The following is a 55,419-nucleotide window of genomic DNA, read 5'->3' on the forward strand; positions in this document are numbered from 1 at the left end:
CGGTGACGCCCGACCAGCGCGCTCTTGCGATGTGAGCATCCGGCGGCGTAGCGTCCACATCATGGACACCCTTCCGCCCCGCCGATCGACGACGAGTGTTCCGGGCGCGCAGGCGATCGCTCGCGCGGCGGCACTGCTGCGCCTGGTGACCGCGGCCGGCGACACCGGGACGACGGTGGCGGACCTCGCGCGTCGAGCCGATCTGACCCGTCCGACGACGCACCGCCTGCTCACCGCGCTCGCCCACGAGGGGCTGGTCGACCACGATGAGCACACGGGTCGGTGGATGCCCGGCCCCGAGCTCTATCTCATGGGTTCGGTGGCGGCCAGCCGCTACGACATCACCGCGGTCGCGCGCGATGTGGTGCGGTCGCTGGCGGTGCGCACCGAGGAGAGCGCGTTCTTGTCGGCACGACGCGGCGATGAGACCGTCTGCCTGCTTCGAGAAGAAGGGAGCTTTCCGATCCGATCCTTCGTCTTGTCCGAGGGGGTGCGGTTCCCCCTCGGCGTCGCCTCCGCGGGCATCGCGATCCTCGCCTTCCTACCGACCCACGATGTGGACGCGTACTTGACTCGGCATCCGGAGATTTCCTCCGATTGGGGCCGGGGCCATGACGCGGACCGCATGCGCGCCCGGTTGCGGGAGACCACCGCGCGCGGCTACGCCGTCAACCCCGGCCTCATCGTGGAGGGCAGCTGGGGCATGGGCGCAGCGGTGTTCGACCGCGAAGGCCACCCGCAGTGGGCGCTCAGCCTGACCGGTGTGGAGTTCCGCTTCTCTCCCGAGCGCCTGCCCGACCTCGGCCGCACCCTGCTCGCCCACGCGCACCAGCTCACATCGCGCATCGCCGCCACCCGTCGTTGACGGGCATCCCCCCACGACCCACCCCGGCTCCCCACCCGGAAACGCCTCCGACGTCGAGCGGCGCGTCAGACCAGCGCGAGTTCGGCGCGGAGGATCCCCTCGACGAGCGCGGCGCCGGTGTCGGACATGACGATCGTGTAGTGGTTCAGGCCATCGATCCGTCGGTGTTCGAGGCTCGGATGCGCGGCCAGAACAGCGTCGAGATGGCTCGGCGGATAGAGCCCGGGCTCTTCGTTCCGCAGACCGCGGGGAACGGTTACGAGGGTCGCGGGATGCCGAAGCGCGGCGAGCGCGTCCACAAGCGCCGACCCGTGGGTCATGTCGGTGGTGTCGTCGCGCGTCACGGCATAGCTCGTGGCGGACCGGAACCGGCCCGGCGCGTCCTCCGCCGGGACGAGATCGTAGGCGAAGTAGTCGTCCAGCCGGGGCTCCCACGCCCCCGCGAACGCCGGATGCTCCCGCCAGAAACGCAGGTATGCCCCTTCGTCGTCGAACCTCATCGACAGCCGCGCGGCGGTGGGTCCGAGAACAGCGGCCATCATCTCATCCGGGTCCATGCCGGCGGGAATCGACAGCGGCAACCCGCCGTCCACCAGCAGCAGGCGCGAGACGCGATCCGGATGGCGATGTGCGAAGACCACCGACACGAAGCCCCCCATCGAATGCCCCACGACGGTCACCTGTTCCACCCCCACGGCGTCCAGCAGGAGAGCCATGTCATCCGCGTGCACGGCGAGCCCCGCCGGCCCGGCGATGGCGTTGCTCCGCCCGCGTCCGCGCAGATCCGGAGCGATCACCCTGATGTCGGCCAGGCGCGGCGCGACCCACGCCCAGGCGAGGTGTGATGAGGTCACGCCGTGCACGGCGAGGACCGTCGGCGTCTGGCGCGTCGCACCCTCGGGCTCCCACACCGTCGCGGCCAGGGTGCCGCCGGGAACCGCCACCTCGACGGTGCGGGAGCCGCTCACCGGGCCGTCCATCCGCCGTCCATGGTGTAGGACGCTCCGGTGACCATGCCTGCGTCCGGGCCGGCCAGCCACGCAGCCAGGGATCCGACCTCCTCGGGCTCGATGAGGCGCTTGACGGCGGTCTCGGTGAGCATGATCTTCTCCACGACCTCCGACTCGTCGATGCCGTGCGCCCGCGCCTGGTCGGCGATCTGCTTCTCCACCAGCGGGGTCCGCACGTAGGCCGGGTTGATGCAGTTGCTGGTCACCCCGTGCCCGGCGCCCTCGAGGGCCGTGACCTTCGACAGCCCCTCCAGACCGTGCTTGGCCGAGACGTAGGCGGACTTGTAGGCACTGGCGCGCAGACCGTGTGCGCTGGAGATGTTGATCACCCGCCCCCACCCCCGCTCGTACATGTGCGGGAGCGCGGCGCGCACGAGCAGGAACGGCGCCTCGAGCATGAGCCGGAGGAGCAACCGGAAGTCGTCCGGCGCGAAGTCCGGAAGTGCGGCGACGCGTTGGACGCCGGCGTTGTTGACGAGGATGTCGACCTCCAGGCGGAGGTCGTCCAATGCCGCGGTGTCGGAGAGGTCGACCGCCCAGGATCGACCGCCCAGCCGGTCGGCGGTCTCGGCGGCCGCATCGGCGTTCAGGTCGGCGATGGTGACGTCGGCGCCGCGCGCGGCGAACGCCTCCGCGCACGCCAGGCCGATCCCGCTCGCGCCGCCGGTCACGAGGGCGCTCTTGCCGGCCAAGGTCTGTTCAGGCATCCGTGGGTCCTTCCGTTCCGCCTCGGGGGGCGAGGGCGTTGTCGATGAAGCGCATCATCGCGTCGAAGACATGCGTGTCGAGTTCGTCGGGGGGCACGCCGTCGTCGTCGCGCTCCCAGAGCAGGAACCGCATTCCGATGAGCTCGCCCATGCCCATGAGCGCCCACGCGGTCACGGTCGGATCGAGTCGACGGTCGACGTCGCCGACCTGCTGTGCCGCGCGGAGGCCCTCCTCGTAGCCGTCGACGATGCGGGTGTAGTGCAGGTGCAGCGTGTCCGGCGAGACGAACTCGGCCTCGCGGACCACACGGTAGAGGGCAGGATGGGCGGCGGTGAAGCGGAAGAAGCCCGCGAATCCGGCACGTTCGGCGTCGAGCCTGCTGGCAGCGCCCGCCATCGCCTCGCTCATCGAATGCCGCACCCGGCGGTTCAGGTCGATGACCAACGCCTCGAAGATCGCCTGTTTGCTGTCGAAGTAGAGGTAGAACGTGCCGAGACCGATCCCCGCACGCTCGGTGATCTTGACGATCGACGCTTCGTGATAGCCCTGTTCGGCGAAGACCTGCTCGGCGGCTTCGAGGAGGCGACGGCGGGTCGCCTCGCCGCGTTTGGTCAGCGGTCGACCGGTGGTCTGGGAGACGGCGGGGGCGTCGAGCTCGGCGTCAGCGGGCGTGGTCATGACGGACTCCCTCCACGAGCCGCGTGGCGCGTTCACGCAGGCGTGCGCGGGCGACCTTGTCGATCGCGGAGGTCGGCAAGGCATCCACGAACGACACCGCGACGGGCACCTTGAAGGCGGCGAGGTGGGCCCTGGCATGGGCGATGACCTCGTCCGACGACAGGGTCGCCCCGCGTTCGGCGACGCAGAAGGCGACGCCTCGCTCGCCCCAGACGGGGTCGGGGACGCCGACGACGGCCGCCGCGGCGATGAGGGGATGCCGGACGAGCGCACGCTCGACCTCGGCGGGGGCGACGTTCTCACCGCCGGAGATGAAGATGTCCTTCAGTCGATCGACGATGGTGTGCACGCCATCCTCGTCACGGCGCACGAGGTCTCCCGTGCGCAGCCACTCCCCCGCGTGCGCCCGCGTGGTGGCGTCCTCATCGAACAAGTAGCCGGCGAACACGCTCGGCCCTCGCACCCACAGCTCACCGGTGCCCGCACCGCTGGGTTCCAGCCCGGTCTCCGGGTCGACCACGCGCACGTCGACGTGGGGGTATGGGCGCCCGACGGCATCCGGATGGGCCTGCGCGTCACTGTCGGACAGATGCAGCACATTGGGCCCCGCCTCGGTCAGTCCATACCCCTGTGTGAGGGGGATCCCTCTCGCCGACCAGCGCTCACGCACCTCGCGCGGAACAGTCGCCCCGCCCACGAGCGCCTGGGAGAGCGTCCCGAGGTCGGCATCGGCCCATCCCGGGTCGGCGGCGAGCATCCCGTACTGGGTGGGAACGCCCATCATCGCCGTCACCTTGCGCTGCGACAGCAGTTGCAGGGCACGGGCCGGTTGGAAGGCCCGCTCGAGCACGACGGTCGCTCCCACCCACCAGGCCAGCAGCGGTTGGCAGTTCCACGCGGCGACGTGGAACTGCGGCAGCATCGCCAGGACCACGTCGGCGCCCGTGAGCGGCAGGGCACCCGCCAGGGCCATGTTGTTCCAGAAGCAGTTGGCGTGCGTGAGGACGACGCCCTTGGGTGCCGCCTCCGAGCCGGAGGTGAAGATGATCAGCAGCGGATCGTCGTCCTGGACCTCCCGGGGCGCACCGGCGCGCACCGGGTCGGGCACGTGCGCCTCGACACCCGCCGCGCCCAGCAGCACCATGGCGGGGGCGCCGGGCACCGCGCGTCGTGCCTCGCCCGCCAACACGTGGTGTTCGTCGTCGACGAGCAGCAGATCGGGGTCGCTGCGGTGAAGGAGATCGCCGACTTCGCCGGGTGTGAGCCGCCACGACAGCGGGACGAACGCGACTCCGGCCAGCGCGCATCCGAAGAAGGCCACGACATGATCGGCGGAGTTGCCCGAGACCGTGGCGATCCGATTCCCCGGTCCGTACCCGGCGCGGGACAGCGATGCCGCCAGCGCACGGGCGCGGCCGGCGAGCGTGGCGTAGTCGACCGTCACGCCGCGGTCATCTATCGCGATCGCGTGCGGCGACTGGGCGGCGCGATCGGTCACCCAGCGCCCGACCGTGTGCATGCCTGCCGGCTCGCGCCGGCCTTCGGTCGTCATGCCCGCACCTCGACGGGGTTCTCGGCTTGCGTGGCCGCGTCGTCGATCTCCTCCAGCGTGCTCTCGTCGTGACCGGACTGTCGCCGTCGCCGTCGGAACAGCTTGTCGACCGTCCCGGCGATCCCGCCCGGCAGGAACATCACCACGAGGATGAACAGCGCTCCCAGCAGGAACAGCGGCTCCGACAGCGGGATGCGCAGGATGTCCGGGAGGCCGGCGATCGCCTCGGAGCCGGCGAGCACGGTGAGTCGCTGGTCCAGGAGCGTATAGAGCACACCCCCCACAATGGCACCCCACCGGAAGCCCACGCCGCCGAGGACGACCATCACGAGGATCGTGATGGTGAGGTCGGCCGACACCGCGCGTGGCACCGTGCCGGACTGCAGGAGCAGGTAGGCGACGCCCGCAAGGCTCGCCAGGACCGCCGCGATGACGAACACCGTCAGCCGCACGGTGAACGGCGAAAGTCCCAGCACCCGCACGCGTTGCTCGTTCTCGCGGGTCGCACGGGCGAGGTGTCCGAGGCGGCTCTTGTCGACCCACAGCGCGACGAGGTAGACGATCACGAGGATCGCAAGGGTCAGCCAGTAGAGGTTGCGGGTGTTGACGACGCCGACCAGCGCATCGGGCACCAGGTCGGTGTTCAGCCCCAGCCCCTCTTCACCGCCGGTGATGTCGGAGTTGCGGCGCACGAGCACCGAACCCGCCTGCGCGAAGGCGAGGGTCACCATGGCGAACGGGATGCCGGAGACCCGCATCGACACCGCACCGGTGGCAAGTGCGATCACCATGCCGCCGAGCAGCGCGATGAACACGCCGGGCCACAGCGGTACGCCGAGGTGCTCCAGCGCGATGCCCAGGCCGTAGGCGCCGGCGCCGAAGTAGAGCGCGTGGCCGAAGGACAGCATCCCGGAGGTGCCCAGCAGCAGGTTGTACGACAGGGCAAGCGCGGCGAACACCATGCACAGCGACAGCAGCGCGAGCGTACCGGGCATGTAGGTGGGGGTGGGGAGGATCCCCGGCAGCGACAGGTTGAGCATCGGGAGCAGCGCCATGAAGGCGATGAGGACGACACCGATGCCGATCGGAACGAACCGGCGCACGTTCTTCGTCGAGCGCGACATGTCAGGCCCTCCTTCCCATGAGTCCGGTCGGTCGCAGCAGCAGCACCGCGGCCAGGAGGATGACGACGATGAAGTCGCCGGTGCCGTTGAGGTAGGTGTTGGCGACCTGCTGGAGCACGGCGACCAGCACGGAGGCGATCGCCGCGCCGGTGAGCGAGCCGAGCCCACCGACGACGGTGACGATGAAAGCGAAGATCAGCAGCGTCGCCCCCATGTGCGCCGAGACGTAGTTGGTGTAGTGCATGGCCATCACACCGCCGATGCCGGCGGCGGCCCCGCCGATGGCGAAGACCAGAGTGAAGGAGCGGCGCACGTCGATGCCGAGGGCGGTGACCATGGCGCGGTTCTCGACGCCGGCGCGGATGACCATGCCGTAGCGGGTCTTCTGCAGGAACAGCACCAGCGCCAGGAGCACCAGCCCCGCCGCAACGATGAGCACCCAGTACTTGTTGGGGATGCGGGCGCCGAGGATCTCGGTGGTCTGGGTCAGCCACGGAGGGCCGGCGATGGTGATCGCATCGGTGCCCCACATGCCCTCGAACAGGGCGACGGCTGCCAGCGACAGGCCGACCGTGACGAGGACCTGTTCGATGTGCCTCTCGTACAGCGGTCGGATGAGGACGAGCTCGGTGAGGGTGGCGAACACGGCGCCGACGACGGCGCCGACGAGGATCGACAGCAGGAACGAGCCCCAGGAATCGGTGCCGAGCGCCTGCGCCACGAACCACCCCATGAAGGCGCTCAGGGTGAGGAAGGCACCGTGGGCGAAGTTGAGGACGTGCATGAGGCCGTAGATGAGGCTCAGGCCGCTGGCGACGAGGAAGTAGAGGGCTCCGAGTCCGACGCCGGTGACGAGGGTGAGGACGAGGGTGCTCATGCGTGGGCCTCCGCGTGCACGCCCAGCAGGCGCTTGGTCAGCTCGTCGTCGTCGAGGATCTCGGCGGCGGATCCGGTGTGTACGACGCGTCCGGCGCCGATCACGACGGCGGAGTCCGCGAGCCGCCGCACGACCTCGAGGTTCTGCTCGACGAGCAGGATCGGCACGACCTTCGCCGCCTCGTGGAGCGCTTCGGCGACTTCGTCGACGATCCGCGGTGCGAGGCCCTTGGTGGGCTCGTCCACGAGCAGAAGGGCGTTGTCGTTGATGAGGGCGCGCGCGACCGAGACCATCTGCTGCTGGCCGCCCGAGAGCGTGCCGGCCGGCTGGTCGCGGCGGTCGACGAGGTCGGGGAAGAGCTCGGCGACGAAGTCGCGGCGCGGGTTCTTCTGCCGCTCCGCGAGCGCGAGGTTCTCGGCGACGGAGAGCTTGGCGAACACTTCGCGATCCTCCGGCACGTAGCCCACTCCGCGCTGGACGATCTTGTGGGTGGGCATCGTGTCGATGCGCGTACCGGCCAGGGTGACGGTGCCGCGCCGCTGGATGAGACCGAGGATGCCGCGCAGCGTGGAGGTCTTGCCGGCACCGTTGCGACCGAGGACGGCGGTGATGCCGGTCGCGGGCACCTCGAAGGAGACGTCTTCGACGACCTGCTGCCCCGCGATGGAGCACCGCAGGTGTTCGACGGTGAGGATGGGTGGGGCGCTCATGCGGCGCTCCCCAGGTACGCCTGCTGCACGACGGGGTCCGCCATGACCATCTGCGGCGTGTCGTAGGCGATGATGCTGCCGAAGTACATGACGGCCACTTTCTCGACGAGGCCGAGCAGCACCTCGAGGTGATGCTCGACCATGAGCACGGTGCAGCCCTTGTCGGCCTGCATGGTGCGGATGTTCTCCACGAGACCGGCCACGTCACCCGAGGCCACGCCGGCCATCGGTTCGTCCAGCAGCACGATGTCGGCCTTGGTGGCGAGGATCACCGCGATCTCGAGCTTGCGCTTGTCGCCGTGGGAGATACCCCCGGCCAAGGCGCGCGCCTTGTGGTCGAGGCCGACGGTGCGCAGCTTCTCGTGGGCGATCTCGACGGCGTGGTCGGCTCGCCGCGGGAAGTGCAGGAGCGAGCCGGACCCGCCGCGGGCCGCTTGCGCGGCCAGTCGGACGTTCTCCAGCACGCTCAGCTGCGGGAAGAGACTGGAGGTCTGGAAGGTGCGGCCCAGTCCCGCCCGGGCCCGCGCCGGTACGGACATCGTGGTGATGTCCTCCCCGTGCATGAGCACGCGGCCGGCGGTGGGTTTGACGAGTCCGGAGATCACGTTGAACAGCGTGGTCTTGCCGGCGCCGTTGGGGCCGATGACCCCGACGAACGATCCGGCGGCGACGTCGAGCTGGACATCTTTGAGGATCGTCGCTCCCCCGATCTGCAGACCGAGGCTGTCGACGCGGATCGCGGACTCCACGGGCGGGACTGGTGCGTTCATCGCTGCTGCTGCCCGCCCTACTGTGCTTCGGCGGGGGCGACGGCGTCGGCGTCGACCGTGTCGATGAGCTCGGGCACGAACGTGTCGCCGTCGGCGACCAGGCGCACCTGGTACATCTCCTGGATGAGGGCGTGATCTCCCTCGCGCACGGTCATGGTGCCCTTGGGTCCTTCGAAGGTGAAGCCTTCGAGGGCGTCGATCATGCCGTCGACCTCACCGCCGCCCTCGGCGATTGCCTGGACGATCATGACGGCCGCGTTGAAGCCGTCGGGGCTGAACAGGTCGGGGGTACCCCCCTCGGCCTCGATGTGCTCGACCATCGCCGCGTTCACGTCGTTGTCGGGTCCACCGGGGAAGTAGTGGTTGAGGAAGTTGATCTGCTCGGATGCTTCGCCGTACGCGCCGAAGGTCGCCGCATCGCCGAGACCGGTGACGACCGGGATCTCCTCGAGGACGCCCTGCTGACTCATCGCCTGCCACATCGCCCCGCTGGTGGCACCCGCCCACGCGACGAACACGAGGTCGGGCTCGCCGGCGAGAACCTGCTGGGCGAACGGCGTGAACTCGGTGATGTCCTCGGCCACGAGCACGGAGTCGACCTCGGCGCCCTGGGCACCGAGGATCGCGGAGACAGCCGCTTCGTTCCCCTGCCCGAACGCGGTGTCCTGCGCGAAGACGGTGACCTTCGTGCCCTCGAGGTCGTCGAGGAAGGTTCCCGCCGTCGCGACGTCCTGCGCGCTCTGCCGGCCGGAGCGGAACGTGTAGTCGTTGATGCCGGTCACGGCATCCGCCGCGGCCGGACCGGAGATGTACAGGACCTGATTCTGCTCGGCCTGCTCCGCCACCGCGAGGGCGACACCGGAGGAGACGGTGCCGGCGAGGATGTTCACCCCCGACCCGATGAGCTCCTTGACCGCGGTGACGGCCTTGTCGGGGTCGCCGCCGTCGTCGCGGTACTCCACGTTGATGGCGGTGCCGTCGACTTCCATCGTGCCGTCGGTGGCCCAGTCGAGGCCGGCCTTGAAGCCGTCGAGGTACTGTTCGCCGTATCCGGCGAGGGCGCCGGTTTCGCTCGTGACGATGCCGACGGTGACCTCGCTCGCGGCGCCGTCGTCACCCGAGGCGTCGCCGCCATCGGTTCCGGCCTGCGGTGCGCAGGCCCCCAGGACCAGGGCGCCCGCGGCGACCGCGGACCCCAGGAGGAACTTCTTCGTACTCCGCATGTGCGTGCCTTTCGCCATTGAGGAAGGGTGCATGACCTGAAACCCCGTTCAGGTCCTGACGATACCTAAACATGAGACCTGGTTCAGGTCAAGACCCGTGCATCCCCGCCTCAGCGATCCCGCCCGACGCTGCGAAACACCGCGCGATGCCGGGCGTTCCGCGCGAGATGTGGTGTGTCGACGTCCGCCGAGAGCGGCCACGGGCGCGGGCAACGCGAAAGCCCCGGGATGCGGTGGCATCTCCGGGGCTTCCGAACGGTGGTGCGCCCCCAGGGACTTGAACCCTGAACCCACTGATTAAGAGTCAGTTGCTCTGCCGATTGAGCTAGAGGCGCGGAATCGATTCGCATGTCGTACCGGGCGAACCGAGGGTCAACGTTACCATCACGATCGCCACATCCGAAATCGGCAGCGGCATTCGCCGCTTATCCTGGTGATCATGCCTTCCCCCTACCTGCCGACGCGGGGCGCGCGCCCCGACGCCGACCCGATGGACCTCGAGCTCGCACTGCGGATCGCCGACGCGGCGGATGCGGTCACGATGGCGCGCTTCGACGCCGCCGACCTGGACGTGCAGCTGAAGGCCGACCGCTCGCACGTCACCGAGGCCGACTTGGCGACCGAGCGGGCGATCCGCGAGATCCTCGCGGCGGAGCGTCCCGACGACGACGTCTTCGGCGAGGAGTTCGGCGTCACCGGCGATGGCTCGCGACAGTGGATCATCGACCCGATCGACGGCACCGCGAACTACCTCAAGGGCATCCCGATGTGGTCGACCCTCATCGCGCTGGCCGTCGACGGCGTCCCCCGCGTCGGCGTCGTGGCCCAGCCCGCGCTGGGGCGGCGGTGGTGGGCCGCGACCGGCCACGGCGCCTGGACGAACACGACCACCGGCGACCGCCGCATCCGGGTGTCGGATGTCGACGACGTCGCCGAGGCGAGCGTCAGCTTCCAGTCGATCGGCCAGTGGCGCGACTATGGCCGCCTCGACGCCCTCGAACGGGTCACGAGCGCGGCCTGGCGCGACCGCGGATACGGCGATGCCTGGCCGTACATGCTGCTCGCGGAGGGGCGACTGGAATTCGTCGCCGAGTTCGACGTCAAGCGGTACGACATCGCCGCGCTCATCCCGATCGTCCGCGAAGCAGGCGGCACGTTCACCGACATCGACGGCGGCGAGGACCTCGACAGCCTGTCGTCCCTGGCCACCAACGGTCGCCTGCACCGACCGTTCCTCGATCTCATCCACGACCGCCTCCCGGAGACCCCCTGATGCCTCTTGCCCGCGCCCGCGCCGGCCTGCTCACCGCACTGACCGTCGCGACCCTGGCCCTGGCGGCCTGTAGCGCCGCACCCGAGCCGGCCGTCACCGAAGAGGCCCTCCCGTCTCCGAACGCCACCTCTCCCGCACCGACGGTCACATCCGAGCCGACGAAGGATCCCGAGCCGGTTTCGGTCGGCGTGCCGACGTGCGAGGGCATCATCCCGGATTCACTGATCGCCGAGTTCGAAGCGGAGGGATGGTCGTTCGAGGAGGACTCGTTCCGCGTCGGCGGCCTCGAGATCGCCGAGGGCGTTCAATGCCTGTGGGGTGATTTCACGATCGCCAGCGATCACGTGCAGTTGTTCGGATGGGCGCCGATCACGAGCGAGGAGTCTGGCATCGCTCAGGCGGACTTGGTCGCCGCCGGCTGGCGCAGCGAAACGGATGACCGCGGCGTGATCGTCACCGAGAGCGCCGACACGACCGTCGCGACGGATGATGAGGGCTACGGCCTGACGTATCTGTTCGGCGACGGCTGGGTGAAGTACGCCGACACGAAGCAGAGCCTCGTGCTCGTGGAGTGGCCTCGCAGCTGACTAGCCCGCGTGAACGGCAGCCGGCGGGAGGTGCACGGTGCTGTCGCCGGCGCGCTGAGCGAAGAAGGCGTACTCGAACGCCGCGGCCTCGTCGAACGCCGCCGCCATGCGTGCTCGCGCCCCGGCATCCGCGGTCCGAGCAACCTCGTCGACGAGCCCGATGGCGGTCCGCGTCGACGCGACGAATTCCGGCGCACCGTAGGTGAGCAGCCAGTCGCGGTACGGATGCGCGGTCGTCGCGCGGGGCGCGAGCCGGGTCCCGAGGTCGACGTAGATCCAGAAGCACGGCAGCAGCGCCGCCACGACGGTGTCGTACCGGTCTGCGCACGAGACCAGGTGGTCGAGGTAGGCCCGACACGTCGCCGATGCCGGCACATCGGGTTCCCCACCGAGCCACGAGGTGTGCAGGTCGAGTTCGGCCACGAGCGATCCGTGGGCCGCGTCGGCCCAGAACGCCTGCGCCTGGCGGGTCGGGGCGAGCGCACTCGCCCGGGCGAGCACGCGCGCGTAGTCGCGCAGGTACAGCGCGTCCTGTGCGAGGTAGTGCGTGAACGCCACCGGCGGCAGATCGCCCGATGCCAGGTCGCGGACGAACCAGACGTCGCCGATGGCGTCGCGGATGCCACGCGATCGCTCCCACGCCGCGGCAGTGAAGTCGCCCGCGGCCCACGAACCGGCATCGCACGATCCGGGCTCCCTCGGTTCGACCTGCAGCCTCGGAGACGCCGTAGCGTGCGTCGGCTCGACCGTGCGCAGCGCGGCGAAGTGATCGACCGGCCCGTGCCCCTGCCCGACAGCGAGCGCCGCTCCGGCGCCGATCGCCTCCTGCAACCACCGCTTGCTCTCGCGGAGCGCCACTCCCCAGTCGCCGGTGGCGGCGAACCGAGTGGCCAGCGCGCTCGACAGCGAGCATCCGGTTCCATGGGTGGAGCTGGTGGCGATCCGCTCCCCCGCCACGTCCACGAGCACCCCGTCGGCGGTGACGACGGCGTCCGGCGCCTCGTCGGCCTGGAGATGCCCGCCCTTGACGATGACCACGACCCCGTCGCGCGCGGCGACCCGCTGGGCCTGCGCGAGCGCACCGGCCCAGTCGCCGGCCCGCTCCTCGCCGGCCAGCACGGCCAGTTCGGGAATGTTCGGGGTGACCGCATCGGCGCGTGGCAGCATGCGACGAAGCGCGTCCTCTGCGTCGGCGTCGAGCAGCCGGTCACCGCTCGTGGCGATCATGACCGGGTCGAGGACCACGATCGGCACCGGGTGCTCCCCCAGCCACGCGGCGACCTCGTCGATGACCGCCACGGTGCCGAGCATGCCGATCTTGACCGCGTCGATGACGATGTCGTCCGCGATCGCGTCGAGTTGCGCGCGAAGGAACCCGGGCGGTGGCACATGCACTCCGGTCACCCCGCGGGTGTTCTGAGCGGTCAGCGCGGTGATCGCCGCCATTCCGTACCCGCCGTTGGCGGCGATGGACTTGAGGTCGGCCTGGATGCCGGCTCCGCCGCTCGGGTCGCTTCCGGCGATGCTGAGGACGCGCGGGACCGAGCGCTCGGCGGGGATCATGCGGCGCTCCACGCGGCCGTGAAGCGCCGCGTCGCGGCCGCCGGATCGGGGGCGGCGCAGATGGCGGAGACGACGGCCGCCCCCGCTGCGCCGGCATCGCGGAGCGCGGGGATGTCGTCCACATCGATCCCGCCGATCGCCACGCACGGGACGGTCGCGGCGGCGGCGAGCGCGGCGAACCCCTCGATGCCGAGCGGAGCGGGATGGTCGGGCTTGGTGGCCGTGGCCCGGATGACCCCGACGCCCAGGTAGTCGACCGTGCCGACGGGCAGGGCCGCGACGGCCGCGAGATGCGCGTGACTGTTCGCGGTGAGCCCCACCAGCGCGCGCGTGCCGTCGGGGTTGACGTCCCCGACGAGGTGCCGGACGGCCGCGACGGGAAGATCCGACTGCCCGACGTGCACCCCGTGCACGGCCGCTCCGGCGGCGCGGGCGGCGAGGAAGACGTCCACCCGATCGTCGACGACGAGGGCGCAGCGTCCGGCGGTCACCTCGGCCGCGCGCATCACGAGCTCGAACAGCTCGCCGGTGGGGGCATTCTTCTCACGGATCTGAATGATTCCCGCTCCCGCGTGCACCGCGTCGGCGATCACCGACAGCACGCCCCGGTCACCGCTGAGGACGGCGTCGGTGACGACGTAGGTTCGGAGGTCGACGGCGGCCACCGTGGTCATGAGAGGCGCGCCCGCTCCGCGAGCTGCCCAGGCGTGAGCGCATGCAGCGCATCCAGCAGCGCGACCGCGAAGGAACCTGGGCCCTTGCTCGCGGCCGCGGCGTCCTCGGCCGCGATGGTGTGGGTGAGGGTCGCGGCCACCGCGGCGGTCAGCGCGTCGTCGGTCGTCGAGGCGAAGGCGGCCATGAGCGCACCGAGCGCGCATCCCCCTCCGGTCACCTTCGTCAGCCACTCGTGCCCGTTGGCGACCCGCACCGTCCGAGTGCCGTCGGTGATGAGGTCGACGGGGCCGCTCACGGCGACGACGGCGCGCGTGCGGGTCGCGAGGTCGGCGGCGACGTAGGCCGCGGCCTCGGTGGAGTCGATCGCGTCGACGCCCTTGCCACCGCCGCCGGCGCCGGCGAGCGCGAGGATCTCACTGGCGTTGCCGCGAATGATCGTCGGTGAGGCATCGCGAAGACGGACGGCCAAAGCGGTGCGCACCGGCAGCATTCCCACCGCGACGGGGTCGAGCACCCAGGGCGTCTCGGTGCCGGCGGCCGTCTCGACCGCTTCGAGGGCGGCGTGGCGCTGCTCGGCGGTGGGCGTGCCGAGATTGACGAGGAGTCCCCCGGCCACGCCGGCGAGCACCCCCGCCTCATCCGGGATGTCGCACATGGCGGGCGAGGCTCCGGTGGCCAACAGCACATTGGCGGTGAAGCCGGTGACCACCGCGTTGGTGATGCACTGCACCAGGGGTGCGGATGCGCGGACGTGGTGCAGGAGGTCGGCGCTCGCGCCCCCGAACGCGGAGAGATCGCCGTCGAGGGCGGATACGGACGTAGACGTGCGAACAGTCATTCGCGACATCCCTTCGCTAGTACGAACTAGATCAGGTTCGACGGGTGTGTTCTCAGCGCGTCGGCGCACCCCGTGTCACTGCACCCCACCCTAGCGGCGCCGCGTCTCGCCGCGTGCGGACCCGTCCGTCACATCCGGCCGCGGACGATGTTGGCGGAGACCGCGACGCCGTCGTTGCCCGTTCCCGAATCGGGTCGGAGGATGTAGCCGGTCCCCGATCCCGGGGCGCCGATGCCCATCGGTGAGCCCCACAGCGTGCAGCCGACGACCCATGTCTGCTCGGCTGGGTCCACCGCAAGGACGCAAACCGTGTCGGGCTCGGTGCCCTCGGCGACCCAGAGGTCGTTGCCGAGGTCGGTCGCGACATATCGGGCCGTCTCGACCTCGATCAGCGCGTCGGGGTCGTCGACGAATTCCGGGATCCCATCGGCGTCACTCGGTGCGGCCATGAGGTCGGAGTAGACCGCGGAGCCTCCCGTGCACGCGGCGAGTGCCGAGGACACGGCCACGATGAGGGCGAGCGGCGCGAGGCGCCGGCGTGTGCGCGGCACGGTTCCCCTTCCGAGCGGTGCTCTCCACCCTGGCACACCGACCCGCGGGGTTCCTCCCCAACATGAAGAACCCTCCCGATCCGGGGGAGCCGGTCGGGAGGGTCCTCAGCACGTAAGCGGTGGACGCTTACTTGGCCCCGTGGTTGATGACGTGAAGCCAGCGACCGAAGGTGTTGTCTTCGCTCTCCGACGCAGCCTCGGCCACGTGGGTGCTTTCGTCTGTCGTCATATGAGACCCCCTTGTTTGTGCGGTTCCCCTACTGTGCATCACGGCGACCGCGCAACCTATGCCCTTGACAAAGTCTGTAACGATTTGAGAGCGGTTTCTTTCCCTCTCCATCAGAAGCTCGATTCTTATCGCTCGCCCAGACCGCAAACACGGCGCATCCGGCAGGTCAAGGCCCGCCTCACGGTCGACTCGACCCGCCAGGATGAACAGATGCGAGATGACCACGAACGCCATGCCGACGAGCGCCGGCGCGACGGCGACAATGCCGGACCGGTCGAGGAAGAGCTCGAGCTGGAGTTCGAGGATGTCGTCGGCGAGGGCGCGGAACGGCTGCACCGCACCCTGCGTGCGACGCTGGTCACGGGATTCCTCGGCGGCGTCGAGGTCGGGGTCGGCGTGCTTGCCTACATCGGGGTTCTTCACGCGACCGGCGATCACCTGCTGGCGGGGCTCGCCTTCAGCGTCGGCCTGATCGCGTTGCTGATGGCGCACAGCGAACTGTTCACCGAGAACTTCCTGATGCCGATCGCTGCGCTGATCGCCCGAGAGGGCACGGTGATCCAACTTGTGCGACTGTGGGCGGGAACGCTCGTGGCCAATCTCGCGGGCGGGTGGCTGATCATGGGCCTCATCGTGCTCGCTTTTCCGGAGTGGCACGGGGTGCTCGATGAAACCGCGCACCACTTCCTGGATGCTCCGCTGGACTGGCGCTTTGTGACGCTTGCTCTGTTGGGTGGCGCGGTCATCACCCTCATGACGCGCATGCAGGAGGGCACCGACTCGGAGCCGGCCAAGATCGTCGCCGCCGTCGCGGGCGGGTTTCTGCTGGCAGGGTTCCAGTTGTTCCACTCGATCCTGGACTCCCTGTTCGCGTTCGGCGCCATCCTCAGCGGTGCCGACATCACCTATCTCGACTGGCTGCTGTGGTTCCTCCCGGTCCTCGGGCTGAACCTGCTCGGCGGCCTGTTGCTGGTGACGGTGCTGCGCATCGTGCGTGAGGGCGAGCTCTTCAAGCTCCGGCGCCGGAATCTCGGGTGACGGCGCCCGCCTCTCCGGTGAGGGCTCGTCAGGCGGTGCGGTGGTATGCCGCGATGGGCCCGGTGGGCCCCGGGAGCACCGTGACGGGTGTCTTGAAGATGCGCGTGAGGACGTCGTCTCGGATGATCTCGTCCGGGGTGCCGTGCACGGCGATCCGCCCGTCCTCCATGGCGATGATGCGATCGCTGTAGGCGGCGGCGAAGTTGATGTCGTGCAGCACGATGACGATGGTGCGTCCGAGCTCGTCGGCGGCACGCCGCAGCAGTTGCATCATCTGCACCGAATGCTGCGCGTCGAGGTTGTTCAACGGCTCATCGAGCAGCAGATAGTCGGTGTCTTGTGCGAGCACCATCGCGACGTACGCGCGTTGACGCTGTCCGCCGGAGAGTTCGTCGAGGAATCGCTGCTCGAGGTCGGTGAGGTCGAGAAAGTCGACGGCTTCGGAGATCTTGTCCTCGTCGTGCTGTGTGAGACGTCCGCCGCTGTACGGGTAGCGACCGAAGCTGACCAGCTGGCGGACCGTGAGGCGGGTGACGAAGTGGTTCTCCTGGCGCAGGATCGACACGGTACGGGCGATCTTCTTCGACGGGGTGGTGTGCACATCGAGACCGCCGATCTCGATCGATCCCGTATCGGGCTCGAGCAGGCGACCCATCATGGTCAGCACGGTCGACTTGCCCGCGCCGTTCGGGCCGACCAGCGCGATGATGCCGCCGGCCGGGATCTCAGCCGATACGGGCCCGATGCGCACGTCGGCGCTGTACGTCTTGGTGACGTCGGTCAAGCGGATCACAGTCGCCCCTTTCGGAGGATGACGAACAGGAAGACGAGGCCGCCGACGAGCTCGACGATCACGGTGACGGTGTCGACCATCTTCAGCACGTGTCGCAGCACGAAATACGCCCCGCCGAGCACCACGAATCCCGTCAGCCACGCCACCGGGAACATGCGGCGGTGATCGTAGGTGTCGGTGAGCGAGTAGGCGAAGGTCGCTACGAGGAAGCCGAGGAAGGTCATCGGCCCCACGAGCGACGTGCTCATCGCCATGAGCACCGACACAAGGGTGAGGATGATCATGACCTGGCGCTTGTGCGTCAGGCCGAGGTTGGCGCTGATGTCCGACCCGAGGGAGATCACGTTGAGTCGGCGCGACATCGTCCAGATGCCGGCCGCGGCCGCCGCGCAGATCGGAATGACGATCCACAGGAAGTCGGTGTCGGCGTTGCCGATGTTGCCGAACAGGCGCGCGGCGAGCACGTCGAACTCGTTGGGGTCGAGCATCTGCTGCAGGAAGGTCGACAGCGCGCCCATGCCCGTGCCGAGGATGATGCCGACCAGCAGCATCACGTGGAGGTTGCCGAAGCGTCCCGACAGCAGCCACGAGTACAGCAGCACGGCGAAGAGCACCATGAGGGCGGCCTGGGCGAGGAAGCGCACCAGGGGCGGGAAGCCCTCCATGCCGGTGATGCCGAAGAAGAAGACGATGGATGTCTGCACCAGCACGTACAGCGACTCGAACCCCATGATCGACGGGGTGATGATGCGGTTGTTGGTCGCCGTCTGGAACGCGATGGTCGCCAGGGACTGACACAGCGTGACCACGGCGATGACGATGATGGCTGAGCTGCGGAGATCGGTGATGCGCCACCACCGCTCGCTGAAGACCTCGTAGTGGTTGCCCCACGTCATCATGAGGATGACCAGCGCGACCGACGCCGCCGCGAGCGCGACGAGGGTCACGACATAGCGACGCCGATGCTTCGCCGAGGAGTACGGACCGACGTGACGCGCGCCGCCGGTGGCGCGCGTCACGCGCGCGGAGGTGTCAGCGGACATTGCTCCTCCGGGTTCGCAGCAGCATCGCGATGAAGACGACGGCTCCGACGACACCGAGGACCAGCGAGATCGGCACCTCGAAGGGCATGATGATCGTCCGACCGATGAGGTCGCAGACCGTGACGATCCAGATGCCCGTGAGGAAGACCCACGGGAGGTTGGAGCGGAGGTCATCGCCTCGGATCACCGAGACGAGGTTCGGCACGATGAGGCCGAGAAACGGCAGGGCGCCGACGATGACGGTGACGGTGCCGGTGGTGAGGGCGACGAGGGCGACACCGAGCAGCACCACCCGTTCGTAGTTGAGGCCCACGTTGGTGGCGATGTCCTTGCCGAGGCCGGCGACGGTGAAGCGGTCGGCGACGATGACGACTGCGATCGCGACGAAGAGCACGATCCACAGCGGCTCGTAGCGTCCCACCTCGATTCCGGTGAAGCGCCCCATGAACCAGCCGCCGAGCGTCTGCAGAAGGTTGAATTCCAGCGCGAGGAAGGTCGAGACCGCACCCACCACCGCGCCGAGCATGATCCCGATGATCGGCACGATGAGCGAGGACTTGAGGGTGACCCGGCGCAGGAAGGCGAAGAACACCAGCGTTCCGGCGAAGGCGAAGACGATCGCGACGATGATCTTGGCGAACAGGCCCGATCCCGGCAGGAAGATGTAGGTCAGGAGGAGCCCGAGGCCCGCCCACTCCGTGGTGCCGACCGTGGTGGGCTCCACGAACCGGTTCTGGGTCATCAGCTGCATCACCAGGCCCGCCATGGCCATGCTCGCCCCCGCGAGCACCAGGGCGACCGTGCGGGGGATGCGGGTGATCCAGAGGAACTCGTGCCCACGGCCTTCCATGTCGGTGATGTCGGCGACGCCGGTGAAGATCGACACGATCACCAGCCCGATCGTGAGCACGATCGCGATCAGCAGCGGCCATGTGCGTCGCCAGCGCGACTGACGCGCGTGACGACGCGCGTCAGCGGTGTGCGACAGCGCATCGACGAGGGTGATGCGCGGTGCGGGTGGGGTGGAAGTCATCGGTGGGGGGTGGAGTTCTCCCGAGGGGACACGCCCATGCCGCCACGGTTGTCAGGCAACGGTGGCGGCATGGGCCGCAGTGGGGATCGCGCTTACGAACCGGCCGAGAACATCTCGGTCATGCCGTCGAGCACGGTGATGTACGCGTAGACGTCCTCGGTGAGGTAGTAGTCGGCGGGCATGACGTAGATGGCCTGGTCTTGCACGGCCGGCACGGTCGAGAGCGCCGCCGAGCTGTTGATCAGCTCCAGCGCAGGCGTCGCCTCTTCGCCCTCCTCGGACACGGCGGCGTCGCGGTCGAGGACGAGGAAGTAGTCGGCGTTGGCCTCGGCGAGCGCCTCGAGCGACACACTGTCGCCGGTGTGCTCGCTGGAGCCCTCGGTGTCGAGCGCCGGGGTCAGCCCGACGAGGTCGAAGAAGATGCTCGCCCCGCGACCGTCGGTCGGGTTGGAGTAGTTGATCTCACCGCCGGAGGTGATGAGCCCCATCACCGTCTCCGACGGGTCGTACGCGGCCGATGCGTCGTCGATGGCGGTCTCGAACTCCTCTATGAGGGCGGCCGCCTCATCCTGCTTGTTGAAGACCTCACCCATGAGGGTCACGCTCTGCACGACGTATTCGTCGGCGGTGAGCTCCTCGGCGGCGTCCATGCTCACGAAGGCGGCGTCGGGTGCGACCTCCTGGACGGCCGGGCCGGTCTCGCCGCCGTAACGGTATCCGTTGATGATCAGGTCCGGATCGGCGGCGACGAACTGCTCGAGGTCGGGCTCGCCGTGGAACCCGGTGTCGAGGATCTCCTCGTCGGTCTTCATCGCGTTCTCGGTGCTCATGAGGGCGCGGGGGGCCACCACGATGGGCAGGTCCCAGGCCTCGGCGATGCCGAAGAAGCGGTTGTCGGTGATGCCGACCGCGTCCGCGCTTTCGATCGTGACGTCGTTGCCGGCCATATCGGTCACCGTGACGGGGTAGTAATCGTCGCTGGACGCGGCGGCCTCGACCGCCTCGGGCTCGGTCGAGCCGGCGCAGCCGGCGAGGAGAAGTGCGGACGCGGCGACGAGGGACAGCGTCGCGGCGGGGCGTGCACGGAACATGTGAGTGCCTCCGGTGAAGTGAAACAGGTCTCCCCCGCACCGATTCGGCGGCGCGAACCGCAGCGGTTGGGGTGGTTAGGTTTGGTAACCCTAAGTAGACCGTAGCAGGACCATCGCGGCTCCATCGACCACTGCGGTGCCACACCCGCCCCGGGCGGGTTAGCCTGCCGCTGTGGACACACGGAGAGGATCCCGCGTCGGCACCCTGACGCGTACGCTGCTCGCCGCGGGGATCGGCATCACCGTGGTCGCGCTCACCGCGACGGTGTCGGCGAGCCTGAGCGACGATATCGAGGGGATGCGCGGCGCCGGCGTGTACATCGTGTCGGGGCTGACCTTCACCGCGGCGGGGCTCGTCGTCGACGCCGTCGCCACGCACGGCGCGATGTTCCTCCGCGCGGTCGTCGAAGCCGGTGCGATCCGTCGCGACCCACCGACCGACGTCGGTCATGTCGAGCAGGAAGCGGGCGAAGAACCCGGTCGGCGGAACCCGCTCTCATCCCCGGAGGCATCGGGATCGATTCTGCTCGGTGGCATCGCGCTGCCGACGCCCCCGGCAGGAGACGAGCGCGCTGCCGACGCGTCGCATTCAGGGGACGACCCGTCCGTCGACGGCGCCGCATCGACCGACGAGGCCGGCCCGTCGGGGGACGACCCAGAGCCCCCGCGCTCCCCCGCCTGACCCGGCTCTCGGGGATCGCTATCGGTCGAGCTCGTCGAGGGCGGTCAATGCTTCTCGCGCGCGTTCGAGGCGCTCGTTCTCGGCCGCCTCCCACCACCGCGGGCCGCGTTCTCCGAGGCCGTGTTTGGCGAGGTCCACCCGCCGTCGCGCAACGGCGAGCGCGGCGGTGTCGCCCGATCGCTTGGCGATGCGCACTCCTGACCGCCCGCGGCCCAGGTGCGAGGTGAGGGCTCGGACGACATCGTCGGGCAGCGAGGGGTCCGTGCGCCGCCATCGCCGTCCGGCCATGACGACCCACCGTGCGTCGTCGACCGCGTCACCCCGATCCGCGTCACCGCGACGGGACCCCTCGCGACGGGCGTCGTCGACACTCACGGACGTCAGCGGGTCACACGCGCGAGCGGTCCGCCGTCGAGGTTGTCGCGGAGTTCACGCAGCGAGTCGTACACGCGGAAGGCGCCCGCGTTACGCAGCTCCTCCTCCGAAAAACCCCCGGTGCGCACCGCGATGGTCGGCACGTCGAGCTTGCCCGCGGCGACCGCGTCCCACACCGAGTCTCCGATCATCACCCCGGACGACCCGTCGACCTTCTCGAGCGCGACACCGACGAGGTCGGGGTCGGGCTTGGTCGCGTCGACGTCGTCGGCGGTGGTCCACGCGTCGGCGACGTCTCGTCCGCCGATGAGGTCGAGGAAGTGCTCGACGTGCGCCTTCTGCCCGGAGCTGGCCAGCACAAGACGAAAGCCTCGGGAGGCGACGTCCTCGATCAGGTCTCGGGCACCGTCGAAGGGCTGGATCTCCTCCAGCATGGGTTCGAACTCCTCGGTCCATGCCGCCCGCAGCGCATCGCCTTGCTCCGCCTCGACGTCTTCACCGGCGATCGCGGTGACGAGGTGGTCTCCCCCCATCCCCAGCGCACGGTGGATGCGCCACACCGCCGGGGTGATGTCGTGGCGTCGGAACGCCCGATACCAGGCCAGGGCGTGCTGGTAGTTGGTGTCGACGAGGGTGCCGTCGACGTCGAAGATCGCGGTGTCGGCCATAGCGGTCCTTTGGGGTTGGATGCGGCGAGTGCGGCCAGCCTGACAGCTCGTCCGGCACCGCCGAGGGGGCTTGCGCCGCGGGCGGGATGCCTCCCCACCCCGTTCTTGCACTCAGTTGCGTAAATACTGCGCATTCCTTTGGAAACAGCTGCGAAACATGGGCTCCCTAGCTTCGGGAATCGCGGCCGATCGGCCGCTCCCCCGCACAACTGGAGAGTGTCAATGAACGAGCCCCAACGCCGGAAGAAACACGTGCGCCTGTTCGGCGCATCGGCGATCGCCGCAGTGGTCACCGCAGGATGCGTCGCACCGGCCCTCGGTGCCAGCGCGGTGACGACCGTCACCACCGCCAACGAAGCCGAATGGCAGGTGCACGACGCGGCACCCCCGGGGCTCGACACGGGCAGCCTCCGCGCGGTCAGCGACTCCGAGGTCGACGGATTCGGCAACATCTTCGTCCAGGTGTCCACCTCCCCGGAGCCGCGCTTCAACGGCGAGATGATGCGCGGGTTCGGTCTCACGTTCGACGGTACGAGCGAGTACGAGACCACCGCGTCGGTCGCTCTGGGCGGCGTCGCCATCACGCGTGACATCTCCGTCGACGTCGCCGACAGCACGGCGCGCTATTTCGACACGTTCACGAACACCACCGATGCCCCGATCACGGTCGATGTCAGCTTCGGCGGCGCCCTCGGCTACGGCACCGAGGAAGAGCAGAGCCTCATCCGCCTCACCTCCTCCGGTGACGCCGCGGTCACACCTGAAGACTCGTGGACGCTGTCCGCGACAACCGAGACCGATGTGCGCCCGATCGGCGTCGCCCTCGGCTCTCCGGCGCCTTTCGACGGCGCCATGGTCGGAACCGGAAACCAGGAGCGTGACCCGTTCGAGACGCCGATGGCCACGACAGGGCACGAGGCCAATTACAACGGGTACATCAACACGCTGACGATCGCCCCCGGTGAAACGCAGTCGTTGGCGCGATTCATCGCCGTGGGCGACGACGCGGAAGGCTCGCAGGATTCGCTCAGCGCGACCCTCGCCGAGCTCGCCGCGTCGCCGGATCTCGAAGGCCTGACCGCCGACGAGATCTGCTCGATCACCAACTGGGATCTCACCACGATCGACGGCGCTCCCGAGTGCGCGGAGCCGGTCACGCTGCCGATCCCGGCAACGCCCGCGTCGACGGCGCCGACCACGAGCTCGTCGTACGACGTGGTCAACAAGACCATCGCCGAACTGCAGGCCGACATGGAGTCGGGTGCGGTGACGTCGGAGCAGATCGTGCAGGCGTACCTGGACCGCATCCGCGTGTACGACGCGGGGCAGTTCGGCTACAACTCGTACATCACCGTCGCCGACGACGCGCTCGAGCAGGCGCGCGCGGCCGATGCGCTGCGCGCGGAGGGCGCCACCGGTGAGCTGTTGGGCATTCCGATCGCCGTGAAGGACCTCTTCGACACGTACGACATGCCCACCACCGGCGGAACGCTGGCGCTCGAGGGCTACCAGCCCGACCACGACGCAACCCAGGTCGCACTGTTGCGCGAGGCGGGCGCGATCATCATCGGAAAGGCCAATCTGTCCGAGTTCGCCTCCTCCGGCAGCCGGAGCGAGAGCGGCTGGGGTCAGGTGTGGAACGCCCTGTACCCGTCCAAGACCTCCTTCGGATCGTCGGGCGGTTCTGCGGTGTCGGTCGCGGCGAGCCTCGCCGCCGGCTCCCTCGGCACCCAGACCGGCGTCTCGCTCTATGCGCCGACCGTGGGATCGAGCCTGACGACTTTCCGTGGCACCGACGGCATGGCGAGCGTCGCCGGGGTCATCCCGTTGTCGTGGGGCCAGGACTACGCCGGCCCGATCGCGCGCACCGTGACCGACCTCGCGTACCTGCTGAACGCCACGACAGGGACCGACCCGATGGACGAGCTCACGGCCGAGGCCGACGAACACCGTCCCGAGGACTGGACGGCTTCGCTGTCGGCCGACGCCCTGCAGGGCGCGCGTATCGGCTACCTGCCGGACTCGTTCGTCTCGTCGTACTCCGATGACGACACCGGCGCCGCGGTGATGGCGCAGTTCTCGCAGCTCGAGGCCGCCGGTGCGACCATGGTCGAAATGGGCGAGGCACCGAGCCGTCCGGACTCGGTCGGCGGCAGCCGCACGGCAGAGGGCTGGGCGCGCTACATCGAAGAGCAGAACGGCCTGTTCCCGTTCGCCGACGGCAACGAACTGCGCGCCGACCCGCGCGTGCTGCCGTACAACCAGCGCGAGCGTGACGACGAGCGGATGACCGAGGAAGAGGTCGACGCGTGGCTGGCCTACCGTGATGAGTACAAGCAGCGCATCACGGATTGGATGGCCGCGTCGGACGTCGATGTGATCGTGTACGCCGGGTTCCTCAGCGACATGTACAACAACGACGGCAACTCGACTCAGCACAGCGCCGACCGTTCGACGGGTGTGCTGACCTCGAACGCGGGTCTGCCGACCGTCGTCGTTCCGGTCGGGACCAACGGTCACGGCTACTCGATCGCCATGCAGCTGATGGGGACCCCGTGGTCCGACGCCGAGGTGCTGGGCATGGGCTACGCCCTCGAGCAGCAGGCACAGGGTCAGCAGCTCGTGACCACCGCTCCGGCGCTGGCCTACGACGGCTCGCCGCAGCCGACGCCCACGCCGACGCCGACGCCGACCCCGACCCCGACGCCGGACCCCACCCCCACACCGGATCCGACGGAGCCGACCGACCCCGACGAGCCGACCACCGAGCTCGACCTGTCGCTGTCGGCGAGCTCCGTTCAGGCCGGCGGAGAGATCACCGTCGAGGCGACCGGCCTCGAGGCGGGCGAGTCGGTGGAGATCTGGTTGCACTCCGACCCGATTCAGCTGACCGCGGCGGTGGCCGATGGCGCGTCGCTCAGCGTCACGGTGACGATTCCGTCCGACACCGAACCGGGTTCGCACGAGATCGAGGTGCGCACGAGTGACGCGAGCGTGTTCGCCGACCTCGAGGTGACGGCCACGGGCTCGGCCGCGGGCCTGGCGAACACCGGCTACGACGGTGCGTGGCTGATCCCGATCGCCGCCGGACTGCTCGGGACGGGTGGCCTGGTGCTGCTCATCGCGCGCCGAGCACGTCGCGCCTGACGCATCGCACACGAGAGGGCCCGGGGCTTCGACCTCGGGCCCTTTCGTCGTCCCGATCCTTCTGCCCTCTTTCCGCCGACCCCGAGCGGGACTACGGTGCGAGCCATGATGACCGATCAGCGCACGCTCGACTGGATGCTCGATTCCGATCCGGCGTTGCGCTGGCAGGTCGAGCGCGACGTCGCGCACGCACCGCCGGAGACGTGGCGGGCGACGCGGGCGCGGGTGCCCGACGAGGGATGGGGTGCACTGCTGCTGTCGAAGCAGGATGCCGACGGGCAGTGGGCAGGCGGGTCGTACTTCCCGAAGGGGTACTTCGACAGCGCCGAGCGTGACGAGCCGGGACAGCCGTATGTGGCGACGACATGGGCGCTGAAGGACCTGCGCGAGTTCGGCGTTCCCGCGAAACGCCTGGGCGACACCCCCGAGCTGATCCGGCGGAACAGCCGCTGGGACTACGACGATCTCCCGTACTGGGGCGGTGAGGTCGATGTGTGCATCAACGGGTTCACGTTGGCTTCCGGCGCGTGGCTGGATGTCGATATGACGGGCCTGGCGAGGTGGTTTCGCGATCACCGGCTCGGCGACGGCGGGTGGAACTGCGAGGCGGAGGAGGGAGACTCGACCCGGTCGTCGTTCCACTCGACACTCAACGCCCTCGTCGGCATCCTCGAGTATCAGCGCCTGACCGGTGACGTGTCTCTGGACGACGCGCGCCACGGCGGCGAGGAGTATCTGCTCTCGCGGCGCCTCCTGTTCCGCGCGTCGACAGGTGAGGTCGTCGGCGATTTCGCTACCCGGATGGTCTACCCGAACCGTTGGCACTACACCGTGCTTGCGGCGCTGGACCACTTCCGCAGCGCGGCGCTGCACGATGGCACGCCACCTGACCCACGCCTGTCCGACGCGGTCGAGGTCGTGCGCGCCGCGCGCCAGCCCGACGGTACGTGGCGGCAGGGCACCCCACTGGCCGGGCGCACGTGGGTCGACCTCGACGTCTCCGAGGGCGAACCCTCTCGCTGGCTCACCCTCATCGGTACGCGGGTGCTGGAATGGTGGGACGCGGGGTAGGCCTCATCGAGCGCCGAGCGGCCGGGAAACAACGGCGAAACGGTCGCGCAGTAGCGTCGCGCTCATGCTGCGGCTCATCCACGACACCGACACCGCCCAGGACGACGCGTTCGCTCTCCTGATCGGATTGCGTCACCCGAACGCCACCGTCGAGGCGGTCACGATCAACTACGGCAACGTCGACTTCGATCAGATGGTCGAGAACGCGCTGTACACGATCGAGGTGGCGGATCTCGATCACCATGTCCCGGTGTACGAAGGCTGCCGACTGCCGATGATCGCGCCGTTCGACGACTCCTCGTACGTCCATGGCGTGGACGGGTTCGGCGGCGCCGGCTTCCCGAAGGCCACTCAGCGCCCCGAGGCGGAGAACGCCGTCACGGCGCTCCTCCGGATGATCAACGACAACCCCGGTGAGCTGACCATCATCGCCCAAGCCCCGCTGACGAACCTCGCGTGTGCGGTGGTCGCCGACCGGTCGATCGCCGGGAAGGTGAAGCACCTCTACATCATGGGCGGCACGAACAACGGCCTCGGGAACATCACCGCCGCGGCGGAGGCGAACTTCTGGCACGATCCGGAAGCGGCGAAGATCGTTCTCGCGGCGGGCTTCCCGGTGACGCTGGTGACATGGGATCTCGTCATGGCGCAGGGGCGCCTCAGCCCCGAGCAGCTCCGCATCATCGACGAGCTCGACACGCCTCAGTCCCGATTCTTCGCGAAGGCGAACCGCGCGAGCGTCGAGTACGTCGAGAAGACCCACGGCGTCCGCGGCAGCACGCATCCGGATTCGATTGCGGCGGCGATCGCCGTCGAGCCGGCCATCGTCACGCGTGCGACCGACTACTTCGTCGACGTCGAGACCACGCCCGGTCTCACGCAGGGCTACCTGATGGTCGATGCCGTCCGCCGGTCGGGGCGTGAACCGAATGCACGGGTGATCGAGGAGATCGATCAGGACCTGTTCTTCGCCACCATGATGCGGGCCCTGTCGTGACCATAGGGGTGCGCCCGCGGGAGGACGTGTCCCACCGCGGGCGCACCCGTTCGCGCGAGAAGCGCTGCTGTCCGGTTCAGACCGAGGCGGTCTGCGGCGTCCAGGCCGACACGCGGTTGAGTTCGTCGACCTCGTCGGCGGTGAGGTCGAGTCGGGTGCTGGCGAGCAGATCGACGACCTGCTCGGTGCGTGAAGCGCTCGCGATCGGCGCCGCGACGGTCGGCTGGGCGCGCAGCCACGCGAGGGCAGTGGTGGTGATCGAGGCATCGTGTGCGGCACCGATGCGCTCGAGCGCGTCGATGATCTGGATGCCTTGCGGCGTCGCGTACTTCGCGGCACCTTCGGCGCGCGGCGAACCGTCGCCGGCGTCTTGCACCGAGCGGTACTTGCCGGTGAGGAACCCGCTCGCGAGCGCGTAGTAGGGCACGAGGCTCATGCCGAACTCTTCCGCGATGGGCAGGATGTTCTCTTCGACGTCGTTGCGGTGCACGAGGTTGTAGTGCGGCTGGATGGCCACGGGCCGGGGGACGCCCTGCTCGTCGGCGATGCGCACCCACTCGCGGATGCGGTCGGCGGTGTAGTTCGACACGGCGACGTGACGCACGAGGCCGTCGCGCTGCAACGCGGCGTAGGCGGCGACGGTCTCTTCGAGAGGCGTCTCGGCGTCGTCGAAGTGCGCCCAGTACAGGTCGATGGTCTCGACACCGAGCCGCTGCAGTGACGCCTCCGCGGCGGCTCGGACGGTGCCGGCGGCGAGGCCCTTGAACTCGGGATGCGCGCCGCCCTTGGTCGCGATCGTGACGTTGTCGGGGCTGCGCTGGGCGAGCCACTCGCCGATGAGCGTCTCGCTCTCACCGCCGGAGTTGCCGGGCACCCACGCACTGTAGACGTCGGCGGTGTCGATGAAGTCGCCGCCGCCGGCGACGAACGAGTCGAGGATGCGGAAGGACGCGTCGCGGTCGGCGGTCCAGCCGAACACGTTGCCGCCGAGGCTGAGGGGAAGGACGTCGAGGTCGCTGTTTCCGATCTGGGTCATGTCCGGGTCAACGACGCCCGGGACACGGTATTCCATCCGCCGGGGACCACCGGACGCGAGTGGTCACTTCCCGCCGCGGGAGATCCGACTGTTGACGACCATGATGACGATCGCCGCCGGAAGCAGGAGCGCGACGATGAGCAGCCCGGCGAGCCATCCGAGCCCCGGACCTTCCCAGGTCGCCGACCGGGTGATCGCCCACATGACGACTCCGAGCAGCACCAGCACGATGCCGATCCCGCGCAGCACCGCCATCCAGGCCTTCTCCCCCTCGGGTTGTTTCGACCACGGGATCACCGTGCCGGGGTGCGCGCGTGCGTAGGCGATCACGCCGCCGGCGTAGCAGCCCGCGCCGATGACGGCGACGATGATCCAGAGCGTTTCCATCCCGCCAGCATCCCGCCCCCGGAACCCCCCGCGCAACCGAGCGGTCACTCCCCCGACGCGGTGGCGAACCCCTTCACGCGTGCAACGAAGCGCTCGGGTTCGACCAGATGCGGGTAGTGGGTCTTCTCCCACACCTCGTAGGTGAGGCTCGGGACGCGTCCGCGCAGCCATTCGACGTACTCGGCCCCCGGGTCGAGGCCCGCGATCACCAGGTAGGGAACGTCGTCGGGAATCGCGACGGTCTCATCGACGGTCTTCGCGAGCTCTTCGGGCGTCTGCTTGAGCATCGGCGCCCAGACGCCGAGCACCACTTCGCGGCGGGGTCGGCGCAGCTTCTTGAGCCGCGTGTTCTGCTCGGCGGGCAGCACGCCTCTCATCGATCGGAACACCTGGCCGACGAGCACCGGGAACAGCGGGCTCTTCAGCAGGGGCTCCATCTTCTTGACCTGGGCCTGCATGTCGCCGAGTGCGAGGGCCTGGTCGACGTTGATCACCGCCCTCACGGGGTAGCGCGAGCCGTAGGCGGTGGCGATGATGCCACCCATGGAGTGCCCGACGATGATCGGCACGGCGCCGGGGCGAACCGCCTCGACGGTGGCGTGCACATCGGCGGCGAGGGTGAGCGGGTCGAAGGGTTCCTCCACCGGCGATTCCCCGTGTCCGCGCACATCGACGCGGAGGACTTCGAAGTCGGGGGTGAGATCGATCGGGTCCCATGCGGCACGGTTCTCGGTGATGCCGTGGATGAGCACGAGCAGCGGGCCGGATCCGGAGATGTCGTGGGCGAGGACGAGCGGTGCGGCAGTGTCGGGTGTGCCTGTCATGACCCAAATGTAGGGGCAGGCGTGTCAACGCGTCGCGCGACGCTCGTGCCCCTGCGAGAATCGCGGGATGAGTCTGATGGTGAATGTCGTCAACGTGTTCGTCGATGACAGCGGCGATCACGGCAATCCACTCGGAATCGTGTGGGCGTCACCGCAGACGAAGAAGCGCGAACAGGACATCGCGACCGACCTCGGCTTCAGCGAGACGATCTTCATCGACGCCGTCCAGGGGAGCACGGCGAAGGCGCGAATCTTCACCCCGTCCCAGCAGTTGAGGTTCGCCGGGCACCCCATCGTGGGGCTCGCGTCATGGTTGCAGTCCACCGGTGAAGACCTCAAGGAGATCGATGTGCCGGCCGGCAGCGCGCGCCTTCGTTTCGACGGCGACCGCGTGTTCGTCAACGCCCTGCCGCAGTGGTGCCCGGAGTTCACCCTCTACCGGCTTGACGCCCCCGAAGAGGTCGATGCGGTCGATCCCGACGCGTATTCCTTCGGCGCGAACTACGTGTGGGCGTGGATCGACAAGGAGGCCGGACGGGTGCGGTCGCGCATGTTCGCCCCCGACCTCGGCATCCGCGAAGACGAGGCCACCGGCTCCGCCGCGGTGCGCCTCACCGCGGAACTCGGCCGCGATCTCGACATCACGCAGGGCCACGGCTCGCGCCTGTACACCCACGCCCGCTACCTCGGCCAGCAGGTCGAGGTGGGCGGACGGGTGTCCGACGCGCGCCTCATCGAGCTGACCTGACGCGGTGAGCTCGACGGCCGGCACCTTCTACGACCACACCCTCCGCATGGAGGCGTCGGGGTGGCGCATGTGGGGCGACGGGGATGCGTCAGGCGGCCATGCGCCCGGCCCGCTCGTGTACACCCCCACGCGCGGGGCCGGCCGGGCCGCAGATCACGATTGGCGCGAGCTGGACCCCATGCCGACACGGTCTTTGTCGATGTGGAGGTTTTCGCTGTCACTTTCGCTCGGACCGTAGCCGTCGCGGTAGTCCAGCGAGAGCAGCTCATGACGCTGGAAGACCGGTCGACCGTCTGCTCGCCGCGTGAGGGTCCATCGGTGACGGAGGTCGGCGATGAGATGCTCGCCGTGTCCGTCCGAGCGGCGCCGCCAGGTATCCCAGATCATCCGCGTCGTGAGCACGAGTGGGTCTCCCTCGTGCTCGATGACGTGGTCGTAGTAGAAGTGCAACTCGTCGTAGAACTGCTCTTTCGTCTCGTCGTGCTCTCTGAGCCCTGCGATCCCCACCATCTCGATGTCTTCGAAGGCGATCACGAAATCGTCCCCGATCGTGTGCGAGAACACCGCCTCTGGCGAGGCATGCAGGTCAAAGAGCACACCCCATTTCTTGATGAGCTCGACTGCTTCGTAGCGACTGACCGGAACCACAGTGCCTCCTCGGGACGGGGGTACCACCGACGCTAGCGGATGCGGGTCGGCCGACGCAGGCACGGGTCGGGTCACGTGGTCCGGCGCGGCGTCGAGTGCCGCGTCGCCGCTATGCTCCGGGCATGCGGATCGTCGTCTCGGGAACCCACGCGATCGGCAAGAGCACGCTCATCGGCGACTTCGCCGCGGCACATCGCGAGTACGAGGTGCTCCCCGACCCGTTCGAACTCATCGATGCGGCCGCCGACGAACCCGACGCATCGACGTACCTCGCGCAGCTCCGTATCGCCGCGGACCGCCTCCTCGACCTCTCCCCCGGTGACGATGTCATCGCCGAACGCGGACCTCTCGACTTCCTCGCGTACCTCGTCGCCCTGGACGACCTCGGCCGAATCGACCTCGACGCAGACGTCCTCTCCCGGGCCACCGCACTGACCGAGGAGGCCATGACCCACGTGGACCTCCTCGTGCTGCTCCCGATCACCGCGAACGACGGCATCCGGGCTCCCGAAGATGAGGATCCCGGGTTCCGGCAGGCGATGAACGACGCGCTGTCGGACCTCGTCGACGACGCGGAGCTCCTGGGAAGCGCGAGGGTCGCGGAGATCACCGGGCAACCTCCGCAACGCCTCCACCGGCTCCGCGTCGAGATCGGCCAGGGTGACCGGTCGGAGCGGTCGTCGAAGACGCTAGCCTGCCCAATGTGCGGCGACCGCTTGTCGTTCGAGATTCTCGATGACGAGAAGTTCCTTGTCGCCTGGTCCTGCGTGATCTGCGGACTCGTCCGTACGACGGAGCCAGCGTGACTCACGCTCGCGACCCCTCTGAAGCGGGTGACAATGGGGTATGGCCAGGATCATCGCGATTCACGGGGACATCACCGAGCAGCGCGTCGATGCGATCGTCAACGCGGCCAACCGTGCGATGCGCGGAGGCGGTGGAGTGGATGGTGCGATTCACCGCGCCGGCGGGCCCGCGATCCTCGATGACTGCATTACGAGGTTTCCGCACGGGCTCGACACCGCAGACGCCGGATGGACCACCGCCGGTGACCTCCCGTCGCGGTGGGTGATCCACACGGTGGGGCCGAATCACGCCGCCGGCGAGCGCGACCGCCGGCTTCTCGTGTCGTGCTATCGCCGGTCGCTTGTTGTCGCAGACGAACTCGGTGCGTCGCGCATCGCCTTCCCGCTCATCAGCGCCGGAATCTATGCCTGGCCGCTCGACGACGCCATCGACGCGGCAGTTGCGACCCTCGCGAACGCGAGCACGAACGTCGACGAGATTCGACTGGTGTCTTTCACCGAGCGGACGCACGCGCTGGTCGCGGCGCGTGTCGAGCGCGAGTTGTAGCCGCGCCGGTACTGTTCGTCCCCTCAGCGGTGCGATTACTTCACACGCTCCTCGGCCCACCGACGAGCCGCGTGTGCCCGCGACCGAGAGATACGAACCGGTCACCGCGCCCGCGGGACGCTGCCGTCGATGTCGATCAGAACCTTGCCGACCGCGCCCTGTTCGACCGCGTCGTGGGCCGCCGCGGTGTCCTCCAGCGAGAACCACGTCAACGGCAGTCCCGCGGCTTCTCCGACGGGAAGCACACCGTCGCGCAGGGCCGCCGTGATGTCTTCGGCCGCGGCGAGAAGCGCCGGCTCGCCGACGGTGTAGAGAAGGAGCCCTTGAATGCGGATGTTCTTCGCGAAGGTCGGCCGCACCGGGATCGTCGCCGATGCTCCACCGTTGTCGGCATAGAACGCTATCGACCCGTGGTTCGCGATGACCCGGCCGTCGAGGTCGGCGTTGTCGGCGATCGACACCTCCACGATGTGATCGACGCCAGCGGGCGCGATCCGCTCGATCTGTTCGGCGGCATCCGCGTCCCGGTAGTTCACGAGGTGGTGCGCACCCGCGGCCCGAGCGAGCGCCGCCTTCTCCTCACCGGAGACCGTTGCGATCACCGTGGCACCCGCCCACACAGCGAGCTGGATCGCCGCATGACCCACAGCCCCGGCGCCCCCGGCGACCAGCACGACACGTCCTACGAGCGCGCCGGGCGAAAGCCGCGACGGTCCGGCTTCATGCACCGTCAACGCGCGGTGCGCCGTCATCGCCGGCACCCCGAGGCTCGCGGCCACATCGAACCCGACGCCCTCCGGCAGCTTCACCGCGCGGGTCGCGGGCACCACCGTGTACTCCTGCGCGGTGCCGGTGGGGCGCTCGTGCTGCGCGAGATAGATCCACACCCGATCTCCCACCGCGAGGCCGGTGACATCCGCACCCACCGCGTCGACGATGCCCGCCCCGTCCTGATTCGGCACGACCTCGTCGAACCCGAGCGGCGCGTCCGTGCGCGCACGGGCTTTCCAGTCAGTCGGATTCACTCCCGAGACGGTCACCCTCACTCGCACGTCACCCGGCCCCGGCGACACGGGCTCTCGCTCGGCGAGGGAGAAGACGTGGGAAGGTCCGGTGTGGGAGTAGACGATCGAGCGCATACGAATCCGAACGGCTGGACACCCGTCGGCATTCCGCGGGCGGTCACTCACTCGGGGGCCGGCGCAGCCGCTTCACGTCGGTGCGCCGCTTCTTCGCCGACAGACGCCGCTCCTGCGACCCCCGACTCGGCTTCGTCTTGCGCCGCGTCGGCGCGGGCGGTCGCAGCGCATCGGCGACGAGGGCGGCGAGCCGGGCAAGGGCGGCCTCCCGATTGCGCAGCTGCGCACGATGCTCGGATGCGGCGATCGTCAGCACACCGCCGACCAGCCGAGAGCCGAGCCGCTGTTCGATCAGCGCGCGCTGCGCATCCGTGACCGCAGCAGATGACGAGACATCCCACCCGAGCTCGACGCGGGAGTCCGTCGTATTGACGCCCTGCCCGCCCGGACCCGACGAACGCGAGAACCGCCACATCAGCTCCGCCTCCGGGATCGTGAGCCGACCGTTGACCCGCAGGCCCGGACGCTCGGTAGAAGGCATGGCTCCATCATGACTGTTTCCCCGTCGGATCCGGCTGCCGGGGGTGATGTCGGGGGTGGGTGGGAGGATGTGGTCATGTCCGGAGGAGCTGTTGTTCACGCTGATGTCGCCGCGGCGCGACTGTCGGTGGTGACGGCGGATCTGGTGGAGATCCGGCGGGCGAAAGCGGAGTTGGATGCGCGGGAAGCGCACGCTCTCGCGGAAGCGGCGCGGGTCGCGGATGAGTGGGCCATCGCGGAGGGCACCCGGTCCGAGGCCGACCTGGCCCGGCGGGCGGTCGCGGCGGAACTGGCCGCGGCGCTGCGGGTGTCGGACCGGACGGTGCAACGACAGATGGCCGACGCGGAACGGATGATCGAGGCCTTCCCCGACACGGTCGCGTCCCTGACCGCGGGGAAGATCTCGATCGCGCATGCCCGGGTCATCGTCGATGCCGGTGCCCGGATCACCCGCCCCGAACTGCGGGCGGAGTACGAAGACAGCGTGCTGCCCTACGCCGAAGCGGAATCCGCGTCACGGCTGCGGCCGGTCGCGAAACGTCGCGCGGAATGGTTCCTCGACGAAACCATCCAGGAACGCCACACCGCCGCGAACACCCTCCGACACGTGCGGGTCACCGACCTCGACGACGGCATGGCCGAACTGGCCGTCACCGGATCCGCCGTCCTCATCCACGGCATCCACAACCGCCTCACCCAGATGGCACACGAGGTCACCGACGCCGACACCGCCACCATCCAACACGCCCGCGACACCCTCACCACCACCCGCAAGGCCACGACCCGCGACACCGGACCGGGCGAGCCAACCAGCGGGTGCGGCACGGCGGTGGAACAGGCCGAAGCGCACCTGGAAGAACTCCTCAGCAATCGGCGCACGATCGACGCGATCCGCGCCGACCTGCTCGCCGACATGCTCCTCACCGCAGACCCCACCGCCCACACCGGCACCACCGCAACCGGACTGGCCGCGATCCACGCCACCGTCCAGGTCACCGTTCCCGTCCTCAGCCTCCTCGGCACCCCCGTCGAAGACCCCTTCGACGCCACCACCCTCACCGGACACGGCCCCATCCACCCCGACACCGCCCGCACCCTCGCCGGCCACGCCCCCGGATGGGACCGCATCCTCACCCACCCGATCACCGGCGACGTCCTCACCGTCGACCGCTACCAACCCTCAAACGAGATGCGCCGCACCCTCCGAATCCGCGACCAACACTGCCGATTCCCCGCATGCCGACAACCCGCCACCCGCACCGACCTCGACCACACCATCGACTGGCAACACGGCGGCACCACCACCACCACAAACCTCGCGCACCTCTGCCGACGCCACCACACCCTCAAACACCACACCCCCTGGACAGTGACCCAGAAACCCGGCGGCACCCTCGAATGGACCAGCCCCACCGGACGCCACTACACCGACCACCCCACCTCACGCATCCACTTCACCACCGACCCCGAAACCGACACCCCCACCCACACCCCCGCACCCTTCTGACAACCCGGGAAGCTCCGACGGGAGAAGTGTGTCGAGCGCCGGACGCTCAAGGCCAGAGGGCCGGGGCGCCGACACCCATCGCCACCACCCCGGCACAGCACTTAGACAGGTGCGATTACGCCGACGTGTCGAGCCCCACAGCCGCCGAGCACCGCGCGAGCTGATCCGTCGTCAACTCCAGATCGGCGGCCTTCGCCGAGTCGCTGATCGACTCCGGCCGACGCGCACCGGGAATCGGGATCACGTGCTCGCCCAGCGACAGCTCCCACGCGAGCACGACCTGCTGCGGACTCACGCCGTGACCGCGTGCGATGTCGGCGAAGGCGGAGTAGCGCTCCCCCACATCCCGTGCGCCACCGCCGGTACCGCCGAGCGGGCTCCACGGCAGGAACGCGATGCCGTGCTCGCCACAGAAGGCAAGCTCGTCGAAACTGCCCGGGTGCTTCGGAGAGAACTCGTTCTGCACGCTCACCAGCCCGCCGTCGCCGAGCACCTGCTGGGCGATCTCGATCTCTTCGACACTCGCGTTCGAGATACCGACGGCACGCACCTTGCCCTCGTCCTGGAGGGTCTTGAGATTCTGCATGATCTCGCCGTAGACCATCCACCGGTCGGGCCGGTGGTACTGGTACAGGTCGATGGCCTCGACGTCGAGGTTGCGAAGGGAGTTCTCCACCGCCGAACGCAGGTAGGCAAGTGACCCGTCGCGCCCCTTGGAGCCATCCTCCTGACGCGTGATGCCGCCCTTGGTGGCCACGGTGATCTGGTCGGTGTCGCCGCCCCACGTCTTCAGGGCGTCGCGCACGATCCTCTCGTTGTGCCCCATCTCCTCGTGGTCGGGCGCATAGATGTCGGCCGTGTCGATGAGCGTCACGCCGGCGTCGAGGGCCGCGTGCACCATGGCGATCGCCTGATCGCGTTCCGGGAACACGCCGTCGCGGTTCATCGACACCGGCATCGCGCCGAGTCCGATCGCCGATACCGTGTAGGGCCCGAGTGTGCGGTACTTCATGGAGTCTCCTTCGCCTCGCGGATGCTCAGTCCAGCCTGGCAGGATCCGCTGCTGCCCGTGCGGGGTTGACGCCCGCCGACACTCGTGTCCGTGCGACCCGATACCGTGTGGGCATGACGTTCGCGAATGCGGGTTCCCTCGGTGTCCAGTCCGGCAAGCGCGACGAGGTCGTGGCGATCCTCACCCGACCGAGCCCCGACCTCGCCGACGCCGGGTGCCTGCTCTACGAGGTGGGCACCAACGACGCCGAGCCTGACACCGTCTACGTCGTCGAACTGTGGGCGTCGGCAGAGGCACACCGTGCATCCCTGCAGCTGCCGAGCGTCAAGGCCGCGATCGCCGAGGCCATGCCGATGCTGACGGGCACGATGGGCGGGTTCCGCTTCGACGTCGCCGGCTCTCCCCTGCGAAACGCCTGACTCTCAGAAAAACGAAAGGCCCGGACGCCGACGGCGGGAGTCGGCATCCGGACCTTCGGTCCGTGACAACGGTTGTGGAGATGGGGGGAATCGAACCCCCGTCCATCGCTGGGTCGCTGCGGCTTCTCCGGGCGCAGTCTGTGCAGACGTTCTGCTCGGCCCCGACCTTTGTCACAGACACCTAGGTCGACGGGCCCAGCCTGGGAAGAGTCCCGCGTGACGTCCAGACGCCGTCACGCAGCAAGATCCCTAGATGACGCCAGTACCCGTGTCGGGATCACACACGGACTGACGGACTATCGGGCTCGCTTAGGCAGCGAGGGCGAAGTCAGACTGCTTCTTATCGGCAGTTATTGGTTTGCAGGGGGCGTTCACGAGATAACCCTGCATCCTCGGCCCGCTTCACGCAGTTACGCAGACGATGTCGAAACCGATCATCCCCGTGCGTTCCTTCGTGCGAAGGACCGTTGTCACGCTGTGGAGTTGTCAATCCCGGATCCGACGGACCCGAGCACATCAGGATACAACGGTTGCACCCCCGACGCCATTCCCCTCAGGGATGCGTCAGACCGATTCCAACTCGCCGCGCACGATCGAATCTCCCGAGTGGGTGGGATCGCCGTCCAACGGCTCCTCGGAGATGTCGACCAGCACATACTCGTCGATATCGATGTCGTCCGGGATCGTGAAAGTCCCCTCCGCGCCCTCGAGCACACCGAGACTCACGATCTCCGACGCATCCGCGGTGATCAACCACACTTCGCGATAGGCGTCGGTGGCGGCATCGTCTGCGTCGAGCTGGACCGTGATCAGCCGCTCACCGTCCGGATCCTCCACCACGACAGCACTGCCGTACGCGCCGGGATGGTTCGGAAAAGCATCAAGTGCGGCCGCGGCCAACTCGGTGGGCGCCGGACGCAGCACAGACGTGACACCGACGACGGCGAGTACAGCCGCAATCGACGCCGCCAGGGCGAACATCATCTTCGTCCAGCGCGGCACCCCGCGCCGCTCGGGCGTGTGCTCGGCCTCACCGGCGGACGCCTGCTCCCTCACGCCGGTCGGCTCGGACGACGCGGGCGGGACGGAGGAGCCGACCGGCTCGTCGACCGGCAGCGAGGGGTCGGCGACCAGCACCGGATCGACCTCGACCTCGGTGGTCTCGGTCAGCACGTCCGGCGCCGGCGTCGGAGTCATGCCCACCTCTTCGGCGATGCGGTCCCAGACTCGATCCGGCGGCGATTCGAGGTCTCCGACGGTGAGGGTGGAGCGTCCCACGAGCACCGCACGGGACAGCTCGGCGAACTCCGTCGCACACAGGCTGCACTCCTGCAGGTGCGCCATCTCACCGGCATCGGCGTCCTCGCCCAGCGCAACAAGCGCCAGACGGTCGGCGTCAAGATGCGACATGACTCACCTCCAGTCGTTCTCGCAGTCGTTTCAAACTTCGTCTGATGTGGCTCTTCACGGTACCCAACGGCATTTCGAGCCGGTGGGAGATCTGATCGTGTGTGAGGTCGTCGTAGAACGCCAGCCTCACCACTTTCTGCGCATCCGGTTCCAGTCGCTCCAGCTCGTCCGCCAGCAGGAGCCTGTCGGCCAGATCGATCTCGGAACTCACGAGGCTGTCCGGGTCGGTGTAGTGCTGCATCTCCTCCTGCAGTCGCTTCACCCTCGCCCGCGCCTCGTGGGTGTCGGCGATGCGTCGGCGGCAAATGGTCACCAGCCACGTCGACAGCTTCGCCTTCGCCGGGTCGTACTTCTCCCGGGAGGTCCACGCCGAGACGAACGTCTTCTGCGTCACGTCCTCCGCGTCCCCCCGGTCGCCGAGCGACCGGAGGGCCAGGGTGAACACGACCGCCGACCAGCGGCGATACACCTCTTCGAGAGCGCGATCCTCGCCGCGCCGGAACCGTTCGTACAGGTCGAGTTCATCGGGATCCACGACCGCACCTGCCTCTCGGTTCACCACCTCGGGCGACTCAGGCGGGTGCGGCGATCGCGACCACGTTGTCCTGGTAGCGGCCCGTGGCGGAGTCGAACGCTCCACCGCAGGTGATGAGGACAAGTGTGCCGTCTCCGTCGCGTGAGAACAGCTCATTGACGGGTAGCTCCGCTTTCGGGTAGTACGTGACACTCTGCAGGATGTACCGGTGCACCGTGCCGTCCGCGTCGGCGACCTCGATCTGCTCGCCCGGCCCCAGGTCGCGCAAGCGACTGAAGGGTCCGATGGGATAGCCGGGGGCGTCCACATGAGCGGAGATGACGGTGTTGCCGCCCTCGCTCGACGGATCCGAACCCCACCGGTACCACCCGGCGATCGCCGGGTCCACGGGCAATTCCATGAACCCGCCCTCTTCGACGCCGACATCCACCACCGGGACGTCGACGTCGATCGCCGGGATGCTGACCGAGGTCGGTGGCACCGCGCGTCGCGGCGGCGAGAGAGTCGCCGCCGCGACCGGCACATCCGCCGCCGCAGTGGGCGCGGGTGCCGCCGCGGTGCGGACAGGGGTGGGGGTCGCCGTGGGGGAATCGGCGCCGGCTGCCTGCCCGCACCCGGTCAGGGCAAGGGCGATCGCGACGGGGGCGAGGCCCGTCGCGATCACCGTGCGAGACATGTGGGGTCTCAGCGCTCGGCCCGCTTGCGGGAGACGACCACGGCCGAGGTGGCGACCGCCGCGGCGACACCGAAGGCTCCGACGATGAGCAGCGTCTGCATCATCGCGTCACGCTCCGCGAGCTGTCCGCCGGTACCCGAGGGGACCCCGTCGGGAGCCGAGTGCAGTCCGTCGATGGTCTGCACGGCCAGCTGCAGGTTCTCGTCCTCAAGGCTGCCCCAGGCGTAGACGATGGTCAGCACGCCCTCTTCCACGGTCACATCGGCCGGTCCGATCACCGGGTCGGTGGTGCCGGTGGCGGCCACCGAGGCCGAGATGGTGCCGGCGGCGAGGTCGAGGCTGGCCTCCTCCGGGTTGGCGAGGTTCTCGATCACCGGGGTGTCACCGGCGAGCACATCGACGGCGGGCGCCGCGGCGTCGTGACGGACGGTGAGGCGGCCTTCGCCGGCGGCGGTCTCGGAGATGTCGTTGACGTACGGGGTGACCGTCGGGTCGCCGCCCTCGGTGAGGTGGGCCACCGCGGTGTAGCTGGTGTTCGCCTCGAGGGTGACGCTGACGGGTCCGAGGATGGGGTCGCTGTCGTCGGCGGCGTCGGTGGCGGTCAGGGCGACTTCGTAGTCGCCGGCAGCGAGGTCCAGTGGGCCGGCGAGATCGCCCGGCTGGAAATCGTCGAGGGTCAGTTCGCCGTTGACGTAGACATCGACGGGAGTGTCGGGGATGCCGTGGAGCACCGAGAGGTCTGCGGTGGTGTCCGAGATGGCGTAGGCGGGCGCCGCCAGGCCGAAAGCGGCGATTGCTCCGGCTGCCACACCCGCTGCGAGGGTCTTACGCACGATTATCCTCCTTGAATCGGTGGCGACTGGTTGCCGCCTGACACATGTGTGTTCCCGGAGGGCGTGCGATTCGGATGCAGCTGGATCGAAAAAAGCTCACGGAGGGCCGGGGGGCTTCCCGAACGGGTCACTCCCCCAGGCGGTTGCGGGTGCGCATCGCCCGTTCTGCCTCGCGCTTGTCCTGGCGCTCACGCAGGGTCTGGCGCTTGTCGTACTCGGCCTTGCCCTTCGCGATCGCGATCTCGACCTTCGCGCGGCCGTCGCTGAAGTACAGCCGCAGAGGGACGAGGGTGTATCCGCCGGCCGAGGCGGCATGACCGAGGCGTTCGATCTCGTCCTTGTGCAGCAACAGCTTGCGGACGCGTTTGGCGGCGTGATTGGTCCAGTGGCCCTGCGAGTACTGCGGGATGTTCACCGCATCCAGGAACGCCTCGCCCTTGTCGATGAAGGCGTAGCCGTCGGTGAGGTTCGCCCGCCCCTCGCGGAGGGATTTCACCTCGGTGCCCATGAGGACCAGACCCGCCTCATAGGTCTTCTCGATCGTGTAGTCGTGGCGGGCGCGACGGTTGGTCGCGACGACCTTCTCTCCGCGTTCCCGGACCATGATGACTCCTCGAGGTGACTGATACCGCCCGAACGGCAGCCTGTCAGTCTAGCAACACCGTGTCGACGGGCGACCTGCGGCAATCGACCGGCACCGGTGGATCGCGCTCAAGCCCGCAGCCAGCGCCGGATCGCGAAACTCGCCGAGAACGCGGCGAGCACCGCGCCGATGACGATGAGCACGGGCACGACGAGCAGGGCGTCGCCGATGTCGACCCAGGTCGTGACGAAGTCCACCCGCTCTCGGAGGTACTCCTCCACTCCGAAGTGCACGCCGACGAGCACGGCACCGCTGGCGAGCACGGACCCGAGAAGCGCCGCGAAGACGCCCTCGAGCACGAACGGGGTTTGGATGAACCGGTTCGAGGCGCCCACCAAGCGCATGATGCCGAGCTCTCGCCGCCGTGCGTACGCGGACAGCCGGATCGTGGTGGCGATCAACAGCACCGCGGCGATCAGCATCAGAATCGCGATGCCGACCGCGATGTAGGTCGCGACCGTCAACGCCGAGAAGAGCGGATCGAGGTATTGGAGCTGATCGGCGACCTCCTCGACCCCGTCCATCCCGGCGAACGCCTCGATGAGCACGTCGGACTGCCGCTGATCGACCAGGTTGATCCAGAAGGTCTGATTCATCTGCTCGGGCGAGATGATGTTCGCATAATCCTCACCCAGCAGGTCCAGGGCGTTCGCGTACGCCTCGTCCTGGTCTTCGAACCGCACGTCGCGGATGAGGGGGGCAAGCGCCGGTCCCTCCAGGGTCTCGCGGACCTGGGTGATCTGATCCTCGCCCGCGACGCCGTCGGCGCACGTCGCGGTCTGCTGCGACACCGAGGTGCACATGTAGACGGCGACCTGGGCGCGATCGACCCAGTAGTCGCGCATGGTGCTGATCTGCATCTGCATGAGCATCGCGGCACCGACGAAGGTGAGCGAGACGAAGGTGACCAACACCACCGAGACGACCATCGACGCGTTGCGGCGAAGCCCGCCGAGCGCCTCGGCGAGGACCAGACGGAATCTCACGAGGTCGGCCCCACTTCGTCCTGCTCTCCTTTTTCGAGGCCGAGACGGTCGGCCAGCCCCAGTTCTTCCACGTCGACCTCGGCGATGTCGATGACCGGCACCGGCTGCGTGCGGTGCACGCGGCCCTCGGTGTCGGATTCCGAGGCGTCGGCGCGGTCAGCCTCCCGCGCCGGCACCTCCGTCGTGGCGTCGTTCGAGGGCGGAACGGTCACGTCGGTGGTTGCGGACGCGGTGGCGGATCCCGACGCCGCGGTGGTCGCATCGGGCGCAGGGCGCGCGGCGGAGGACGTCGCCGGAGCGGACGCCGCTCGGGTCGAGCCGCTCACGGACGGGGTGGATGACACGGGAGCGGTCGGCGCGACGGAATCAGTCGACGCCGTGGGAGCGGTCGACGCCGCGGCCGGGGCGGCCTCGGGGGCGGGACGCGTGAGACCCGGCTCGACCCCGCGGGCGATCGACGCCGCGGCCTCGCGCTGCACCTCGAGCACTTCGGTGAGAGCGGCCACCGCCGCAGCCCCGCGCACCGGTTCGGGCGCGAGGGTGGGAAGACCCGACGTGTCGCCGTAGCCCCCGGCGCGGTCATCGCGCAGCATGACGCCGTTCTTCAGCTCGATCACCCGTCGCTGCATCTGATCGACGAAGTTCGCCTCGTGAGTGGCCATGACCACCGTCGTGCCGCCGGCGTTGATGCGTGCGAGCAGACGCATGATGTCGATCGAGGTGGCGGGGTCGAGGTTCCCGGTCGGCTCGTCCGCGAGCAACACCTGCGGGCGGTTCACCAGGGCACGGGCGATCGCCACCCGCTGCTGCTCACCGCCGGAGAGTTCGTGCGGCATCCGCTTCTCCTTGCCGGCGAGACCCACCAGGGCGAGCACCTCGGGCACCGCCTGCTGGATGAACGCGCGGGAGGACCCGATCACCTGGAGGGTGAAAGCGACGTTCTGGAAGACCGTCTTGCCGGGAAGCAGGCGGAAGTCCTGGAAGACGGCGCCGACGTGACGCCGGAAATAGGGCACTTTGCGGCTCGACAGGGTGCGCAGATCGCGACCGAGCACGACCACGCGGCCGTCGCTGGGCACCTCCTCGCGCAGGATGAGGCGGAGACACGAGGATTTCCCCGATCCCGACGCGCCGACGAGGAACACGAACTCGCCGCGGAGCACCTCGAAGTCGACGTTGTCGAGGGCGGGGCTGGCGGTGCCGCGATAGCGCTTGGTGACGTTCTCGAACCGGATCATGGCGTCACGAGCCTAGGCGAGCGCATCCGTCACGGCCTGAGCGACACCCGCTGCGGCCCTGCGCATCACCGATGCACAGGAACGGATCAGTCCTCGTCGTCTTTGCGCTTGCGCCAGCGGATGCCCGCGGCGATGAAGCCGTCGAGGTCGCCGTCGAACACCGTCGCGGGGTTCCCGACCTCGTGGCCGGTGCGCAGGTCCTTCACGAGTTGCTGGCCGTAGAGGAAGTAGGAGCGCATCTGATCGCCCCAGCTGGCGGTGATCGTGCCCGCGAGCTCCTTCTTCTTCGCCGCTTCCTCCTCCTTCTGCAGCAGCATCAGGCGCGTCTGCAGCACGCGCATGGCGGCGGCGCGGTTCTGGATCTGCGACTTCTCGTTCTGCATCGATACGACGATGCCGGTCGGAAGGTGGGTCAGGCGTACCGCAGAGTCGGTCGTGTTCACCGACTGACCGCCCGGCCCCGAGGAACGGAAGACGTCGACGCGGATGTCGTTCTCGGGGATGTCGACCTCCTGCGCCTCCTCCATCACCGGGATGACCTCGACCGCCGCGAAGCTGGTCTGACGCTTGTCGGCCCCACCGAACGGACTGATGCGCGCGAGGCGATGCGTGCCCGCCTCGACCGACAGCGTGCCGTAGGCGTAGGGGGCCTCGATCTCGAAGGTCGCCGACTTGATGCCGGCGCCCTCGGCGTAGGAGGTGTCCATGACCTTCGTCTTGTACCCGTGACGTTCTGCCCACCGCAGGTACATGCGCAACAGCATCTCGGCGAAGTCGGTCGCATCGTCGCCGCCGGCACCGGAGCGGATCGTCACGACAGCCGACCGCTCGTCGTACTCGCCGTCCAACAGCGTCTGCACCTCGAGCTGGTTCACGACGTCTTCGAGCTCGGCGAGCTCGTGACGGGCCTCCTCGGCCGACTCCTCGTCGTCCATCTCGACGGCGAGTTCGACGAGCACCTCGAGGTCGTCGATGCGCTTCTCGACCTCGGTCACGCGCCTCAGTTCGTGCTGACGATGGCTGAGGGCACTGGTGACCTTCTGCGCGTTCTCGACGTCGTCCCACAGGTCGGGGGCGGCGGCTTCGTCGTTGAGCCGCGCGATCTCCTTCTCGAGCGCGTCGACATCGACGACGGCCTTGATATCGGAGAAGGTCGAGCGCAGCGCCTGGATGTCGGCGGACATATCGAGTTCAAGCATGACGCTCCAGCCTACCGCCGTCCGGCCGCCTTCTGCCGCGAAGAGAATACCGGCGGGACAGAGGGACAGCCACCGGTCGCGCGCCGGGGTATCGTCGGGGCGACATGAACGACTCTGCGATATGACCGACTCCGCCGGGCGCATCCTCACCCGTTTCGCGCCGATGATCTACGGCCCCACCCTGTTGTTCGCCGTGGGACTCGGCGCGGTCCTCCCCCTCATCCCGGTGATCGCGGCCGAGCGTGGCGCGCATCTGGCGACCGCGGCGCTCGTGGCCGCGGCCGTCGTGATCGGCCAACTCGTCGGTAACATCCCCGCCGGCTACGCCGTGGCACGCGTGGGCGAGCGGGCCACGATGGTCATCGCCGGATTCCTGGGCCTGGCCGGCGTCATCGGCATGGCCCTCACACCGGGCCTGGTCGCCTTCACCCTGTCGGTGTTCGTCGTGGGCCTGAGTGCCGCAGCGTTCGGACTGGCGCGTCACTCGTTCATGACCACGCGGGTGCCCCTGTCCTTCCGTGCTCGGGCGCTGTCGCTGCTGGGCGGCACCTTCCGCCTCGGCTCCTTCACCGGCCCGTTCCTGGCTGCGGCGCTGCTGGCGATCTTCGGCGACGAGCACGCCACGATCTGGTTCTTCGCCGCGTGCCTGGTCGGCACGATCCTGCTGGTGCTCTTCGGACCCGATCCGGAGACCGCCGTCAGCGCCCCCGACCCGCGCCGCGACGAGCGCGATCACGAAGACACCGGCGAGACGATCACCGGCCCTGTGAGCGCCGTCGGCGCGCGCGACGGAGTCTTCCGCACCATGTGGCGCTACCGCGCGGTCCTGTCCCGCTTGGGGCTGGCCGCCGCGTCGCTGTCCGCGGCACGCGCGGCGCGCTCGGTCGTCCTGCCGTTGTGGGGTGTATCGATCGGCCTCGACGCGCAGACGATCGCACTGGTGGTCGGGGTGTCGGGGGCGATCGATTTCGCGTTGTTCTACGCCAGCGGACAGGTGATGGACCGCTTCGGCCGACTGTGGGCGGCACTTCCGGCGATGATCCTCATGGGGTCGGGGTTCGCCGCCCTCGCCGTCACACACGAGGGGAACCAGGCGGCGATGTGGTTCGCGATGTTCGCCGCCGTGCTCGGCGTCGGAAACGGTCTGTCCAGCGGCATCCTCCTCACCCTCGGCGCCGATGTCGCTCCCCCGACCGACCCCGCCCCGTTCCTGGGGTCGTGGCGCACCCTCAGCGACGCGGGCGGTGCACTCGCGCCCGTGCTGGTCTCCGCGATCACCGCAGTCGCCTCGCTCCCGATCGCGGTGGGCGCGATGGGGCTGATCGCCTTCGCCGGGGCCGGCGCATTCCTGCGCTGGGTCCCCCGATTCGCGCCCCGGATGCGAGACTGACGCGGTGACCACCGGCCCACGCGACGAGATCGGTGGGGTCATGCGGTTCTGCCGCAGCCGTCGCGGCGGTCGACGCTGCACACGTCCCGTCGACCATGCCGGGCTCCACCGGCACCGCACGGTGATGTGGGCTGACACCGGCGCCGATCCGCTCCGTTGCACCGGTTCCGGGACCACGGGCGCACCCGCTGCGACCCTTCCGGACGGCTGGCCGCACGGGCACGCACTGTGCCCCACGTGCCACCGCTTCGTCCCGCTCCACGGCGGTGTCCTCGCACCCCACGACACCAGTGACCCGGCGGAGACGCAGGCCGGAGCCCTCCGGCGACGCGAGTGGTTCAACACCTTCGGGTGGTGAGACCCTCCGAGCCGTATCGCCCACCGAGCCGTGTCGCCGACGGCGACGGGTCGTGCGGCGAGTCAGGTCACCGCCCGCTCGGCCGGACGGAAGACCAGCTGCGGAACGCCGTCAAGATCGATGCGCCGCATCGAGATGCCGTAGACGGGTTCGAGCACGTCGGGCACCAGCACCTCGTGCGGGGTCCCCCGTGCGGCGATCCGTCCCCCGTCGAGCAGCATCAGGTGGTCGCAGTAGCGGGCAGCGAGGTTCAGGTCGTGAAGCACGACGACCGTCGTGAGCGGGAGAGACTGCACAAGAGAGAGGATGTCGTGCTGGTAGCGCACATCCAGATGGTTGGTCGGCTCGTCCAACAGCAGGTGTGTGGCCTCCTGGGCGAGGGCCCGGGCGATCAAGACCCGTTGTCGCTCACCACCGGAGAGTTCGTCGATGCCCCGGTGCGCGAGGGTGTCCACACCGGCACGCACCATCGCATCGGCGGCAGCCTCTTCGTCGATCGGACGGTAGCGGCTCCACCCCGACAAGCGGGGGGACCGCCCCAGCAGCACCGAGTCCCACGCCGTCAACGGCAGACCGCTCGGTTCCTCCTGCGCCACGACGGCGATGCGCTCGGCGCGCTGTCGCGCGGTGAGGTCATCCACGCTCATGCCGTCGACCTCCACCCGACCGCCGGTGCGCCGCAACGCCCCCAGCATGGCGCGCAACATCGTGGACTTCCCCGATCCGTTCGGGCCGATGAGCCCGAAGGTGATCCCGGTCGACGCGGTGAGGTCAGCCGCGTCGAGGGCGACCGTCCGGCCGTAGCGGACGGTCACCCCCTCGGCGGTGATCATGCGGAGATCATCCCTCGATCGCACCCGTGCCCACGAGCACCTGCTCGAGGCCACGCACCGCGCCCGGGTCGGGAGCCAGATCCGACGCGAGGACGCCGATCACCCGGTCCTCCTTCACGGCGGTGAGGTTCTCCGCGCCCGGCTCGGCCAGGAACAGCGCCAGCGCCTCGTCGAAGCTCTCCCCGTACAGGCCGTAGGCGAGCACGATCGTGTGCGGGTCGGCGTCGAGCAGCGTCTCGATGTTCGCCTCGAGGTAGACCGACGGCTCGTCGCCGTACACGTTCTCGAACCCGGCACGGGCGAGCACGTCGTCGGCGATGCCCTGTCCGCCGCGGGCCGACATCGTCGCCCCGTCGAAGAAGTAGTACACGACCGCGGCGCTTTCCCCCTCGTTCTGAGAGGTGTCGACGTCGCTCAACGCATCGACCTCGGCACGCATCGCGGCCACGTTCGCCTCCGCGGTCTCGCTGGTGTCGAACACCGTGCCCAGACGCTGGACGTCGGCGAAGATCGCCTCGAAGTCGGTCTTGTCCGTCAGCGCGGCATCGTGGCTGCACTCGCCGTCGATGACGACATTGGGGATGCCGACGGCGGCCACGTCGTCATCCGAGGCGTTGAACAGGCCGTATCCGACGATGATGTCGGCCTCGGTTCCGACGATCGCCTCGATCGCGGGGTCGGAGGGGTCGACGATCTCGACGTCCTCCGGCGGGTTCGACAGACCGGCGGGCAGGTCCGCGCCGAACTCGCCGGCGCGGGCGACGATGCGGTCCGATGCGCCTGCCGCGTCGACGAGTGCGACCGCCGAGGTGCCGATGGTCAGCACGCTCTCCGGCTCGGCGTCGATCGTGAGGTCTGCGCCGCAGTTGACGATCGTGACGGGGTAGACCGTCTCTTCGACGGCGGCCGCCTCGGTCTCGACCGATGCCGGCTCGGCGTCGGTGCTGCATGCGGCGAACGCGAGCACGCCGACCAGGCCGAGGGCGCCGAAGCTCGCCCGTCGCAGGGGTGTGGGGAGGGACATGTGGTTCCTTCTCTCTTTCTCGGGTGTTGTCGGGACAGGATCTGAGACGTCGTGGCGCCGCGCGGAGGTCAGCGTGTGATGGTGCGGCGCACCAGGGCGATCAGCAGCGGCGTGCCGATCAGGGCGGTGACGATGCCCAGGGGAAGTTCACGTGGCGCGAAGGCGACTCGCGCCAGGGCGTCGGCTGCGACCAACAGCAACGCCCCGATGAGCGCGGATACCGGCAGCAGGATGCTGTGGCGGCCGCCGACCAGGCGTCGGGCGATGTGCGGCACGACCAGTCCGACGAAGCCGATGAGGCCCGAGACCGCTACGGCCGCCGCGACCGCCACACTCACCACCAACGCCGCCCCCGCTCGGAAGCGCGTCGGATGCGTCCCGAGGGCCAACGCGGTGTCATCCCCGATCGCCAGCGCATCGAGGCGGCGCGCCCAGACGACGAAGACCACGAATGCGGTCAAGACCAGCACCACCAGCAGCGGCACGGAGGCCCAGCGTGCCTGTGCGAGCGACCCGAGCATCCAGAACATCACCGCGCGCGCACCGTCTCGGCTCTGCCCCGCGAAGACGAGGAAGTTGGTGAGAGCGGTCAGGGCAAAGCCCACGGCGATCCCCGCGAACACGAGGCGCGAGGTGATCAGCCGTCCCCCGATACGGGCGATCGACAGGACCAGCACGATCGCCAGCAGCGCACCGACGAACGCGCTGCCCGTGAGGGCGATCGCCCCGAGCGAGCTCCCGATGCCGAACAGGATGCTCGCGGCGGCGCCGGTGGAGGCTCCGGACGAGATACCCAGCAGGTACGGGTCGGCCAGCGGGTTGCGCACCAGCGCCTGGATCACCACACCCGCGATTGCGAGCGCGGCCCCGACGAAGAGCCCCAGGAGCACGCGGGGGACACGGATCATCCAGACGATCGAGTGATCGGACGTCGACGACGCCTGCGCGGGGCCGAGCCCGATCTCCCCGGCGATGATGCGCGCGACGACGTCGGGCGGGATGGCGACCGGCCCGATTCCGACCGCGACGATCGCGACGACGAGGGTTACCGCGCCGAGGACCGACGCGAGCAGAACGTGACGACGGCGTGTCGCCCGTGCCCCCGCGGCGGGGGCCGGCGGCGCAGCGGTCAACGTTGGCATCGGGACGCGGGTGTCGTGTACAACTTGTCAGGAACCGTTCTTGATAATGATTGTCGTTAGCACGTTAGCAGAGGTCATCCGTGGTCAAATTCGCTCTTGTGCGCCTGGTGAGCCCCCACGGTCTCGGCATCGCGGCGGGCACCGCAGTGGGTCTCGCGCTGAGCGCACTCGCCATCACCCAGGCACTCGCCACCGCGTCGGTCTTCAGCGGGATCCTCGACGGACTCTCCCTGACCGCCCTGGTCCTGCCGCTGCTGATCCTCGCCGCGGCACTGCTGCTGCGGCCCGCGGGCACGGCCTCCCGTGAGCTCGTCGCGCACCATGTCGCGTCGCGCATGAAGCGACGACTCCGCGGCCGCATCCTCGACCACGAGACCGCACGCGGACCGTTCGCACCCGGCACCGAGCGCATCGGCTCGCGACATGCGCTGCTGGTCGACGGCGTCGAGAACCTCGAGCCCTACGTCACCCGATACCTGCCCCAGGTCCTCGTCACCGGCCTCACCGCGGTGGTCGCCGTCGCGATCCTCGTCGCCATCGACCCGGTCGTCGGCGTCGTCGCCGGCGCGACGGCTCTCCTCGTGCCCTTCATCCCCCGGCTGTGGGATCGTGCGCTCAAGGGACGCGGCGACGAGCACTGGGGGGCCTATTCAGCGCTCCACGCCGACGTCGTCGACGCGATGCGCGGCATGGAGACCCTCAAGCTCCTCGGCGCCGCCGGTCGCCGCCGGGACGAACTCGACCGCGCGAGCGGATCGCTGCTGACCGCGACCCTCCGCCAGGTGCGGCTGTCCCTGGTCGAGTCCGGTCTGACCGGCTTCCTGCTCGTGGCCGGCCCCGCCCTCGTCCTGACGGTCGGAGTCACGCGCGTGTGGGCGGGCGCGCTGGCCCCCTCCGCTCTGTTCGCGGTCACACTCATCGGCTTCGAGGTCTTCCGTCCCTTCCGCGACCTCTCCAACCATTGGCACGCGGGGTATCTGGGTGTCACGGCCGGCTCCCGGATCCTCGCGGATGTGGACGCGCCCGTCGAGACCGCGCCGGTGCCCGCTCCGCAGACGCCGTCGGACGCATCGATCGCCGTCGAACTCGACCGCGTGACCGTGCGGTACCCGGGCGCGGCACACGACGCCCTGCACGATCTCACCCTCCGCGTCCCCCGCGGGCGACTGACCGCGATCGTCGGCCCCTCGGGTGCCGGGAAGTCCACCGTCGCCAACACGATCCTGGGCCTTCTCACCCCGACCACCGGCACCGTGGCGCTCGACCGGCTCGCCGATGTGCCGCCGGTCTCGCTCGTCTCGCAGGAGCCGGTGATCTTCGCCGGCACACTCCGCGAGAATCTCGCCGTCGTCGCCCCCGACAGCGACGACGCATCGCTGATCGACGCGCTGGAGCAGGCGCAGGCCGCCGAACTGGTCGAGCGCGGTCTCGACGCCCCCGTCGGCGACGGCGGCGCACTCCTTTCCGGGGGCCAGCGCCAACGCGTCGCGATCGCCCGCGCGCTGTTGCGTCGCTCCCCCGTCCTCCTGCTCGATGAGGCATCCTCCGCCCTCGACGCGCGACGCGAACGGGCGCTCCTGACGACGCTGCGTGACGCGGGCGGAGCCGTCGACGCGCGCACCCTCGTGGTCATCGCGCATCGCCTCACCGCGATCCGCGACGCCGACCTGGTCGTCGTCGTCGACGGCGGGCAGGTGGTCGAGCAGGGCGGGTATGACGAGCTGCTCGCGCGACGCGGCACCCTCTGGCGGCTCCACGCCGCGCAGGCCGAGGAGGTCGCAGCGTGACGTCTGCCCCCGCCCTCCTGCGCCCCGTCGTGCGTCTTCTGGACGAGGTCGGTCACGAACGTGGCCTGTTCCTGCGCTCCACGCTGTCGATGACGGCGTTCCAAGCGGCCACCGCCGCCGCGGCGGGACTGTCGACGGCCGTCGCGACCAGCGTCATCGCCGACACGCCGCACAGCCTGGTCGTCGCCCTCCTGGTGGGCCTGGTCGCCGCGGTGGTCGCCGCAGCGGTGTTCACCTGGATCGAATCCTGGCTCAGCCATGTGCTGGCCTATCGCGTCATCGCCGCGCTGCGCATGCGGGTCTATGACGCCGTCGAGAGGATCGTCCCCGCCCGCACCGGAACCCGGCGTACCGGCGAAGTCGCGGGCACCGCGATGAACGACGTCGAGACACTGGAGTGGTTCTACGCCCATACGCTCGGGTCCGGGGTCAACGCGATCGTGTCGCCGGCCCTGGTCTCCGTCGCCCTGGTGGTCATCACCGGCCCCATCGGACTGATCGTCCCCGCCGGTGTCGCCCTGCTGCTGGCCGTCCCCTGGGTCCTGGCCCGCGTGCAGGTCGCTCAGGGCACACGCATCCGCGCCCGGCTGGGCGACCTGCAGGCGGTCTCGTTCGAGGGGGCGGAGGCCCGGCGCGAGTTGACCGCGCTCGATCTCACCGACTACCACCGCGAACAGGTGCTGGCCCGAACGGCGGACGTCCAGCGCGCCAAACGCGGTTTCGCTATGCGCGCCGCGGGCGAATCCGCACTCGCCGACGTCATCGTCGCCACCACCAGCCTCAGCTTCCTGGTCGCTTTGATGGCCGGGGCCGCGGCCGGCACCGTCGACCCCGTCGTCATCCCCGTGGCCCTCGTGCTCGTCTCCGCCGCCGTGGTCCCCGCCGCGGGGGCCTTCGTCATGGTGCAGCGCCTGGGTGAGATGTCCGCTGCGGCCTCTCGCGTCCTGTCCCTCCTCGACGAGGTCGACGACGAGCCCGCGCCGCGAGCACTTCTCCCGGCGCCACGACACGGAGCGGTGCGTTTCGACGCCGTCACCTTCTCGTACGCCGGAGGCCCCCCGGTCCTGCGCGGTCTCGACCTCGAGATCGCCGCCGGCGAGACAGTCGCCCTCGTCGGTGGTTCCGGCGCCGGAAAGACGACCGTGGCGCGACTGCTGACCGGCCTCTGGAGCCCCGACACGGGCGCCGTGACCCTCGACGGTGTCGGGCTGCACGATATCGAAGGCACGTCCCTCCGCCGCGAAATCGCGCTGGTCTCGCAGAACCCCTTCGTCTTCAGAGGCACCGTGCGCAGCAATCTGCTCCTCGCCGACCCCGACGCCACCGAGGCGGCGCTGTGGCGCGCGCTGACCGACGCGGGTCTCGCCGGGACCGTCCGCGCGTGGGAAGACGGATTGGACACCCGGGTGGGTGACCGCGGCGCGACGATGTCGGGAGGCCAGCGCCAACGCCTCTCCATCGCACAGGTGCTCCTGCGCGATCCGGCGGTGCTCATCCTCGACGAGGCCTCCGCCCAACTCGACACCGTCCGTGAGGCCGATCTCGCCGATGCGGTCGAACGCCTCCGCGACGGGCGCACGACGATCGTGATCGCCCACCGGGTGTCGACCATCCGCCGCGCGCCACGTGTGGTGCTGCTCGAGGACGGTCGCGTGGTCGCCGACGGCGCGCACGCCGACCTGCTCGCGACCCACGACGCCTACCGCACCCTCATCGCCCACGACCAAGCCCCGCCGGCGGGTCTCGCCGGCACCGCCACGCCCCCCGGAAGGAGGTGAAACACATGCAGCAGATCGCCGTTTCGGAGGTCGCCACGGAGCGCTCGGAGGAGCAGATCCTGGCACCCAACGCCAACAACCACGGACACGTCTCGACCGCTTTCGCCTGGTCGTGATCGTCCCGCGGGCGTCCCGTGCGAACGGGGCGCCCGCGCCCGTCCGCCGCCCCCCTTCCCCCGTCCGTGACCGAGGAGTCGCCATGTCCGCCCCGTCCACCACCGCCACCGCCCGCGTCGAGATCCGGGCGCTCGGCCCGGCACAGAGCCTGCTGACCACCCCGACCGGCGCGTCTTTCACCGTCGACATCGACGCCGCGACGGCACTTCGCCTGGTCGACGCGTGGAGCCTCGGACACCCGTCACCGGCGCTGGCCGACGGATGGGACGAGGCCGCTGGTCTCCTGCGCGACGTCCTCGACCGCGACGGCGCCTTCGGACCCGCCGACCACGCGGGCCTCCTGCCCGACGCCCCGCCGGTCTGGGACGCGGGGAACGGATCCGACGCCACACCGGGCGAGCTGCTGCTCACGGGCGACCCACTGGTCGTCGCCGCCCTGCAGCAGGCGTCGCCGACGCCGCTGCGTGCCATGCCGGCAGACGACTGGCAACGGGTGGTGCATCGCGCCTTCCGAACCGGTGAGCTCCTCGTCTTCGCCGTGCGCGGAGGCGATGACTCGACCCTCATCGCTCTGGATCGGCTGTGCAGCGACGCACGAACGCCCTGGGCGGCGGTGGAGATCACCCGCTCGCACGCATGGGTGGGCCCCTTCGTGACCCCCGGCGTGGGAGCCAACTACGAAGACTTCGCCTCCCGCCGCACTGCTGCGGCCTTCGACCCGGTCGCCCACCGCGCGCTGCGCACGCCCGCCGTCGGCGGCGACGCGGGACTCGTCCCCCACCGCATGGGCACCGCGATCCGCGGCGCCGTCGACCTCCTCCTCGACGAACGTCGCGGCGACACCGTCTTCGATGTGGCACCAGACGGATCCGTCACCCCGCACCCGGTCCTCCCCCTCCCGGACAGCGTCATCAGCGCATCACACCCGCACGCGCCCGCCGACCTCGTCGACCCGGTCACCGGCATCGTGCAGCGCACCCGCGACGTGACCCACGACCCCAGCATTCCGAGAAGCCTCGCGACCGCGCAGAGCGACGTGTGCAACATGCGACGCGTCTCACGGTGGGCCAACAACACCTCCTGCCAAGGCGCGGCGTTCGGCGATCCCGAGCAGGCGCGCGCCAGCGCGATCGGCGAAGCGGCCGAGCGATATTGCGGCAATCTCCTCGACACCCTGCCGGTCACCTTCGCCAGCTACGACGCGCTCCGCCGCGGCCCGGTGCGGGTCCTCGACCCCGACCGGCTCGTCCTCTATTCCGACCGGCAGTACGAGACCCCCGGGTTCCCGTTCGTGCGCATGACCCACGACCTCGAGATGCACTGGGTGCCGGGACGCTCGCTCACCACCGGCGAGGACATCCTCGTCCCGGCCAGCATGGTCTACGTCAACTGGTTCACCGCCGGATACTCCGCCGCCCCGGTGACCAACTTCTGCCCGTTTGCGGGAATCGCCGCCGGCCCCGCGATGGACTACGCCATCACCTCGGCGCTCGAGGAGATCATCGAACGCCACGCGACGATGGTCTGGTGGCTGAACGCCCAGCCCGTCGACGCCACCGACCCCGGAGAGCTCGGCGCCGTGTGGGATGACGTCCCCGCGGAGGCGGGCCAGCGCCCCTCCCTGATCATGATCGACAACGAGTTCGGAGTCCCGGTGGCCGCGGGCGTCCTCCACAACGACGTCGACACGCTCGTGAACGTGGGCTTCGCCTGCCGCGACACCCCCGAGGCGGCCGCCCTCAAAGCCTGGACCGAGGCCTGCACACTCCAGGAGGGCAGCCGCGACCTGTTGCGCGCCGACGGGGCGCACTGGGACGCCATGTCCCGCGGCGAACTCAACAGCCGGTCGTTCAAGGCCTGGCGAGCCGACCGCGCCTATCTCGACTCCTATCGGGAAGACATGCGCGACTGCGACGATCTGATGGTGCAGCAGCAGGTGCACCTCGACCCCCGGGCCGTGCACCGCGTCGCCCCGTTGCTCGAGCGGCCCGTCACCCGCACGCTCGCCGATGCGCCGCGGCTGGACTCCCGCACACCCGATGCGTACCGCCGCGCCCTCGAGGCGGCCGGGCATGAGGTGATCGTCGTCGACATCACCTCCCCCGACATCGCCAGCACGGGCATGGCCGTCGTACGCGCCATCGTCCCGGGCACGGTCGGCAACGCCCCGGCGGCCTTCCCCTTCCTCGGTGGCGGCCGCGTGCAGGATCTCGCGGTCGAACTGGGCTGGCGCGCCCGTCCGCTCGCCGAAGACGAGCTCAACCACTTCCCGATCCCGCACGCATGACCCCGCTGAGCGTGCACGCGCTCGGCGACGATCGACTCTTGGTGAGCGCGTGGGGCGGGCGCCGGTGGGTGCTGGAGGCGCCGCCGACCCAGCTCGACGATGCCGCCGTCCAGGCGGCGCTCGATCGGCTGCGCGCATCCGTCGAGAACCCGCCGGCGCTTCCCGCCTCACGCGTCACGTCACCCGAAGGGGAGGAATGCCACGAGTCCTCCGGCCCCGATGACGAGGGCGCCGACGGCGAGGGGCGCCTCCTCGCCGGCCGCGAGAGGGTGACGGTGGTCGACGGACTGGATGCGTTGGGCGCTGTCGCCGAGGAGGTGCACCAGAGGACGACGGTCGTTATCCTCTTCGCCGGTCGCCTGTTCCGCACCACCCTGACACCGGGTGATGCGGCGCACGATGCGGCGGAGTTGTCCCGGATCCTGCGTGCGACCATCGTCGAGCCCGCGCACGCGACCG

The 55,419-nt window shown here is 69.4% G+C and carries 56 protein-coding genes, 1 tRNA gene, 1 other RNA gene and 1 riboswitch (1 of these 59 cut by a window edge); of the genes, 19 read left to right on the top strand and 39 right to left on the bottom strand.

The features are described from left to right. The first annotated feature begins 61 nt into the window (after window positions 1-61). Window positions 62-865, top strand: coding sequence for an IclR family transcriptional regulator (locus RZO50_RS10855; protein WP_322599750.1), 804 nt, complete (start codon window positions 62-64; stop codon window positions 863-865). A 65-nt stretch (window positions 866-930) separates the two neighbouring features. On the opposite strand, the gene RZO50_RS10860 is transcribed toward RZO50_RS10855, so the two are convergent. The 10 genes from RZO50_RS10860 to RZO50_RS10905 all read right to left on the bottom strand — a co-directional run bounded on the left by RZO50_RS10860 (window position 931) and on the right by RZO50_RS10905 (window position 9,852). Next, window positions 931-1,833: an alpha/beta hydrolase gene (locus RZO50_RS10860; protein WP_322599751.1), complete on the bottom strand. Its 903-nt coding sequence runs from the start codon at window positions 1,831-1,833 to the stop codon at window positions 931-933. Continuing rightward, window positions 1,830-2,582 carry a 3-hydroxybutyrate dehydrogenase gene (locus RZO50_RS10865; protein ID WP_322599752.1) on the bottom strand — a complete coding sequence of 251 codons (753 nt, stop codon included), beginning with the start codon at window positions 2,580-2,582 and terminating at the stop codon, window positions 1,830-1,832. Before RZO50_RS10865 ends, RZO50_RS10860 begins: the two co-directional genes overlap by 4 nt. Beyond that, window positions 2,575-3,261: a TetR/AcrR family transcriptional regulator gene (locus RZO50_RS10870; RefSeq protein ID WP_322599753.1), complete on the bottom strand. Its 687-nt coding sequence runs from the start codon at window positions 3,259-3,261 to the stop codon at window positions 2,575-2,577. Before RZO50_RS10870 ends, RZO50_RS10865 begins: the two co-directional genes overlap by 8 nt. Continuing rightward, the gene (locus RZO50_RS10875; protein WP_322599754.1) at window positions 3,245-4,813 is read right to left on the bottom strand and encodes a class I adenylate-forming enzyme family protein; all 1,569 of its coding nucleotides are present in this window, start codon (window positions 4,811-4,813) and stop codon (window positions 3,245-3,247) included. The genes RZO50_RS10870 and RZO50_RS10875 overlap by 17 nt, the downstream gene beginning before the upstream one ends. Further along, entirely contained in the window at window positions 4,810-5,937 is a 1,128-nt protein-coding gene (locus RZO50_RS10880; protein WP_416211594.1) for a branched-chain amino acid ABC transporter permease, read from the bottom strand. The genes RZO50_RS10875 and RZO50_RS10880 overlap by 4 nt, the downstream gene beginning before the upstream one ends. Window position 5,938: 1 nt before the next feature. Next, complete coding sequence (locus RZO50_RS10885; protein ID WP_071043098.1) at window positions 5,939-6,814, bottom strand: branched-chain amino acid ABC transporter permease; 876 nt, start codon at window positions 6,812-6,814, stop codon at window positions 5,939-5,941. Further along, entirely contained in the window at window positions 6,811-7,524 is a 714-nt protein-coding gene (locus RZO50_RS10890) for an ABC transporter ATP-binding protein (protein ID WP_286932879.1), read from the bottom strand. Before RZO50_RS10890 ends, RZO50_RS10885 begins: the two co-directional genes overlap by 4 nt. Then, window positions 7,521-8,294 carry an ABC transporter ATP-binding protein gene (locus tag RZO50_RS10895; RefSeq protein WP_322599755.1) on the bottom strand — a complete coding sequence of 258 codons (774 nt, stop codon included), beginning with the start codon at window positions 8,292-8,294 and terminating at the stop codon, window positions 7,521-7,523. The genes RZO50_RS10890 and RZO50_RS10895 overlap by 4 nt, the downstream gene beginning before the upstream one ends. A gap of 17 nt (window positions 8,295-8,311) precedes the next feature. Next, a complete protein-coding gene (locus RZO50_RS10900) occupies window positions 8,312-9,517 on the bottom strand; it encodes a substrate-binding domain-containing protein (protein WP_322599756.1) in 1,206 nt (401 codons plus the stop codon). A 259-nt stretch (window positions 9,518-9,776) separates the two neighbouring features. Continuing rightward, window positions 9,777-9,852, bottom strand: a tRNA-Lys gene (locus RZO50_RS10905). Window positions 9,853-9,956: 104 nt separating this feature from the next. On the opposite strand from RZO50_RS10905, the gene RZO50_RS10910 reads away from it, so the two are divergent. After that, window positions 9,957-10,790: an inositol monophosphatase family protein gene (locus RZO50_RS10910; protein ID WP_322599757.1), complete on the top strand. Its 834-nt coding sequence runs from the start codon at window positions 9,957-9,959 to the stop codon at window positions 10,788-10,790. Next, complete coding sequence (locus RZO50_RS10915; RefSeq protein ID WP_322599758.1) at window positions 10,790-11,377, top strand: hypothetical protein; 588 nt, start codon at window positions 10,790-10,792, stop codon at window positions 11,375-11,377. Before RZO50_RS10910 ends, RZO50_RS10915 begins: the two co-directional genes overlap by 1 nt. Here RZO50_RS10915 and RZO50_RS10920 read toward each other — a convergent pair whose 3' ends face one another. The 4 genes from RZO50_RS10920 to RZO50_RS10935 form a co-directional block, all read right to left on the bottom strand. After that, entirely contained in the window at window positions 11,378-12,940 is a 1,563-nt protein-coding gene (locus RZO50_RS10920; RefSeq protein WP_322599759.1) for a bifunctional hydroxymethylpyrimidine kinase/phosphomethylpyrimidine kinase, read from the bottom strand. Further along, window positions 12,937-13,614: a thiamine phosphate synthase gene (gene thiE / locus RZO50_RS10925; protein ID WP_322599760.1), complete on the bottom strand. Its 678-nt coding sequence runs from the start codon at window positions 13,612-13,614 to the stop codon at window positions 12,937-12,939. The genes RZO50_RS10920 and thiE overlap by 4 nt, the downstream gene beginning before the upstream one ends. Next, entirely contained in the window at window positions 13,611-14,453 is an 843-nt protein-coding gene (gene thiM, locus RZO50_RS10930) for a hydroxyethylthiazole kinase (protein WP_322599761.1), read from the bottom strand. The genes thiE and thiM overlap by 4 nt, the downstream gene beginning before the upstream one ends. Beyond that, a riboswitch (TPP riboswitch) is annotated at window positions 14,445-14,536 on the bottom strand. (Overlaps the previous gene by 9 nt.) Window positions 14,537-14,581: 45 nt before the next feature. Continuing rightward, window positions 14,582-15,004 (bottom strand): hypothetical protein, encoded by a 423-nt coding sequence (locus RZO50_RS10935; RefSeq protein ID WP_322599762.1) that lies wholly within the window; start codon window positions 15,002-15,004, stop codon window positions 14,582-14,584. 439 nt (window positions 15,005-15,443) lie between these two features. Between RZO50_RS10935 and RZO50_RS10940 the strand changes: the two genes are divergently transcribed. After that, window positions 15,444-16,271 (top strand): formate/nitrite transporter family protein, encoded by an 828-nt coding sequence (locus tag RZO50_RS10940; RefSeq protein ID WP_322599763.1) that lies wholly within the window; start codon window positions 15,444-15,446, stop codon window positions 16,269-16,271. A 28-nt stretch (window positions 16,272-16,299) separates the two neighbouring features. Here the strand turns inward: RZO50_RS10940 and RZO50_RS10945 are convergent, their stop codons facing one another. The 4 genes from RZO50_RS10945 to RZO50_RS10960 all read right to left on the bottom strand — a co-directional run bounded on the left by RZO50_RS10945 (window position 16,300) and on the right by RZO50_RS10960 (window position 20,231). Continuing rightward, a complete protein-coding gene (locus RZO50_RS10945; RefSeq protein ID WP_322599764.1) occupies window positions 16,300-17,064 on the bottom strand; it encodes an iron ABC transporter ATP-binding protein in 765 nt (254 codons plus the stop codon). Then, on the bottom strand, window positions 17,061-18,107 hold the full coding sequence (locus RZO50_RS10950; protein WP_322599765.1) for an iron chelate uptake ABC transporter family permease subunit: 1,047 nt from the start codon (window positions 18,105-18,107) through the stop codon (window positions 17,061-17,063). The genes RZO50_RS10945 and RZO50_RS10950 overlap by 4 nt, the downstream gene beginning before the upstream one ends. Further along, on the bottom strand, window positions 18,097-19,140 hold the full coding sequence (locus RZO50_RS10955; RefSeq protein WP_322599766.1) for an ABC transporter permease: 1,044 nt from the start codon (window positions 19,138-19,140) through the stop codon (window positions 18,097-18,099). Before RZO50_RS10955 ends, RZO50_RS10950 begins: the two co-directional genes overlap by 11 nt. A gap of 92 nt (window positions 19,141-19,232) precedes the next feature. Continuing rightward, the gene (locus RZO50_RS10960) at window positions 19,233-20,231 is read right to left on the bottom strand and encodes an ABC transporter substrate-binding protein (RefSeq protein WP_322599767.1); all 999 of its coding nucleotides are present in this window, start codon (window positions 20,229-20,231) and stop codon (window positions 19,233-19,235) included. Between the two features lie 172 nt (window positions 20,232-20,403). Between RZO50_RS10960 and RZO50_RS10965 the strand changes: the two genes are divergently transcribed. Then, complete coding sequence (locus RZO50_RS10965) at window positions 20,404-20,913, top strand: P-loop NTPase family protein (protein WP_322599768.1); 510 nt, start codon at window positions 20,404-20,406, stop codon at window positions 20,911-20,913. Between the two features lie 18 nt (window positions 20,914-20,931). Here RZO50_RS10965 and RZO50_RS10970 read toward each other — a convergent pair whose 3' ends face one another. Both RZO50_RS10970 and RZO50_RS10975 read right to left on the bottom strand, forming a co-directional pair. Continuing rightward, window positions 20,932-21,201 (bottom strand): biopolymer transporter Tol, encoded by a 270-nt coding sequence (locus tag RZO50_RS10970; RefSeq protein WP_322600024.1) that lies wholly within the window; start codon window positions 21,199-21,201, stop codon window positions 20,932-20,934. A gap of 92 nt (window positions 21,202-21,293) precedes the next feature. Then, window positions 21,294-21,956 carry an HAD family hydrolase gene (locus tag RZO50_RS10975; RefSeq protein WP_322599769.1) on the bottom strand — a complete coding sequence of 221 codons (663 nt, stop codon included), beginning with the start codon at window positions 21,954-21,956 and terminating at the stop codon, window positions 21,294-21,296. A 222-nt stretch (window positions 21,957-22,178) separates the two neighbouring features. Here RZO50_RS10975 and RZO50_RS10980 point away from each other — a divergent pair, with 222 nt between their 5' ends. The 3 genes from RZO50_RS10980 to RZO50_RS10990 all read left to right on the top strand — a co-directional run bounded on the left by RZO50_RS10980 (window position 22,179) and on the right by RZO50_RS10990 (window position 27,171). Next, window positions 22,179-25,103: an amidase gene (locus tag RZO50_RS10980; protein ID WP_322599770.1), complete on the top strand. Its 2,925-nt coding sequence runs from the start codon at window positions 22,179-22,181 to the stop codon at window positions 25,101-25,103. 105 nt (window positions 25,104-25,208) lie between these two features. Next, window positions 25,209-26,174, top strand: a complete 966-nt coding sequence (locus RZO50_RS10985; protein ID WP_322599771.1) for a squalene cyclase — start codon at window positions 25,209-25,211, stop codon at window positions 26,172-26,174. 64 nt (window positions 26,175-26,238) lie between these two features. Beyond that, a complete protein-coding gene (locus tag RZO50_RS10990; protein WP_322599772.1) occupies window positions 26,239-27,171 on the top strand; it encodes a nucleoside hydrolase in 933 nt (310 codons plus the stop codon). 76 nt (window positions 27,172-27,247) lie between these two features. On the opposite strand, the gene RZO50_RS10995 is transcribed toward RZO50_RS10990, so the two are convergent. The 3 genes from RZO50_RS10995 to RZO50_RS11005 form a co-directional block, all read right to left on the bottom strand. Further along, window positions 27,248-28,207: an aldo/keto reductase gene (locus RZO50_RS10995; protein ID WP_322599773.1), complete on the bottom strand. Its 960-nt coding sequence runs from the start codon at window positions 28,205-28,207 to the stop codon at window positions 27,248-27,250. Window positions 28,208-28,270: 63 nt separating this feature from the next. Then, window positions 28,271-28,594, bottom strand: coding sequence for a hypothetical protein (locus tag RZO50_RS11000; protein ID WP_322599774.1), 324 nt, complete (start codon window positions 28,592-28,594; stop codon window positions 28,271-28,273). Window positions 28,595-28,638: 44 nt separating this feature from the next. After that, complete coding sequence (locus RZO50_RS11005) at window positions 28,639-29,418, bottom strand: alpha/beta fold hydrolase (RefSeq protein WP_322599775.1); 780 nt, start codon at window positions 29,416-29,418, stop codon at window positions 28,639-28,641. A gap of 67 nt (window positions 29,419-29,485) precedes the next feature. Between RZO50_RS11005 and RZO50_RS11010 the strand changes: the two genes are divergently transcribed. Beyond that, complete coding sequence (locus RZO50_RS11010) at window positions 29,486-30,166, top strand: PhzF family phenazine biosynthesis protein (protein WP_322599776.1); 681 nt, start codon at window positions 29,486-29,488, stop codon at window positions 30,164-30,166. Window positions 30,167-30,319: 153 nt separating this feature from the next. Here RZO50_RS11010 and RZO50_RS11015 read toward each other — a convergent pair whose 3' ends face one another. Further along, complete coding sequence (locus RZO50_RS11015; RefSeq protein WP_322599777.1) at window positions 30,320-30,814, bottom strand: hypothetical protein; 495 nt, start codon at window positions 30,812-30,814, stop codon at window positions 30,320-30,322. 122 nt (window positions 30,815-30,936) lie between these two features. Between RZO50_RS11015 and RZO50_RS11020 the strand changes: the two genes are divergently transcribed. Together RZO50_RS11020 and RZO50_RS11025 are read left to right on the top strand one after the other, a co-directional pair. Then, complete coding sequence (locus RZO50_RS11020) at window positions 30,937-31,620, top strand: DEAD/DEAH box helicase family protein (RefSeq protein ID WP_322599778.1); 684 nt, start codon at window positions 30,937-30,939, stop codon at window positions 31,618-31,620. Between the two features lie 40 nt (window positions 31,621-31,660). Beyond that, a complete protein-coding gene (locus RZO50_RS11025; protein ID WP_322599779.1) occupies window positions 31,661-32,167 on the top strand; it encodes an O-acetyl-ADP-ribose deacetylase in 507 nt (168 codons plus the stop codon). Between the two features lie 101 nt (window positions 32,168-32,268). On the opposite strand, the gene RZO50_RS11030 is transcribed toward RZO50_RS11025, so the two are convergent. Continuing rightward, the gene (locus RZO50_RS11030) at window positions 32,269-33,306 is read right to left on the bottom strand and encodes an NADPH:quinone reductase (RefSeq protein WP_322599780.1); all 1,038 of its coding nucleotides are present in this window, start codon (window positions 33,304-33,306) and stop codon (window positions 32,269-32,271) included. Window positions 33,307-33,349: 43 nt separating this feature from the next. Beyond that, window positions 33,350-33,787: an alternative ribosome rescue aminoacyl-tRNA hydrolase ArfB gene (arfB, locus tag RZO50_RS11035; RefSeq protein ID WP_322599781.1), complete on the bottom strand. Its 438-nt coding sequence runs from the start codon at window positions 33,785-33,787 to the stop codon at window positions 33,350-33,352. A gap of 75 nt (window positions 33,788-33,862) precedes the next feature. Between arfB and RZO50_RS11040 the strand changes: the two genes are divergently transcribed. Beyond that, window positions 33,863-35,293: an HNH endonuclease gene (locus tag RZO50_RS11040; protein WP_322599782.1), complete on the top strand. Its 1,431-nt coding sequence runs from the start codon at window positions 33,863-33,865 to the stop codon at window positions 35,291-35,293. Between the two features lie 115 nt (window positions 35,294-35,408). Here RZO50_RS11040 and RZO50_RS11045 read toward each other — a convergent pair whose 3' ends face one another. Continuing rightward, a complete protein-coding gene (locus RZO50_RS11045; RefSeq protein WP_322599783.1) occupies window positions 35,409-36,305 on the bottom strand; it encodes an aldo/keto reductase in 897 nt (298 codons plus the stop codon). A gap of 113 nt (window positions 36,306-36,418) precedes the next feature. Between RZO50_RS11045 and RZO50_RS11050 the strand changes: the two genes are divergently transcribed. Further along, the gene (locus tag RZO50_RS11050; protein WP_322599784.1) at window positions 36,419-36,724 is read left to right on the top strand and encodes a putative quinol monooxygenase; all 306 of its coding nucleotides are present in this window, start codon (window positions 36,419-36,421) and stop codon (window positions 36,722-36,724) included. A 72-nt stretch (window positions 36,725-36,796) separates the two neighbouring features. Here RZO50_RS11050 and ssrA read toward each other — a convergent pair. From ssrA to prfB, 9 genes are all read right to left on the bottom strand, one after another. Next, window positions 36,797-37,166: a transfer-messenger RNA gene (gene ssrA, locus RZO50_RS11055) on the bottom strand. A gap of 122 nt (window positions 37,167-37,288) precedes the next feature. Beyond that, entirely contained in the window at window positions 37,289-38,134 is an 846-nt protein-coding gene (locus RZO50_RS11060) for an anti-sigma factor (protein WP_322599785.1), read from the bottom strand. After that, complete coding sequence (locus tag RZO50_RS11065) at window positions 38,121-38,669, bottom strand: RNA polymerase sigma factor (RefSeq protein ID WP_322599786.1); 549 nt, start codon at window positions 38,667-38,669, stop codon at window positions 38,121-38,123. Before RZO50_RS11065 ends, RZO50_RS11060 begins: the two co-directional genes overlap by 14 nt. Before the next feature lie 37 nt (window positions 38,670-38,706). Then, window positions 38,707-39,345 (bottom strand): class F sortase, encoded by a 639-nt coding sequence (locus tag RZO50_RS11070; protein WP_322599787.1) that lies wholly within the window; start codon window positions 39,343-39,345, stop codon window positions 38,707-38,709. Between the two features lie 8 nt (window positions 39,346-39,353). Beyond that, window positions 39,354-40,178 carry a DUF4397 domain-containing protein gene (locus tag RZO50_RS11075; RefSeq protein WP_322599788.1) on the bottom strand — a complete coding sequence of 275 codons (825 nt, stop codon included), beginning with the start codon at window positions 40,176-40,178 and terminating at the stop codon, window positions 39,354-39,356. Window positions 40,179-40,305: 127 nt separating this feature from the next. Continuing rightward, window positions 40,306-40,782, bottom strand: coding sequence for an SsrA-binding protein SmpB (gene smpB / locus RZO50_RS11080; RefSeq protein ID WP_194424519.1), 477 nt, complete (start codon window positions 40,780-40,782; stop codon window positions 40,306-40,308). A gap of 107 nt (window positions 40,783-40,889) precedes the next feature. After that, window positions 40,890-41,807, bottom strand: a complete 918-nt coding sequence (gene ftsX, locus RZO50_RS11085; protein ID WP_322599789.1) for a permease-like cell division protein FtsX — start codon at window positions 41,805-41,807, stop codon at window positions 40,890-40,892. Then, window positions 41,804-43,045, bottom strand: coding sequence for a cell division ATP-binding protein FtsE (ftsE, locus tag RZO50_RS11090; protein ID WP_322599790.1), 1,242 nt, complete (start codon window positions 43,043-43,045; stop codon window positions 41,804-41,806). The genes ftsX and ftsE overlap by 4 nt, the downstream gene beginning before the upstream one ends. An 86-nt stretch (window positions 43,046-43,131) precedes the next feature. Continuing rightward, window positions 43,132-44,244 (bottom strand): peptide chain release factor 2, encoded by a 1,113-nt coding sequence (gene prfB / locus RZO50_RS11095; RefSeq protein WP_322599791.1) that lies wholly within the window; start codon window positions 44,242-44,244, stop codon window positions 43,132-43,134. A 121-nt stretch (window positions 44,245-44,365) separates the two neighbouring features. Between prfB and RZO50_RS11100 the strand changes: the two genes are divergently transcribed. Further along, window positions 44,366-45,634 carry an MFS transporter gene (locus RZO50_RS11100; RefSeq protein WP_322599792.1) on the top strand — a complete coding sequence of 423 codons (1,269 nt, stop codon included), beginning with the start codon at window positions 44,366-44,368 and terminating at the stop codon, window positions 45,632-45,634. Between the two features lie 4 nt (window positions 45,635-45,638). Next, window positions 45,639-45,992, top strand: coding sequence for a hypothetical protein (locus RZO50_RS11105; protein ID WP_322599793.1), 354 nt, complete (start codon window positions 45,639-45,641; stop codon window positions 45,990-45,992). Between the two features lie 62 nt (window positions 45,993-46,054). Here RZO50_RS11105 and RZO50_RS11110 read toward each other — a convergent pair whose 3' ends face one another. From RZO50_RS11110 to RZO50_RS11120, 3 genes are all read right to left on the bottom strand, one after another. Beyond that, window positions 46,055-46,825, bottom strand: a complete 771-nt coding sequence (locus RZO50_RS11110) for an ABC transporter ATP-binding protein (protein ID WP_322599794.1) — start codon at window positions 46,823-46,825, stop codon at window positions 46,055-46,057. Between the two features lie 7 nt (window positions 46,826-46,832). Then, window positions 46,833-47,849, bottom strand: a complete 1,017-nt coding sequence (locus RZO50_RS11115) for an ABC transporter substrate-binding protein (protein ID WP_322599795.1) — start codon at window positions 47,847-47,849, stop codon at window positions 46,833-46,835. Window positions 47,850-47,917: 68 nt separating this feature from the next. Continuing rightward, window positions 47,918-48,991: a FecCD family ABC transporter permease gene (locus RZO50_RS11120; protein ID WP_322599796.1), complete on the bottom strand. Its 1,074-nt coding sequence runs from the start codon at window positions 48,989-48,991 to the stop codon at window positions 47,918-47,920. An 80-nt stretch (window positions 48,992-49,071) separates the two neighbouring features. On the opposite strand from RZO50_RS11120, the gene RZO50_RS11125 reads away from it, so the two are divergent. The 4 genes from RZO50_RS11125 to RZO50_RS11140 all read left to right on the top strand — a co-directional run. Further along, complete coding sequence (locus RZO50_RS11125) at window positions 49,072-50,778, top strand: ABC transporter ATP-binding protein/permease (RefSeq protein ID WP_322599797.1); 1,707 nt, start codon at window positions 49,072-49,074, stop codon at window positions 50,776-50,778. Further along, window positions 50,775-52,556: an ABC transporter ATP-binding protein gene (locus RZO50_RS11130; RefSeq protein ID WP_322599798.1), complete on the top strand. Its 1,782-nt coding sequence runs from the start codon at window positions 50,775-50,777 to the stop codon at window positions 52,554-52,556. Before RZO50_RS11125 ends, RZO50_RS11130 begins: the two co-directional genes overlap by 4 nt. 199 nt (window positions 52,557-52,755) lie before the next feature. Then, window positions 52,756-54,960 carry a YcaO-like family protein gene (locus tag RZO50_RS11135; RefSeq protein WP_322599799.1) on the top strand — a complete coding sequence of 735 codons (2,205 nt, stop codon included), beginning with the start codon at window positions 52,756-52,758 and terminating at the stop codon, window positions 54,958-54,960. Beyond that, window positions 54,957-55,419, top strand: partial view of a YcaO-like family protein gene (locus RZO50_RS11140; protein ID WP_322599800.1) — the 5' portion only. It continues 1,406 nt past the right edge of the window; only the first 463 of its 1,869 coding nucleotides appear in the window; the start codon lies at window positions 54,957-54,959; its stop codon lies beyond the right edge, outside the window. Before RZO50_RS11135 ends, RZO50_RS11140 begins: the two co-directional genes overlap by 4 nt.

Source organism: Microbacterium xanthum (assembly GCF_034531355.1).
In the GTDB taxonomy this organism is placed as follows: Bacteria; Actinomycetota; Actinomycetes; order Actinomycetales; family Microbacteriaceae; genus Microbacterium; species Microbacterium xanthum.

What these genes read in the sequence shown, in the direction of transcription:
- RZO50_RS10975 (WP_322599769.1), bottom strand. Translation starts at nt 21,956, where the DNA reads ATGGCCGACACCGCGATCTTCGACGTCGACGGCACCCTCGTCGACACC.
- RZO50_RS11115 (WP_322599795.1), bottom strand. Translation starts at nt 47,849, where the DNA reads ATGTCCCTCCCCACACCCCTGCGACGGGCGAGCTTCGGCGCCCTCGGC.
- RZO50_RS10980 (WP_322599770.1), top strand. Translation starts at nt 22,179, where the DNA reads ATGAACGAGCCCCAACGCCGGAAGAAACACGTGCGCCTGTTCGGCGCA.
- RZO50_RS10885 (WP_071043098.1), bottom strand. Translation starts at nt 6,814, where the DNA reads ATGAGCACCCTCGTCCTCACCCTCGTCACCGGCGTCGGACTCGGAGCC.
- RZO50_RS11010 (WP_322599776.1), top strand. Translation starts at nt 29,486, where the DNA reads ATGAGTCTGATGGTGAATGTCGTCAACGTGTTCGTCGATGACAGCGGC.
- RZO50_RS10865 (WP_322599752.1), bottom strand. Translation starts at nt 2,582, where the DNA reads ATGCCTGAACAGACCTTGGCCGGCAAGAGCGCCCTCGTGACCGGCGGC.
- prfB (WP_322599791.1), bottom strand. Translation starts at nt 44,244, where the DNA reads ATGCTTGAACTCGATATGTCCGCCGACATCCAGGCGCTGCGCTCGACC.
- RZO50_RS11070 (WP_322599787.1), bottom strand. Translation starts at nt 39,345, where the DNA reads ATGTCTCGCACGGTGATCGCGACGGGCCTCGCCCCCGTCGCGATCGCC.
- RZO50_RS11100 (WP_322599792.1), top strand. Translation starts at nt 44,366, where the DNA reads ATGACCGACTCCGCCGGGCGCATCCTCACCCGTTTCGCGCCGATGATC.
- RZO50_RS10870 (WP_322599753.1), bottom strand. Translation starts at nt 3,261, where the DNA reads ATGACCACGCCCGCTGACGCCGAGCTCGACGCCCCCGCCGTCTCCCAG.
- RZO50_RS10895 (WP_322599755.1), bottom strand. Translation starts at nt 8,294, where the DNA reads ATGAACGCACCAGTCCCGCCCGTGGAGTCCGCGATCCGCGTCGACAGC.
- arfB (WP_322599781.1), bottom strand. Translation starts at nt 33,787, where the DNA reads ATGCCTTCTACCGAGCGTCCGGGCCTGCGGGTCAACGGTCGGCTCACG.
- RZO50_RS10960 (WP_322599767.1), bottom strand. Translation starts at nt 20,231, where the DNA reads ATGTTCCGTGCACGCCCCGCCGCGACGCTGTCCCTCGTCGCCGCGTCC.
- RZO50_RS11050 (WP_322599784.1), top strand. Translation starts at nt 36,419, where the DNA reads ATGACGTTCGCGAATGCGGGTTCCCTCGGTGTCCAGTCCGGCAAGCGC.
- RZO50_RS11040 (WP_322599782.1), top strand. Translation starts at nt 33,863, where the DNA reads ATGTCCGGAGGAGCTGTTGTTCACGCTGATGTCGCCGCGGCGCGACTG.
- RZO50_RS10880 (WP_416211594.1), bottom strand. Translation starts at nt 5,937, where the DNA reads ATGTCGCGCTCGACGAAGAACGTGCGCCGGTTCGTTCCGATCGGCATC.
- RZO50_RS11020 (WP_322599778.1), top strand. Translation starts at nt 30,937, where the DNA reads ATGCGGATCGTCGTCTCGGGAACCCACGCGATCGGCAAGAGCACGCTC.
- RZO50_RS10915 (WP_322599758.1), top strand. Translation starts at nt 10,790, where the DNA reads ATGCCTCTTGCCCGCGCCCGCGCCGGCCTGCTCACCGCACTGACCGTC.
- RZO50_RS10940 (WP_322599763.1), top strand. Translation starts at nt 15,444, where the DNA reads ATGCGAGATGACCACGAACGCCATGCCGACGAGCGCCGGCGCGACGGC.
- RZO50_RS11045 (WP_322599783.1), bottom strand. Translation starts at nt 36,305, where the DNA reads ATGAAGTACCGCACACTCGGGCCCTACACGGTATCGGCGATCGGACTC.
- RZO50_RS10875 (WP_322599754.1), bottom strand. Translation starts at nt 4,813, where the DNA reads ATGACGACCGAAGGCCGGCGCGAGCCGGCAGGCATGCACACGGTCGGG.
- RZO50_RS10910 (WP_322599757.1), top strand. Translation starts at nt 9,957, where the DNA reads ATGCCTTCCCCCTACCTGCCGACGCGGGGCGCGCGCCCCGACGCCGAC.
- RZO50_RS11110 (WP_322599794.1), bottom strand. Translation starts at nt 46,825, where the DNA reads ATGATCACCGCCGAGGGGGTGACCGTCCGCTACGGCCGGACGGTCGCC.
- RZO50_RS11000 (WP_322599774.1), bottom strand. Translation starts at nt 28,594, where the DNA reads ATGGAAACGCTCTGGATCATCGTCGCCGTCATCGGCGCGGGCTGCTAC.
- thiM (WP_322599761.1), bottom strand. Translation starts at nt 14,453, where the DNA reads ATGACTGTTCGCACGTCTACGTCCGTATCCGCCCTCGACGGCGATCTC.
- smpB (WP_194424519.1), bottom strand. Translation starts at nt 40,782, where the DNA reads ATGGTCCGGGAACGCGGAGAGAAGGTCGTCGCGACCAACCGTCGCGCC.
- RZO50_RS10900 (WP_322599756.1), bottom strand. Translation starts at nt 9,517, where the DNA reads ATGCGGAGTACGAAGAAGTTCCTCCTGGGGTCCGCGGTCGCCGCGGGC.
- RZO50_RS10920 (WP_322599759.1), bottom strand. Translation starts at nt 12,940, where the DNA reads ATGATCCCCGCCGAGCGCTCGGTCCCGCGCGTCCTCAGCATCGCCGGA.
- RZO50_RS10995 (WP_322599773.1), bottom strand. Translation starts at nt 28,207, where the DNA reads ATGACCCAGATCGGAAACAGCGACCTCGACGTCCTTCCCCTCAGCCTC.
- RZO50_RS10970 (WP_322600024.1), bottom strand. Translation starts at nt 21,201, where the DNA reads ATGGCCGGACGGCGATGGCGGCGCACGGACCCCTCGCTGCCCGACGAT.
- RZO50_RS11030 (WP_322599780.1), bottom strand. Translation starts at nt 33,306, where the DNA reads ATGCGCTCGATCGTCTACTCCCACACCGGACCTTCCCACGTCTTCTCC.
- RZO50_RS11060 (WP_322599785.1), bottom strand. Translation starts at nt 38,134, where the DNA reads ATGTCGCATCTTGACGCCGACCGTCTGGCGCTTGTTGCGCTGGGCGAG.
- RZO50_RS10890 (WP_286932879.1), bottom strand. Translation starts at nt 7,524, where the DNA reads ATGAGCGCCCCACCCATCCTCACCGTCGAACACCTGCGGTGCTCCATC.
- thiE (WP_322599760.1), bottom strand. Translation starts at nt 13,614, where the DNA reads ATGACCACGGTGGCCGCCGTCGACCTCCGAACCTACGTCGTCACCGAC.
- RZO50_RS10955 (WP_322599766.1), bottom strand. Translation starts at nt 19,140, where the DNA reads ATGACTTCCACCCCACCCGCACCGCGCATCACCCTCGTCGATGCGCTG.
- RZO50_RS11025 (WP_322599779.1), top strand. Translation starts at nt 31,661, where the DNA reads ATGGCCAGGATCATCGCGATTCACGGGGACATCACCGAGCAGCGCGTC.
- ftsE (WP_322599790.1), bottom strand. Translation starts at nt 43,045, where the DNA reads ATGATCCGGTTCGAGAACGTCACCAAGCGCTATCGCGGCACCGCCAGC.
- RZO50_RS10985 (WP_322599771.1), top strand. Translation starts at nt 25,209, where the DNA reads ATGATGACCGATCAGCGCACGCTCGACTGGATGCTCGATTCCGATCCG.
- RZO50_RS11120 (WP_322599796.1), bottom strand. Translation starts at nt 48,991, where the DNA reads ATGCCAACGTTGACCGCTGCGCCGCCGGCCCCCGCCGCGGGGGCACGG.
- RZO50_RS10950 (WP_322599765.1), bottom strand. Translation starts at nt 18,107, where the DNA reads ATGTCCGCTGACACCTCCGCGCGCGTGACGCGCGCCACCGGCGGCGCG.
- RZO50_RS11005 (WP_322599775.1), bottom strand. Translation starts at nt 29,418, where the DNA reads ATGACAGGCACACCCGACACTGCCGCACCGCTCGTCCTCGCCCACGAC.
- RZO50_RS11135 (WP_322599799.1), top strand. Translation starts at nt 52,756, where the DNA reads ATGTCCGCCCCGTCCACCACCGCCACCGCCCGCGTCGAGATCCGGGCG.
- RZO50_RS10855 (WP_322599750.1), top strand. Translation starts at nt 62, where the DNA reads ATGGACACCCTTCCGCCCCGCCGATCGACGACGAGTGTTCCGGGCGCG.
- RZO50_RS10990 (WP_322599772.1), top strand. Translation starts at nt 26,239, where the DNA reads ATGCTGCGGCTCATCCACGACACCGACACCGCCCAGGACGACGCGTTC.